Here is a 57671-nt window from a genome sequence, read left to right as displayed (position 1 = left end):
GCCGGCCGTCCCTCTGGACCGTGAAGAGGGACTGCACGGCGGGGAGGGAGAAGTCGGAGGGGAAGCCCCAGCCGGTGCGGGAGCTGAGCAGGTCCTCCACGGTGATCGGGCGGGAGGCCGGCACCACCTCGTCCACGGGGGCCTCGGGCGCGCGCACCACCACCGGCTTCGCCAGCTCCGGGAGCCACTCCTCCACCGGTGCGTCCAGGGTGAGCACCCCGTCCTCCACCAGCATCAGCACGGCCGCCGCCGTGATCGGCTTGGTGATGGACGCGATACGGAAGATCGAGTCCCGTGCCATCGGGGCGGCGCCGTCGGTGTCCACCGAGCCGACCGTCACCACCTCGACGTCCGCGCCGCGGGCCACCAGGGCCACGGCGCCCGGCACGGTTCCGTTGTCGACGTGCCGTTGCAGGGTGTCGTAGAGAGCGCTCATGGGTCGCCTTCCGGTACGGGACGGTCGTGTGGCGTGTGTCGTACGGGGTTACGACCCGTCCCGCGCCCGAAAATCATCGCCGTCTACTCGTCCGACGGGTCCACCGTCGCCTGATGGGCCTCGGCCAGGTGCTCCTCCGCCTTCAGCCAGGGCAGGAACTGGGCGCCCTTGCGCCAGCCGCACGTGTCGCATTCGATCGTGCGCTGCACTCCCGCGCGCCGCACCCGGACGACGTGTTCCCGCCCGTGCTGGTCCCAGCGGCTCACCTTGCTCGTGTTGATCTCCAGCATGATGTCTCGCCTCCGGCACAGGAGTGTGCAGCAAGACCAACATCAACGGGGAGTTCTCCACGGTGAGTTGACCGAGCTGTGGCCGAACCCGCACACCTCAGCCGATGGTTCGGGGCAGCCGGAGGCTCAGCAGGCAGGTCAGGGCGATGCAGCCCAGCTGCGTGAGGAGGGTGACGACCAGCGCGTCCCGCATGCCCGTTCCGGGGATCAGGGAGAGGAAGAGGGTGCCGAGCGCGGCGACTCCGAGGGCGAGGGCCGACTGCTGGGTCGTCATCATCACGCCGCTGCCCACACCCGCCCTCACCGGCTCCACCTCCGACAGAACGACCCGGTAGAGGATGGGGAGTTGGAGCGCCTGGCCACCGCCCGCGAACACCGCTCCCGGGAGCAGTTGGAGGAGGCCGAGGTCCGGCCAGGAGCGCCAGGCCGCCAGGGCCATCAGACCGATGCCGAGGCCCTGGAGCAGTCCGCCCGCGGTCACCACACGGGTGCCGTAGCGGGCGACCAGGCGCGGGCCGGCGAGCGAGACGAGGAAGAACACGACGGCCATGGGGGCCAGGGCCAGACCCGCCCGGACCGGACCGAGGCCCGCACCCCGCTGCAACGCCACCGCGATCACGAACATGAAGCCGCTGAAGCCGATGGAGAAGGGGAGGATCATGACGAGCCCGCGGCGCAGGGACGGCAGCCTGAACAGGCTCGGCGGGACGAGTGGGGTGCGGCCCTGGCGGTCGGCCCTTCGCTCGACCGCGTAGAACGCCGCCGCCAGGAGCGGGAAGGCCGCCAGGGACAGCCACGTCCACAGCGGCCAGCCCGCCGAGCGGCCCTCGGTGAGCGGGGCCAGCAGGGCGAGGAGGGTGGCGGCGAGCAGGACGGTGCCGGGGCCGTCGATCGGCTCGGGGTGCTGGGAGCGGGTCTCGGGGACCGTGCGGGCGGCCAGGACCAGGCCTACGACGACCACCGGGACGTTCACCAGGAAGACCGAGCGCCAGCCGGTGTCGGCGCCGAAAAGAAAGGACAGAGGTGCGGCGGCCACGAGGACTCCGCCGAGGATCTGGCCGGCGACCATCGAGAGGCCCGCCGTGGCGCCGTAGAGGCCCATCGCCTTCGCGCGGCGCCGGCCCGCGGTGGCCGACTGGATGGTGGCGAGGATCTGCGGCAGCATCGCGGCGGACGCGGCGCCCTGTGCGACCCGTGCCGCGACCAGTGTCCAGGCGTTCGGCGCGAGGCCGCAGGCCAGGGAGGTCAGGCCGAAGGCCGTCATGCCGCCCAGGAAGAAGCGGCGCCGGCCGAACAGGTCGCCCAGCCGTCCGCCGAGGACCAGGAGGACGGCGTACGCCAACCCGTAGCCGGCGACGACGAGTTCGAGGACCGACTCGCTCGCGTGCAGGTCCTTGCCGATGGTCGGCAGGGCGACGTTGACGATGAAGAAGTCGATGAGAGGGAGTGCCGCTGCCAGCAGCACCGTGAAGAGTCCGATCCCGCCGAGCGAGGGTGTGCCGGCCGGTGGTCGGACGGTGTGTGTAGCGATGGTTTCGGTCACGTCATCGAGACTGCGCCCGGTCGCAGACTGGTACCAGAGTGTCTTTATCCTGGTAGTAGGAGTACCTGGAAACAGGGTGGGGGCGGGGTTCTGAAGGCGGCACGCTGGAGGCATGACGACCATGGCCCAGGAGACGGCGACACCACGCGCACGTGACACGGGCGCGGAGGGGCGGCGGCACGAGCTGGCGGCCTTCCTGCGCAGCCGCCGCGAGCGGATCACACCGGAGGAGGTGGGGCTCCCGCGCGGCCGCCGGCGCCGTACACCCGGGCTGCGGCGGGAGGAGGTCGCGCAGCTCTCCGCGGTCGGCGTCACCTGGTACACCTGGCTGGAGCAGGGGCGTGGCATCCAGGTGTCCGTCCAGGTGCTGGATGCTCTGGCCCGCACGCTGATGCTCGATCCCACCGAGCGGGCACATCTCTTCCAGCTGGCCGGCGCGGTGGATCCGTCGCCCGCCCTGACCTGCCCGCGGGTGACGCCCGCGCTGCGGGCCATGCTGGAGCAGCTGGAGCCGTACGCCGCGAGCATCCAGAACAGCCGGTACGACGTCCTCGCCCACAACCGCACCTTCGGGCTGCTGCTGTGCGACCTGGAGGCGGTGCCGCCGGAGGACCGCAACTGCATCCTGCTCTCCTACACGAACGCCGAGTGGCGCGACTCGATCGTGCACCTGGAGGAGACGCGGCGGCTGATGGCCGCCCGGCTGCGGGCCGCCATGGCCGGTCATCTCGGGGAGCCCGCCTGGAAGTTGCTGCTGAAGCGGTTGCGCGAGTATCCGGAGTTCTGCGAGGCGTGGGAGCTGCACGAGGTGGTGGTCGCGCACAGCAAGCGGAAGGAGTTCCTCAATCGGCTGGTCGGGAGGGTGGTGGTGGACCAGACCGAGTTGTGGCTGGGGCCGGAGGTGGGGTCGCGGATGGTGACGTATGTGCCGGCGGACGGGGAGTCGCGGCAGAGGATGGAGAGGCTGCACGACATGGCGCTGGCGAGGGAAACCCTCTGAGGGGCGCGGGGCCGTATCGAAGTGCGGCTCCGCCGCGTGGGCGCGACCGGCCCCGACGACCCGCGGCCGCCGGACTACGCGTTCACCCCCGTGGGTTGGCGCACCTCCACCGACTCCAATTGCTCAGCCGTGCGTTCAGCGGTCCCACGGGCCCACCGCCCCGTCGTCACCACCCCGAGGGCGAACACAGCGACACCGCACCCCACGAGAATCCACCACCCGGGGACGGATGCCGACACGAACGCGTCCTTGTACGAAGACGCCCCGAGCCCCGACGCCAACGCCGCCCCGACCACCGCGACGCCCAGCGTCGAACCGAGCTGACGGCTCGTGGAGGCGACGGCCGCCGCGACCCCCGCCTGGGCGCGTGGCATTCCGGACACCGCCGTGTTCGTGATCGGCGCGTTCACGAAGCCGAAGCCGACGCCGAAGAGGACGTACCCGAGGAACAAGGTGACGTTGGACGTCTCGGCGTCGAACGCCGCGAACAACCCGGCGCTCACCGTCAGCGCGGCGCCGGCCACGACCAAGGAGAGCCGAGGCCCCCGGCTGCCGACCAGACGGCCGGACACGGGTGCGCAGAGGAACATCGGTACCGCCATCGGCAGCATCCACAGGCCGGCGTGCAGCGCGTCGTACCCCCGCACGTTCTGCAGATACAGCGTCGACAGGAACAGGAACCCGCCCAGCGACGCGAACGCCGCGATCGCGATCACCGTCGCCCCGCTGAACGGCACCGACCGGAAGAAACGCAGGTCGATGAGGGGTTCGTCGCGTCGCGGCTCGTACCAGAGCAGGCCGGCCAGCGCCGCCGCCGCGACCAGTGCGAAGGGCAGGATCGCGGTGACGCCGGCATTCGGCGCCTCGATGATCGAGTACGTCAGTGAGCCGAACAGCGCGATGACCAGGAGCTGCCCGACCGGGTCGGGGCGGCGGGCCTTGGGGGCGCGCGACTCGGGCACGAACCGCAGCGTCAGCAGCAGTGCCGCGAGCGCCACCGGCAGGTTGACCCAGAAGATCGACCGCCAGCCGACCGACTCCACGAGCAGGCCTCCGGCCAGGGGGCCGGCCGCCATGGAGATGCCGACGACGCCGCCCCAGACGCCTATCGCGCGGGCCCGCTCGCCGGGGTCCGTGAACGTGTTGGTGATGATCGACATGGCGACCGGGTTGAGCATCGAGCCGCCGACCGCCTGGATCATGCGGAACGCGATCAGCGAGTCGAGGTCCGGGGCGAGGGAGCAGAGCAGTGAGCCGACGCCGAAGAGGATCAGGCCGGCCATGAAGACGCGCTTGCGGCCGATCCGGTCGGCGGTGGAGCCCGCCAGCATCAGCAGCGAGGCCAGCACCAGGGTGTACGCGTCGATCGTCCACTGCAGGCCGGAGGTGGTCGCGTGCAGCTCGCGCTGCATGTCGGGCAGGGCGACGTTCAGGGCGGTGACGTCGAGGCTCACGATCAGCAGGCTCATGCAGCAGATCGCGAGAATGAGGAAGCGTCGGCGATGGCTGAGCTCGGGCATGCGTGTCACTGTACGCCGATTTCGATAGTGCGTCTAACTAATAGTGCGCCTAACTAACGGGCTGTTCCTGATCATTTGGCGATGCGGGACAATGGGGCAATGCCCATGCCCGTGTCCCCCCTGCAGATCGGCCCCCACCGCGTCGAGCCGCCCGTTGTGCTCGCTCCCATGGCCGGGATCACCAACGCGCCCTTTCGGACGCTGTGCCGTGAGTTCAGTGGAGGCAAGGGGCTGTTCGTCAGCGAGATGATCACCACTCGGGCGTTGGTCGAGCGCAACGAGAAGACGATGCAGCTGATTCGCTTCGACGAGAGCGAGAAGCCTCGGTCGATCCAGCTGTACGGCGTCGATCCGGCGACCGTCGGCAAGGCCGTCCGCATGATCGCGGAGGAGGGGCTGGCCGACCACATCGACCTGAACTTCGGGTGCCCTGTGCCGAAGGTGACGCGTAAGGGCGGGGGGTCCGCGCTGCCGTTCAAGCGGAATCTGCTGCGGGCGATTCTGCGGGAGGCGGTGTCGGGGGCCGGCGACCTGCCGGTGACGATGAAGATGCGCAAGGGCATCGACGACGATCACATCACCTACCTCGACGCGGGGCGGATCGCGGTCGAGGAGGGCGTCACGGCGATCGCGCTGCATGGCCGTACGGCTGCTCAGCACTACGGCGGAACGGCCGACTGGGAGGCCATCGCCCGGCTGAAGGAGCAGGTGCCGGAGATCCCGGTGTTGGGCAACGGGGACATCTGGTCGGCGGCGGACGCGCTGCGGATGGTGCGGGAGACCGGGTGCGACGGGGTGGTCGTGGGGCGGGGGTGCCTGGGGCGGCCGTGGTTGTTCGCGGATCTGGTGGCGGCCTTCGAAGGCCGCGACGAGGCCCGTGCCGAAGGCACTGACGGATACGGCGCGCGGCCGTCGCTGCGGGAGGTGGCCGACGTCATGGTCCGCCACGCCACGCTGCTGGGCGAGTGGATCGGGGACGAGTCGAAGGGCGTCGTCGACTTCCGTAAGCATGTGGCCTGGTACCTGAAGGGCTTCGCGGTGGGCAGCGAGATGCGTAAGCGTCTCGCCATCACCTCGTCCCTGGAGGAACTCCGTTCCGGCCTGGACGAGCTGGACCTCGACCAGCCCTGGCCCGACGGCGCCGACGGGCCCCGGGGCCGTACCTCCGGCAACAACAGGGTGGTGCTGCCGGACGGTTGGCTGAAGGACCCGTACGACTGCGCGGGCATCGGGGAAGAGGCCGAGCTGGACACGTCCGGGGGCTGAGGTTCGATGCGGGGCCGGGGCGGGCGGCTTGCGGTCCCTCCCGGTGCCGGGCACCTGCACGCTGTCAGGGGCGCGGGGAACTGCGCGACCAGCCCCCACCCGCCCGCACCCGCCCTACGACCTGTCGCCGCACCCTCTGCCGCGTCACCCCTTCTTCGGATGCGGTGTCGAGCCGTACGCCGTCAGGAACTTGTCCCGGAACGCGCTCATCTTCCAGACCGGGGCGTTGTGGGCGGGGCGCAGGCCGTCGGTCCAGCCCCAGCCGGAGATCTTGTCGAGCACCTTCGGGTCCTTGGCGACGATGGAGATCGGGACGTCTCGGCTGGCGTGGTTGCCGCTGACCCGGGCGATGGGCTGGTGGTCGCCGAGGAAGACCAGGACGGTGTTGTCGTTGCCGTAGCGCTCCAGCCACTGGGTGAGCGCCGTCACCGAGTACTGGACGGACTTGCCGTACTCGGCCTGGGACTTGGGGGAGCTGGTGATGATGTCCGAGGGCTTCTTGCCGGCGTCGTGGATGGACTTGAAGACCGAGCCGTCGCCCAGGTCGTTCCAGGGGACCATCTTCGGTATCGGGGCCCAGGGCTGGTGGCTGGAGGTCAGGATGACCAGGGACATCAGCGGCTTGCTGCGCTTCTTGCTGTGCTCCAGCTTCTGGAACTGTTCGAGGGCGTACTGGTCCGGCATCGTGGACCAGCTGAACTTCGGGCCCTTGTAGCCGAGCTGGAAGGCGTTGCGGTACTTGGAGAGGCCGTAGAACGTCGACTCGGGCCAGGCCTTCTGGACGCCCGGCATGATGCCGACCGTGTCCCAGTCGCCCGTCTTCGCGAAGGCCTTGGTGAGGCTGAGGTGGTCGCTCGCCATGACCGTGCGGTAGCGCTGCTGGTTGTCGATCCACAGGCCGGACATGGTGGTGGAGTGGCCCAGCCAGCTGCTGCCGCCGTAGGTCGCGGAGGTGAGCCAGCCGCTCTTCGCGTGGAAGCCGGCCTTGGCGAGGGCCTTGGTGCGGGCGTCGAGCGTCGCGTCGACACCGGGGGCCTCGACCGGGTCCTCGATCGCGCTGCGGCCGTAGCTCTCGATGAAGGTGAAGATCATGTCCTTGCCGCGCAGGTCAGGCACCAGCTGGCTGGGCGGTGTGTTGCCGAACTTGTCGACCTTGGCGATCTTCTGGAAGTCGGCCTCGTCCTTGAGCGTCTGCCGCACGCCCTTCGCCTGGAGCACCACCGCCCCGGCCGCACGGTCGGATGCCAGCGGCACCCCGGCGATCTGCAGGCCGAGGGCCGAGCAGAGGACCCAGACGACGGCTGCGGCCAGGGTGCCCCGGGTGGCGATCTGTTTGTTTTGGGCCAGCAGGTTGCTGAGCCGGACCATCGCCAGCGCCATCACGGCGAGCAGGAGGATCACCAGGACGAAGGCGCCGATCGTGGCCGCTGTGGCCACCGCCTTGCCCATCGAGTCCTGGACGTACGACTGCGCGTCCGGCAGCAGCTCCCAGTCCAGCACAGGGTTGAAGTGCCGGCCCAGGTACTCCCAGAACCCCATGTCCAGCAGGTTCAGGATGGTCAGCGCGCCGAGCGAGGCCCCGGACACCACCGCCACCACGATCCGCGGCCGGCGCGGCAGCGTGAGGGCCACGGCCGCCCCGAGGAGGGCCTCCACCGGTATCCGCACGAACTGCCGGGTGTGCAGCGCGCTCTCCTTGTTCGGCAGCAGCAGGGCGCCGAGGACGAGCAGGGCCGCGAGGACGGTGATCGTCCAGCGCACGCCGCGTACGACCGCCGGGTGCTGCTCACGCCAGCCGGCGAACCGCATGCGCAGGGTCGCTCGGGCTGCCGACTCGACCTCGGGTGACGTGCCCTCTGTGGCGGTGTCGTTGGTGTCCGGCTGGTGACGAAGGCGCGTGAAGACAGGCACCCGAAGGTCCTTCCGTAGCGTACGAGGCCCGTGGTGGGGAGGTGGCGGGCGGCCGTGCGCTTGGGGAGGCATGGGGCCCGCCGACATGACGTACGGCGGACCCCGGGGAGTGCGTTCAGGGCATGAGGCAAACACCGGGCAAATGCCCGGTCAACGTTCCGCTGATGCCGCTAGGGGGCGCGCTCTCAGGCACCCCCGACAGCCGTCAGCAAGGCGAGCGGCGCCGCCGCGGACCGCGACTCCCGCACACACGCATGCGGATACGGCACCGGCTCGGCATGCGTGTCACGCCCGTACCCGGCGATGACTTCCGGCAGCCGGTGGCCGGTGGCCGTCGCCGCGTCCACCAGCGCGTGCGCCACCGTACGAGCCTCGTCGTGCAGCCCGTAGCGGGCCAGGCCCAGGGTGATCAGCGCGTTGTCATGCGGCCACACGGAACCCCGGTGGTAGGAGAGGGGGTGATACGCCGCCTGTCCGGCCGCCAGTGTGCGCACGCCCCACCCCGAGAAGAAGTCGGGCTCCAGCAGCCGTCGGCCCACCACCTCGCCGTACTCCTTGTCCAGCAGGCCCGACCACAGCAGGTGCCCGGCGTCGGACGCCAGCGCGTTCACCTGGCGGCCCTCCCCGTCCAGGGCGAGCGCGGGGAAGGACGACTCCCGCATCCAGAAGTCCCGTTGGAAGCGGTCCCGGAGATCGCCGGCCGCCTGTTCGAGGAGCGCGGCGTACGTCTCGTCGTCCCATACCGTGCGCGCGACCCACGCCGTGCGGCGGAGGGCGTCGTAGGCATAGCCCTGGGCGCCCGCCGCCATCACCGGGCCCGTCGGCCGGGTTCCGTCGGCGGAGCAGATCGCGCCGGGGGAGTCCTTCCAGTTCTGGTTGGCGAGGCCGCCCTGGTCGGCGCGGTAGACCAGGTAGCCGCGCGAGGTGAGGCCGCCGTGGTCGAGCATCCAGCCGATCGCCGCGCGGGCGTTGGGTTCGAGGCGGCGGGCGAGCGCGGAGTCGCCGGTCTGCTCGACGTACGCGCCGAGGAGGACGAGGAAGAGCGGGGTCGCGTCCACCGAGCCGTAGTAGCGGCCGTACGGCACCTGGCCGAAGTGGGCCAGCTCGCCGTGCCGGACCTCGTGCACGATCTTGCCGGGCTGGGCCACCGCGTCCACGCCGGTCTCGGTGGCCTGGGTGGCGGCGAGGGCGGGGAGGGTGGCCGCGGCCAGTTGGGGGCGGTAGGGGAGCGCGAAGAGGGAGGTGAGCAGGGCGTCCCGGCCGAGGAGGGTCAGGAACCAGGGGGCTCCGGCCGCGGGGACGCGCAGTTCCTCGCCGTCCGGGCCCGTGGCGGGTACTTGGAGCGATGCCAGGTCCGCCAGGCCTCGGGCGCAGGACGCCGCCAGTTCGGGCCAGCCGGTCGGGAAGGGCACGCCCTGAGCGAACTCGCCTTCGAGGGCCAGGAGTTGCGCGTTCACCGCGGCCGGGGAGGCGGGTACCCGTAGTGCCCGTTTGTCTCCGTGCGGGCGGGCCATCACGCGCAGCATCAGTTCCGCCGTGCCGTGCGGGTCGAGGTCCAGGGTCCAGACGAGGCGGCGGGCGCCCGTGCCCGTCTCCTCGACGCCGTCGGGGGCCGGGTCCGCGGTCACCGTCGTACAGGAGCGCCACTCGCCGCGCTGGTAGGCGAACTCCACGCCGTCGTCCAGGACTTGGCGGGAGCGGGTCGCGCCGATCTTGGTGTACGTGCGGTAGTCGGAGCGGAGTTCGAACTGGTCCGTGAAGTCGGCGTCCGCGGTGACCGCGAGGCGGACGGTGGTCGGGACCGGGCGGTTGCTGGTGAGGCGCAGTGACTCTATGAACGCGCCGTCCCCCACCGCCTGTTCGCGGAAGATCGTGTAGGCGGGTGGCTCCTGGCGGCCACCGCGCGGGACCAGGACGCAGCGTGCGGTGTCTCCGTCCGCGACCGGGGTGAGGGGCTCCGGTACCGCGCCGTCCACCGTCAGTTGCCAGCGGCTCAGGTGCCGGGCGTCGCGTACGAATAACCCGTCCGGGGAGCCGGCTCCCCGGACTCCGCTGACACCGCTGATGTCCCCGCCGTCGCCCACGGCCGCGAACGTCCCGCCGTGCACGAGTAGATGATGCCGGTCGTTCATCCCCGGTTCCCTCCCCTGAATTCCTCGTTGCTCATCTCGTCGAACGTGTCGATGCCGGTGCAGGACACGTGGTGCGTGGGATGGAGGTCCCCCCGCTCGAGCGAAGTCGAGAGTGGGGGAGCATGGAGCAGATCCAGCGCGAGCGCGGCCGTCCAGCTGAAGCCGAGTGCTCCGCAGGGCTCGCCGGTGTACGGGTCCACGTACTCCGCGAAGCCGGATGTGTCGGCGACTTCGAGGATCGAGTCCCGCAGCGCGTCTGCCGCTCGCTGTTCGCCGTGTGTCCGTAGTCCGCTCTCCAGCAGCCAGTTCGTGTTGAACCAGGCCGGGCCGCGCCAGTAGCGGTGCGGGTCGAAGGCCTCGCCCAGGAGGTCGTAGCTGGGGAGGAGGCGAGTGGTGTCGCCGAGGCCGAAGTGGGGGCCGCGGGTGGTGCGGAGGAGCGTGGAGACGATGTCGCGGGGGAGAGTGGGGAGGAGGAGGGGGATGAGGCCCGAGACGCTGAGCTCGGGGATCAGGGCGCCCTTCCCGTCCCGGAGGTCCCGGCACAGGAACATCCCGCTCGTCGGGTCCCACAGTCGCTCCACCAGGGCTGCCGTCAGGCGTTCCGCGCGTGCGTGGCGGGCCGTTCCCGTCGCTCCCAGCTCGCGGGCGATGCGGGCCAGGGCGTGCTCGGAGGCGATGAGGAGGGCGTTGAACGCCGGGTCCTCGACCGCGAATTCGGACGAGCCGTCCTGGTAGCCGCCGTCCCGGTAGTCCGTCGCCAGCCGTACGTACCGCCCGTAGTCCAGGTCCGTGGGCCGGTCCTCGGCCGCTCCGTGGTCCAGGTCGGCCCGGCGGAAGGAGCGGGCCGGGGCGGGGGTGACGCGGCTCAACGGGGCGTCCCAGCAAGGGCTGTTGTCCATACCCTGTTCCCAGGGGTGGACGACCGAGGCGAGGCCGCCTCCGCCCAGGTCCCGGCGGTGCAGGAGGTAGCGGTGCCAGGCGGCCAGGCGGGGATGGACCCGGGAGAGGAAGCCGCGGGCGCGGGAGAGCCCGGGGTCGGCGCAGTGCACCAGCCAGGCCGCGAGCGCGTGCACCGGTGGCTGCACGATGCCCGAGGTCTGTACGGTGCGCGGGGCGCCCGCAGCGCGCCCCGCGGTCGAGGAGCGCCAGAAGTCGGGGCTCGGGAAGTAGGCGTCGAGCGGCACGGAGGGGTTGAAGACGATGTGCGGGATACGGCCGTCGCCCCACTGGGCGGTCAGTAGTGTCTCCAGCTCCATCTGCGCGCGGAGCGGCGAGAGGTGGCGCAGGCCGATCGCGATGAACGCCGAGTCCCAGGACCACTGGTGCGGGTACAGGCTGCGCGAGGGGACCGTCGAGAACCCCGTCCAGTTGTCCTCCAGCACGCGAACGGCCCTGACGTGCAGCGAATCCGGCGCGGGGGGCGGATCGTATGCAATGGGGTGCTCGTCGGCACGGCTGGTCAGCTGGGCGGTGCGATCCACTCGGTGCTCCCCGAAAGAGGTGCGGTCGACCGGTTCGGTCGTAGCCATCGTAGAGTTACGTCTATTTAACACGCAAAACTCAATATGTAATGCAGGCTTGAGAAGCACAAGGGGGTGCGCATGACGGGACGCGGCCAGGCGAGCGCCGGCGATCTGCTCGAATTGGTACGAAGCGGACGCGCGACCACGCGCGGAGCACTTCAGCAGGTCACCGGTCTGTCCCGTGCCACCGTCGGTCAGCGCCTCGACCGTCTCTTCCGCGCGGGCTGGCTGAGGGAGGGGGCGGGGGGTCCGGTGGACTCGCCGTTGGGCGGCCGTCCCTCGATCACCCTGGAGTTCGACGACGAGCACGCCGTCGTCCTCGCCGCCGACCTCGACACCCGGCATGCCCGCGCCGCCGTCCTCACCTTGACCGGCGAGCTCCTCGCCGAGCACTCCGGGACGCTCGTCATCGAGGACGGGCCGGATGTGGTCCTGGGTGAACTCGGCGGCTGGTTCGCCGAGTTGCTGGAGAAGGCCGGGCGGACGGCGGGGAGTGTGTGCGGGATCGGGCTCGCCGTGCCGGGGCCCGTCGACAGCGAGACCGGGCGGGTCGTGCAGCCGCCGATCATGCCGGGCTGGGACGGCTACGACATAAGGGGGCGGCTGAGGAGGGCCTTCGTCGAGCGGACGGGCGGGGCGGCCGTGCCGGTGCTCGTCGACAACGACGCGAATCTGATGGCCTACGGGGAGCAGCGGACCGGCTATGCCGACTGCTCGGCGTTCGTGCTGGTGAAGGTGTCGACCGGTATCGGGGCGGGTGTGGTCGTCGACGGCTCGATCTTCCGCGGTGTCGATGGCGGGGCGGGGGACATCGGGCACATCCGGGTGGGGGCCGAGGCCCTGTGCCGGTGTGGGTCCTACGGATGTCTCGCCGCCGTCGCCAGTGGTGGTGCCGTGGCGCGGCGGCTGGCGGAGACGGGCCTGCCGGCGGCCTCGGGGTCGGATGTGCGGGATCTGCTCGCCGCCGGGCATCCGGAGGCCGTCGGGTTCGCGCGGGAGGCCGGGCGGCTGGTGGGGGACGTGCTGGCGACCGTCGTCACGCTGCTCAACCCCGGGGTGCTGATGATCGCGGGGGATTTGGCCGGAACTCCCTTCCTCACGGGTGTGCGCGAGCTGCTGTATCAGCGGGCGCTGCCGCGCTCCACCGCTCATCTGGACGTCGTCACCTCGCGGCTCGGTGAGCGGGCGGGGCTGGTGGGGGCCGGGGCGCTGGTCGTGGAGTACCTGTACGCGCCGGAGCGGGTGGAGGAACGGCTGCTGGCCATGGGCGTGTGACGTCCGTGTTTCCGTCTTCGTCGCTGTCTCGGAGCACGTCCGCATGGTGAAATCCGGTCCTCTGTGGCAGCGTGATTCTCGCCACCCTTGATAAGGGTTGCGCTCAGATGAGCGGATCTTGAGCGACTGCACTTCTGAAAGGGGTGGCACTCGGTGCCACCCCTTGATCGTTCATCGATCGAAAACAGATGTCGTCATGGGGCGCTCATTTGAGCGTGAAACCGCACCTGTGGGCAGGAACGTCTTCAAGAAGTGAAAACATAAGCGGCCGGTTGCTTGCCGACCTTTGACTTTCGATCCTCTGGCGGACGACTGGTTACGAGCGCATGTCGCATGAGTAGACGTACCCAGACGCCTTCGATCTGGGTATGTTCCTCGCCGTCAGGGCAGCCACCGCGTCCTCGAGGGAGTCGAGACCCGTGTCGGAAAACAAAGAACCCCATGGTGCGAAGCTCGTTTACGACTTCACCGAGGGAAACAAGGACCTCAAGGACCTCCTCGGTGGCAAGGGCGCGAACCTCGCCGAGATGACCAACCTGGGACTCCCCGTTCCCCCCGGCTTCACGATCACGACGGAAGCCTGCAAGGTCTACCTCGACAGCGGCGAGGAGCCGGCGGCACTGCGTGACGAGGTGAGTGCGCACCTCGACGCGCTGGAGCAGCGGATGGGGAAGAAGCTCGGCCAGGCCGACAACCCCCTGCTGGTCTCCGTCCGTTCCGGGGCGAAGTTCTCGATGCCCGGCATGATGGACACGGTTCTGAACATCGGGCTCTCCGACAAGTCCGTGAAGGGCCTCACCGACCAGGCCGGCGACGAGCGGTTCGCGTGGGACTCGTACCGTCGCCTCATCCAGATGTTCGGCAAGACGGTCCTCGGCGTCGAGGGCGAGCTCTTCGAGGACGCCCTCGACAAGGCCAAGGAGACCAAGAAGGTCACGGTCGACACCGAGCTGGACGCCGCCGACCTGAAGAAGCTGGTCACCGCCTTCAAGAAGATCGTCAAGAAGGAGGCCGGCCGGGACTTCCCGCAGGACCCGCGGGAGCAGATGGACCTCGCCATCAAGGCGGTCTTCGACTCCTGGAACGGCGACCGGGCGAAGCTGTACCGCCGCCAGGAGCGCATCCCGCACGACCTCGGTACGGCCGTGAACGTGTGCTCGATGGTCTTCGGCAACCTCGGTCCGGACTCGGGCACCGGAGTCGCCTTCACCCGTGACCCGGCCAGCGGCCACCAGGGCGTCTACGGCGACTACCTGCAGAACGCGCAGGGCGAGGACGTCGTCGCCGGAATCCGCAACACCGTTCCGCTCGCGGAGCTGGAGACGATCGACAAGAAGTCGTACGACCAGCTGATGCACATCATGGAGACCCTGGAGAACCACTACAAGGATCTCTGCGACATCGAGTTCACCATCGAGCGCGGGCAGCTGTGGATGCTGCAGACGCGCGTCGGCAAGCGGACGGCCGGTGCGGCCTTCCGTATCGCCACGCAGCTCGTGGACCAGGGGCTCATCGACGAGGCCGAGGCGCTCCAGCGGGTGACGGGTGCGCAGCTCGCCCAGCTGATGTTCCCGCGCTTCGACGAGCACGCGAAGGTCGAGCAGGTCGGTCGCGGCATCGCCGCCTCGCCGGGTGCGGCCGTCGGCAAGGCCGTCTTCGACTCGTACACCGCCGTGAAGTGGTCGCGGTCGGGCGAGAAGGTCATTCTGGTCCGCCGCGAGACCAACCCCGACGACCTCGACGGCATGATCGCGGCCGAGGGCATTCTGACCTCGCGCGGTGGCAAGACCTCGCACGCGGCCGTCGTCGCACGTGGCATGGGCAAGACCTGTGTCTGCGGTGCCGAGGAGCTGGAGGTCGACACCAAGCGGCGGCGGATGACCGTGCCGGGCGGGCATGTGGTGGAGGAGGGCGACCTCATCTCCATCGACGGCTCCAGCGGCAAGGTCTACCTGGGCGAGGTCCCGGTGGTCCCCTCCCCGGTCGTGGAGTACTTCGAGGGCCGGATGCACGCCGGTGCCGACGACGCCGACGAGCTCGTCGAGGCCGTACACCGGATCATCGGGTACGCCGACCGGATGCGCCGTCTGCGGGTGCGCGCCAACGCCGACAACGCCGAGGACGCGCTGCGCGCCCGTCGGTTCGGCGCCCAGGGCATCGGCCTGTGCCGGACCGAGCACATGTTCCTCGGCGACCGGCGTGAGCTGGTCGAGCGGCTGATCCTGGCCGACACGGACACCGAGCGCGAGGAGTCCCTGAAGGAGCTGCTCCCGCTCCAGAAGGCGGACTTCGTGGAGCTGTTCAAGGCGATGGACGGTCTGCCCGTCACCGTCCGCCTCCTCGACCCGCCGCTGCACGAGTTCCTGCCCGACATCACCGAGCTGTCGGTGCGCGTGGCGCTGGCGGAGTCCCGCAAGGACCCGCACGAGAACGAACTGCGGCTGCTCCAGGCGGTCCACCGTCTGCACGAGCAGAACCCGATGCTGGGTCTGCGCGGCGTACGCCTCGGTCTGGTCATCCCCGGTCTGTTCACCATGCAGGTACGGGCGATCGCCGAGGCCGCCGCCGAGCGCAAGAACGCCAAGGGCGACCCGCGCGCCGAGATCATGATCCCGCTCGTCGGCACCGTCCAGGAGCTGGAGATCGTACGCGAGGAGGCCGACCAGGTCATCGCGGAGGTCGAGGCGGCGACCGGCACGAAGCTGAAGCTCGCGATCGGCACGATGATCGAGCTCCCGCGCGCCGCCCTCACCGCCGGCCAGATCGCCGAGGCCGCGGAGTTCTTCTCCTTCGGCACGAACGACCTCACCCAGACGGTGTGGGGCTTCAGCCGGGACGACGTGGAGGCCTCGTTCTTCACGGCCTACCTGGAGAAGGGCATCTTCGGCGTCAGCCCCTTCGAGACGATCGACCGGGACGGCGTCGGCTCCCTGGTCAGGTCGGCCGCGATCGCGGGCCGCGAGACCCGGCCCGACCTCAAGCTCGGCGTCTGCGGTGAGCACGGCGGTGACCCGGAGTCGGTCCACTTCTTCCACGAGGTGGGTCTGGACTACGTCTCCTGCTCGCCGTTCCGGATCCCGGTGGCGCGGCTGGAGGCGGGGCGCGCGGCCACGCAGTCGGCGGGCAGCGACCACCGCTGACCACTCCCCGACCCCGGAGCCGCCGCCCGTCCCCGACCCTCAATACCGATGGGCGGCGGCTCCGGATCACGAAAACGAAGGGGCGGCACCTTGTGCGGAGGTGCCGCCCCTTCGGGCATGATCTGCGGGGGCTGTCAAGCTAAGTCGCTGACCAGGCGAAATGGCGTTTGCAGGCGTTGGTTGCCGTTGGCCTCGTGCGAGGCCGTTGTGCCCTCGTTGTGCCCTGCGGTTGGTTGAGCCTGCTGGCCTGTGCGGACAAGGGGACATGACAAACGCACAGTCATTGGCACTTGAAACGGCTCGTCGGCGGGGTGCAGGGTCACCCTGCACCCCGCCGACGAACTGCACGCTTCCGGTCGCCTTTGGTCGTCGTTGGCCACCCTTGGACGGCCCAGCGCGCGGCCGGCGTTCCCCTCGGGGCCGCCATGTTTCGACGGGCGCTCGACGACTACCAAGCCATGTCTCCCAACACGGGAATCACTCCATTGGAGTCGACAGCAGTGCATCTGTCGGACCCCCGTCCTAACCTGATCCAATAGGCGGCACCACGGAAGGAAGTACGTGTACAGCGCCCGGGAGAAGCGAGACGCCCGCTTCAGCGCTGTCATCCCAACGTGGAATGAGGAGGAGTGGCTTCCGGGACTGCTGGCGAATCTCCGACGCTTCCCCGAGGTTGCGGAAATCATAGTTGCCGACAATGATTCCGGTGATCAAACCCGGAGGATAGCTCATCGGAATGGCGTTCACCTAGTCACCGGAGGCCGTCCGGCCGTAGCCCGAAATAATGGAACTAAGCATGCAAGTAGCGAATTTATTCTATTTGTAGACGCTGATGCCGCCATACCCGGCGTAGCACTTAGGAGGGCAGCAGAGGTGCTCGCCGATGAGCAGAACGTTGCTATTCATTTTCGTTTGGCGCCGATTAACGGATCCGCCTTTTCAAGGGCGTGCTACCTACTCATGGACGCTTACCTAAGAACGCTTTCAAATTTTGGCGTGGCGCAGGGTGTAGGAACGTTCCTGGCGGTAAGGAAAAGTTCCTTCTACTCGGTGGGTGGCTTCGACGAAGCGATGGAACCAGGTGAAGACGCAGATGTGCTAAGGAGGTTGAGTAAACATGGAAACGTCTTGTATGACAGGTCCGTGAAAGTTGGCACTTCAACCCGCCGATTCTATATTGAAAACCCGCTGACTTTCTCACTAAAGACATGCGGTTGGGCTGTATTGCGATTGCTCAAGGTGCGCTTCTCGGTAGGGCGATATAGCTGGAAATCCTACCCAAAGGGGCTAGGGAAGGCGGAGTCCCATTTCTACGTTGACTTCATCTCCCGTGAAGAGGTGGGCATAGATGGCAAACGGATACAACTTTGAGGCGCAAAGGTCCGAAGTCGCCTTCTTTATGGAAAAGGCGTTTCAAATATCATTTGTATACTTCGCCGGAGTTGCTGCCTTTTTTGCGCTATCCAAGAGCGACGTTATGACTTCAATCGTGAAAGCAACGGGTCTGCCGTTGGCTGGCTTGGCGGCAGTAGTCATCCTGCTTCTCAATCTACTCTATGTGACACTAGCGTGCGCTTGCCTATTCGCAGTACTCAAACGCGGGCTGTTCATCCTGCGTCACACTTCGATGCCACCGGGGGAGGAAATTGGACAGGGGTCGGTTTATCGCAAATGGGAAGAGTTCGTGAGAGACGAAGAGTTGATGGGCGATGTGAAACTGCGACATGTCGCGTGGAATATCGATAATTACTACATGATACCTCTCTTTTCTGTCATTGTGGCCGCTTCGACAATTGCCGCTGTAATAGCTCTAACGTCCAGCTCTGCGATAATCCAAGCCGCTGCTTCCGCCTTGGTAGTTATGCACGTGATACCGGGATTCATCTTAAAGCAGTTGACCGTCCTGGATCGGGAATGCCGCAATGAATTGCGAGCCCCGGCACGGGCAGCCCCTCAAGCCCGGGTCAGGGCCGGCCGTCCTGAGAATGAGTAGATCCTCCATAGTCACAACTGATCATCGGCGGCCGTGACCTGCGGCCGCCTGCACGATCGGCGTCCTGACCTGCTGCTGAGCTGTCGGCAGTTGTCGACGTTGGTCATCATTGAGCGCCCTTCCACGGCCCCAGGACGGCCCGGGAGGGCGCTCGTGCGTGAGCACCGCATTAGGAGTTCGATCCGAGCCTGCTTCGGCTGCGGCCGTCGACTGATGCGACGGCCGGACAAGGGTGCTGGTGTACGCCCCCATCCGGCGTCGTTGATGTCAGCCGTGGATGTCAGAAGCTGGCGGTTGCGTGGCGTCGCTACGGCGAGGGGGTCGGATTCCGGCGCCTGGCGAGGCGGCGCCAGGCCACCCAGAGATTGATCACAAGTAGGACCGCTCCCGCGATGGGCCAGCCCATGGATCCACCGTTGCGGTAGGTCTCGATGCCTACGGTCAGCAGCATGACGCCGATCACTGGGCCCATCAGGTCCATGAAGGCGTCCAGGCGGCTTGCGATCTTCGAAAGGTTGGCGACGGCTTGATCGTGACAGTCAACGCGGTGCCTGCAAAGGAGCAAGGTCAGGACCGCACGGAGCTGCCGCTGTCTGTCTGTGTCAAGGCCGACCCCGGTGTACCGCCATCAGCTTGGGAAGCTAAGGTGATCCAGGGGCGGTTGCTGGGCTGACCTGTGGCGGAGTCCCGACAGTGCTTGGGCTAGCACTGAAGCATTGCCTATACCCCGTGGTTCCCCGCACGACCTGGCACGCTAATGGCACGCCCTCCTTGCCTTGGAGCACCCTGGGTGGAGGCTGGGCCTCGGAACGTCTGAGCTTCAGCCGAAGACAGTCAGCCACGACGGCGGGTGCGTCGACCGGACCACGCACGCGTATGCCTCGCTGCACCCCCGCCGGCCTCAGCCACGCTGCTGGCTTTTGGCGTCGACCAGAGTCAGACAACAACGGCCGGTTCGTGGCCCAAGCGCCTGCTGCTGTGCGCTTCAAGACGCAGGGCGTCTACGCGATGGTCAAGGACTTCAAGTCCCGCGGTGTGCCCGTCGACTGCGTCGGCTTCCAGAGCCACTTCGGCGCCGGCGGCCTGTCGGCCGGCTTCCAGACCACGCTGTCCAAGTTCGCCGCGCTCGGCGTGGACGTACAGATCACCGAACTCGACATCGCCCAGGCGTCCGCCACCGCGTACGTCAACACCGTGCAGGACTGCCTCAACGTCGCTCGCTGCACCGGCATCACGGTGTGGGGCATCCGCGACAGCGACTCCTGGCGCACCGGTGAGAACCCGCTGCTGTTCGACAACAGTGGTAACAAGAAGCCCGCCTACGACGCGGTACTCACCACCCTGGGCGGCAGCAGCGGCGGGGGCACGGCGGGCGGCGGTACGACGGCCGGGGACATCACCTCCGGCACCGTCTACACGCTCTCCAACGCGGCCGCCGGACGCGTTCTCGACGAGCCCGCGGGATACAACGGCAACGGCACCCCGCTCCAGGTGTGGGACGCCAGCGGTGTCGCCAACCAGCAGTGGCGGGCCACCAAGAACGGCGACGGCTCCTACACGCTGACCAACATCGCCAGCGGCCGAGTCCTGGACGAGCCGGGCAATCAGACCGGCAACGGTACGAAGACGCAGGTCTGGGACTCGGGCGGCGGCGCCAACCAGCACTGGAAGGCCGCCCGGAACGGCGACGGCTCCTACACCCTGACCAACGTCGCCGGCGGCCGAGCACTGGAGACCCCCGGCGGCAAGACCGCCAACGGCACCCCCGTCCAGATCTGGGACTCCAACGGCGGCGGCGCCAACCAGCGCTGGAACTTCAGGACGTCGACGTCGGCCCCGACAACGCCCACGCGGACGGGCGCCACGTGTGCTCTTCCGTCGACGTACCGGTGGAGCTCGACCGGTCCGCTGGCGCAGCCGGCGAACGGGTGGGACGCGGTGAAGGACTTCACCACCGTGACGTACAACGGCAAGCACCTGGTCTACGCGTCGAGCGTGTCGGGATCGTCGTACGGCTCGATGATGTTCAAGCCCTTCACGAACTGGGCGGACATGGTGTCGGCCGGCCAGACCGGCATGAGCCAGAAAGCGGTGGCGCCCACACTGTTCTACTTCGCGCCCAAGAACATCTGGGTGCTGGCGTCCCAGTGGGGCGCGTCGCCCTTCGTCTACCGCACGTCGAGCGACCCCACCAACCCCAACGGCTGGTCCGCGCCGCAGCCGCTGTTCACCGGCAGCATCCCCCGCACCGAATCCGCCACCGGCCCGATCGACCAGACCCTGATCGCTGACGGCCAGAACATGTACCTGTTCTTCGCCGGCGACAACGGCAAGATCTACCGGGCGAGCATGCCGATCGGGAACTTCCCGGGCAACTTCGGCTCGTCGTACACGACGGTCATGAGCGATTCGACGAAGAACCTGTTCGAGGCGCCGCAGGTCTACAAGGTTCAGGGCCAGAACCAGTACCTCATGATCGTCGAGGCTCGGGGTGCGAACGAGCAGCGCTACTTCCGCTCGTTCACCGCCTCCAGCCTGAGTGGTTCCTGGACCCCGCAGGCCGCCGGCGAGAGCAACCCCTTCGCGGGCAAGGCCAACAGCGGTGCCACCTGGACCAACGACATCAGCCACGGCGACCTGGTCCGCAACAACCCCGACCAGACCATGACCATCGACCCCTGCCACCTGCAGTTCCTCTACCAGGGCAAGTCCCCCACCGCGACCGGCCCCTACGACCGACTGCCGTGGCGGCCGGGTGTCCTCACCCTGCAGCGCTGACCCGCCTGATCCACGGTGATGGCGATCGGGTGCGGTGCACCGGCGCGTAGACGAGCGGCCTACGGCGCGGGCACCTCCACCCGCTGACCGCTGCTCACCGCCTCGAGGAACCCCAGCCGTGCGCCGGCTGGGGTTCCCATCGTTTGGGGACCAGGCGGAGGCTCGGCGAGGCTTGTCGGGCTGATGGGTGGGCTCCTGGTCCTGCGTCAGCACGATCATCCCCTTCGCCAAGGCTGCCTCGATCGGCGCCCGCACCGACGGCGGCATGGCCGGCGCCGACCGGAGAAGGCCTCAGCCCGACGAAGATGACGAAATGCGCCCCCACCGAAGAGATGGGGGCGCATTCGTCAGCTTCGTCTACTTGAGTGCTGTACCGCCCGAGTTGTGGTACGCGATCGTCTTGTTGATCAGGTTTCCGCCGTCGGTCTCGACCGAGGTCTGTTCCTGCTGCCCTGGACCGAAGAACAGGCCGGCGACATGGGCGTTCGCCACCTGGTCCATGTGCCCGAACAACCAGTCCACCTTGTCGTCCTTGTAATGGTTGAGAGTGTTGTTCTGCGCCATGTTGCCCACGGGGATCTGCCACAGGACCACCGGCTTGCCCACGGACTCGGACATCGTCTTGTAGAACTGCAGCGCGGCGGCGGCCTTCTGGTCGTTCCAGAAGTGGTCACTGCCGCCGTGGGCCGGCTGTGCGTACCAGCCCGCGTCGCGGTCCGAGACATCGGTGGCCAGGAAGTCGGCGTTCTTCGCCCCGAAGCTCTCGTAGGACTTGACGCAGGCCTGCGTGTTGGTCTGCCAGTCGAAGCAGGAGAGGTGCATCCCCGCCTCGGCGTTCGGCGCGTACTTGTGCGCCATCGAGATCAGGCACTGGGCGAGCCCGGTGGCGCTGTTCTCCTGCGATCCGCAGTCCGTCGGATTGGCGCTCTTCACCTGTGCGGGAACCTGGTGCGGATCGCCGAGCGAGCGGACGTAGCCCCAGAAGTCGGGCTCGAGGTCGATCGCGGCCTGCGTCTTGCCGATCTTCTGGAGGAAGAAGCGGTAGTCGTTCAGGTAGCGGGTGAGCAGGTCGGTCCGGTTGATGGCCTTGACCTCACCCGGACCGTCGCCCTCGCCCGCCGCATCGCCGAGGTCGCGCAACGAGTACCAGGTCCACAGCATCTTCTGCGGACGCGAGCTGCCCTTGTACGTCGCCTGGGACACCACGTCGTCCCGCCAGGTCACGTACGTGCCGGGCGCCGTGGTGCTGCCGTTCCAGCAGCCCCACCAACCCGACCAGTCGTCGTGGCACTTCGCTGCCGTGTAGTAGTCCGACGAGGGCGCGGGCTGGCTGTGCACATAGGCGTACCGCACGTCGAACGGCGCGGCGGCCGCCGAGGCGTCGGACATCGAGCCGCCGACGAGCACCGTGCTGCTGCCCAGGAAACGCTTCGACGAGCTGCCGCCACCGGCCACGGGAGACGGCGTCGACGACGGGTGCGAGCTGCTCGGAGCCGGGCTGCTGGGAACGCTGCTGCTCGGCGCGGTGGGCGTACCGGAGCTGCCGACACTCCCGGCCGGGACGAGTTTCCACTGCTGATCGGCGCCGCCCCGGTCGCGGTTCTGGACGACACCGCTCCCGTTGGCTTTGGCGGCGTTGTGGACATCGACGGCCATGCCACTGAAGCGATTAACCAGACGCACATAGCCGTCCGGCGACTTGGACAGTTTGAACTGCTGGTTGGTGCCGTTCAGGTCTTTCCACTGCACGATGGCGGAGCCGGCGGTCTTCGACCAGCCGAGGTCGTCCAGCACCTTGCCGGAGTTCCGGTTCTGCAGCCGGTAGTACCCGTCACCCGCGTCGATGAACCGCCACTGCTGGTTGGCCCCGCCGTGACGGCTCCACTGCACCACCTCGGCGCCGTCCTTCGTGGCGAAGGCGCGGTCGTCCAGCACCTTGCCGCTGTTGCGGTTGACCAGCACGTACCACTTCTTCAGATCCAGGGTTTTTTGCTGCGCCGAAGCCTGGCTGACCACGACAGCCGAGCCGGCCACGACCACCATGGCGAGACCCGCCCAGAGACCCCGACGCGCGAGCAACCGACGGCCACGATGCTTCGGGCGATCACCGCGGGCGTCGCCGTCGGCACGGTGGCCGCCGACGCGGGACGCCACCGATGACGTGGGTGGGCCGGGGACATGTCTGTGCTCTCGTTCCGGGGACATGCCTGTGCTCTCTTTCAGCCGTTGCATCTGACCGGACCACTTGGCCGGACAACGCTTAGTGGTCCGAGAGGCCGAAAAGGTTGCCGCGAAGATCCACAGATTTTTTTTCGCCTTGACCGCTTCCCGTTCGCCGCGGAGCACGGCACGCCTGACGCCGGTGGTGGCGAACGCCTGATGGCTGGTCGGGGAAGGACGACGAGATCGACCTGGACGTCGAGGATCTGCGGGCGCATGTCTCGCTGCAGGCCGAGGTGCTGGATCTGCTCAAACTGAATGTGGGCGCCGACGTCTCGCTCGGCCGGGTACATCTGGGCATCTCGGGCGTCGAGGCACAGGCCCAGCTCAAGGTGCGCCTCCACCACGTCGCACAGATCATCGACCGAGTGCTCACCACGCTCGACCGCAACCCGGAGATCCTTCACGAGCTGGCGCGTGGAGTCGGGTCCGCCGTGCAGGATGTCGGCGTCGGAGCACGTCACGCCGTGGGGGAGCTGGGTACGGGTGCCGGAAGGGCCGTCCAGGAGGTCGGATGGGGCGCCGGAGCCGCCGTACAGGATGTCGGTCAGGGAGCCGGGAGGGCCGTTCAGGAGGTGGGCGGTGGTGCCGGACGCGCGGTGGAGGATGTCGGCCATGAGACGAGCCGGACCGTCGGAAGCGCCAGCGAGGTGGTGGGCGGCACCGCCGGGAGCGTGGCCGGACAGGCTGCGGGTGTGACGGAAGCGGCGGGTGACGCGGTACGGGCCGGCGGCGGCTCCGTCGCGCACACAGCGGAGACCGCCGACGCCACTGCGGATCGGACCGAGCTGGCCGAGCCGCGTGCGGCGCGCAAGGGCGCGGAGGGAGAACGGGGCCGGGCCGGCCGGAGTCAAGGCGGCACCCGTACGCGCCGGGCACGCGGAGACGATGGGAAGCTGCCGCCGAGGTCCGGTCGCCTACGTACCGCCAAGGAGCCGGAGGAGCCGCCCTGAACGCGAGGGGCGGGCGCCGGGAGCCCGGTGGGGGACATCATGTTCCGGTCGACGGTCCACGCCGAACGGCTCCGCTTCACGCAGGAACCCCAGACAGTCGTCCGCTTCCCCGGCACCGGGAAGCGAGAGTCGACGAGCCACAGCGACCGGACCCACCTACCGGACCCGGTCATCCCCGTTCGGGAATACCAGGACGTCACCGTCGCCCACCACCTTGCGACCCGGCTCACCAGGGAACCGGAGGCCGGGCGGAGCGGAGACGACGACACGGACGAGTGATTCGCAGTGCCAACGGTCGCGGAGTCGGCGACATGGTGCCTTTCCGCTTCGGGCGAGACCGGCTGCCCGGAGGAGTGCGCCCGCGCCCACCTCTCCTAGGCTGGGCACAGCAGGCTCCGCACACGCGCTCCGAAGGGAGTTCGGCCATGCCCGGCTGGACCACCAACGACATCCCCGGTCTGACCGGCCGCATCGCCGTCGTCACCGGCGCCAACAGCGGGCTCGGGTACGTCACCGCGCGGGAGCTCGCCCGCAAGGGGGCGCGGGTGGTGCTCGCGTGCCGCAGCGAGGTGCGGGGGAACGCGGCGGCGGACCGGATCCTCGCCGAAGTCCCGGACGCGGTGGTCGAGTTCGGCCGACTGGACCTCGGCGACCTGGGATCCGTACGCGACTTCGCGGACGGTTTCCGGTACGACCACCTCGACCTGCTCGTCAACAACGCCGGGGTGATGGCGCTGCCGTACGGCACGACGGCGGACGGCAACGAGACCCAGTTCGGCGTCAACCACCTGGGCCACTTCGCCCTGACCGGCCTCCTCCTACCGGTGCTGCTGGCCACCCCGGGCGCCCGCGTCGTGACCGTCTCCAGCGGGATGCACGCGCTCGCCAACATCGACATCGCCGACCTCAACAGCGAACGCCGCTACCGCCGTTGGATCGCCTACGCCCGCTCCAAGACCGCCAACCTGCTCTTCACCCACGAGCTGTCCCGCAGGTTGGCGGCGCAGGGAGCGGACATGGTCGCGGCCGCGGCCCACCCCGGCTACGCGGCGACCAACCTGCAGGGCGCCGGGCCACGGATGGAGGGGCGTCGGCTGACGGGGCGGGTGATGGAACTCGGCAACATGGTCTTCGCGCAGTCGGCGGAGGCGGGGGCGCTGCCCGTCCTGTACGCGGCGACGGCGGCCGACGTACAGCAGGACTCGTTCACCGGGCCGCCGTTCATGATGTGGCGCGGGGCGCCGAGGCCGTCGTGGCGGGCGCCCTGGACCCTCAACGACGAGGCGGGAGCGCGCCTTTGGGCTGCTTCCGAGCGGCTGACGGGGGTGTCGTACGACGCCCTGAAGGGCTGAAGCAGGCCAGTGCCGACAGGACTTGCGTGCCGAGGGCCGGTGCCTCAGGCCGTAGCCCCGCTGTCCACCACCAGGTCCGTCCCCACCACCGAGGACGCGTCGTCCGACGCCAAGTACAGGACGGCGGCGGCGACTTCGGATGTCGTCGAGACGCGGCCGAGAGGGAGGGTGGCCGCGGCGCGGGTGGTGCGGTCGGACTCCGTCTCGCCGGGGCGTAGGGACATGGGGGTCTCCACGGCGCCCGGGCTGACCTCGTTGATGCGGACGCCCTCGCGGATGTGGTCGAGGGCGGCACCCCGGGTGAGGGCGGAGACGGCGGCCTTGGTGGCGGCGTAGGCGGCGGCGCCGGGGACGCGGGTGTGGGCGCCGAAGGTGGAGGCGATGTTGACGATCGTGCCGCCCGAGGGCTGCCGGCGCATCTGGCGGATCTCGGCCTGGAGTGTCAGGAAGACGCCGGTGATGTTGGTGTTCAGCTGGTCCCGCCAGGCCTGCTCCGGGAGGTCGGCCAAGGGTTGCCCGCCTCGGAAGACGCCCGCGTTGTTGACGGCCACGTCGAGTGAGCCGAAGTCGTCCACGGCGGCGGAGACCAGGGCCTCTACGTCCGTGCCGTCCGTGACGTCGGCGGTGACCGCCAGCGCCTTGCCCCCGGTCCGCTCGATCAGGGCGACCGTCTCGTCGAGCGGTTCCCGTCGCCGTCCTGCCACGACGACCCGCGCGCCCTCGGAGGCCAGGGCCAGGGCGACGGCCCGGCCTATCCCCGATCCCGCGCCGGTGACGAGGGCGGTCCTGTCCGTGAAGCGGGTCCTGGTCATGATCTCCCCTTTTCTTGACCGAACGGTTCAATATAAAGGCGCGGAAACAGAAACCACCCCTCCCGGTGAGGAGGGGTGTATCAGGTCAGCAGCGCCAGCGCCTGTTCCGCCGCGTCCCGCACCCGGGCCGGGTCGTCGGACGCCTTGCCCACCACCCGCAGGCCCTGCAGCAGCACCAGCAGCATGCGGGCGAGGGCGAGTGGATCGCGGTCGGCCGCCAACTCGCCCTGTGCCTGGGCCCGTAGCAGCGTCGAGTGCAGGACCGTCTCCAACTGGTCCCAGTTGCGCTCGACCTGTCGGGCCGCCGCCGGGTCGTGCGGGGCGAGTTCGGCCGCGGTGTTGGTCACCAGGCAGCCGTTCAGGCGGAGTAGGGCGTCGGACGCCTCGGCGGCGTAGCGGCGTACGACCGCTCGGACCGCCGGCAGTGCCGGGCCCGGCCGGGACAGCTCCCGCACGATCGGCGGGAGGCCTGCCCGGTCGTAGCGTTCCAGCGCCTTCAGATACAGGTCGTGCTTGTTGCCGAAGGTCGCGTAGATGCTGGCGCGGCCGATGCCCAGGTGTTCCACCAGGTCGGACATCGACGTCGCCTCGTAGCCGCGCCGCCAGAACAGCTCCAGGGCTGCCTGCAGCGCGGCCTCGGGATCGAACTCCTTGGTCCTGGCCACGGACCGCAGCCTAGGTTCAATGAGAACGATCGGTCAAGAAAGCCGCATTCGGCAGGCTCACGCCGCCCGTACCTCGTACGTCGCCACCCGCACCGTCTCGTCGTCCAGGCACTGCCCGCTCCCCAGGTCGAACCGCTGCTTCAGCAGGGGCGAGGCGACGAACGGGCGGCCCTGGTGGGTGCCGGTGAGGCCGCGGGAGAGGACCGCCGCGCCGCCGAAGGGGTCGCGGTTGTCGATGGCGTAGAGGGTGCCGTTGCGGTCGCGGAACAGGGCCGCCTGGCGGCCGTCGGGCAGAAGTGCCGCCACGCCTCGGCCGGGGACCAGCTGGGTGAGGTCGCAGACCGTCAACCAGCCGTCCGCCAGCTGTACTTGGACCTTCAGATCGGTCGTCTCGGGTGCCAGGGTCATCGCTGGGCGCTTCCTTCCAGGACGTCTTCAGCAGGGCGCATGCCGATGGACAGCAGCGGCAGGTCGGGCTTCATCTGGTCGCGTTCCGGCACGAAGCCGACGACCGGGTCGGGGGTGTCGGGGGCGTTCACGAAGGACACGAACCGGGCGAGCTTGTCGGGGTTGTTGATGGTGGTCGCCCACTCGTCGGCGTAGTTCGCCACGTGCGCCGCCATCAGGGACTCCAGCTCCTCGCAGATGCCGAGGGAGTCCTCGACGACCACGTCCCGGATGTGGTCCAGGCCGCCGGGGATGCGCTCCAGCCAGGTCGACGTGCGCTCCAGGCGGTCGGCGGTGCGGATGTAGAACATCAGGAACCGGTCGATCAGCTTGATCAGTTCGGCGTCCGTGAGGTCCTGGGCCAGGAGGTCCGCGTGGCGCGGGGTGGCGCCGCCGTTGCCGCCGACGTAGAGGTTCCAGCCGTTCGACGTGGCGATGACGCCGAAGTCCTTCGACTGGGCCTCCGCGCACTCGCGGGCGCAGCCGGAGACCGCCGACTTGAGCTTGTGGGGAGACCTGAGCCCCCGGTAGCGCAGCTCCAGGTCGATCGCCATCCGGACCGAGTCCTGGACGCCGTAGCGGCACCAGGTGGAGCCCACGCAGGACTTCACCGTGCGCAGCGCCTTGCCGTACGCGTGGCCCGACTCGAAGCCGGCGTCCACCAACCGCATCCAGATCAGCGGGAGTTGCTCGACGCGCGCGCCGAACATGTCGATCCGCTGGCCACCCGTGATCTTCGTGTAGAGGCCGAAGTCGCGGGCGATCTCGCCGATGGTGATCAGACCCTCGGGGGTGATCTCACCCCCGGGGATGCGCGGGACGACGGAGTACGAGCCGTTCTTCTGGAGGTTGGCCAGGAAGTGGTCGTTGCTGTCCTGCAGGGCCGCCTGCTCGCCGTCCAGGACGTAGCCGCTCGCGCCGATCGTCGGGGCCAGGGAGGCGATGATCGAGCCCACCGCCGGCTTGCAGACCTCGCAGCCGTCGCCGCCCTTGGCCTCGTCGCGGCCGTAGCGGTCGAGCAGGTCCTGGTAGGTGTTGATGCGCAGGGCGAGGACGATCTCGTAGAGCTCCTCGCGGGTCTGCGAGAAGCAGCCGCACAGGCCCTTGTCGACCTCGACGCCGGACGCCTCCAGCTCGGCGGTGACCAGCTGGCCGAGCACCTTGACGCAACTGCCGCACGTCGTACCGGCCTTGGTGCACTTCTTCACCTCGGGCACGGTGGTGCAGTTGTGCTCGGTGACCGCCCCGCGGATCGTGCCCTTGCGGACGTTGTTGCAGGAGCAGATGATCGCGTCGTCCGGCAGCGCGGTCGGGCCGAGCTGGACCGACTCCCCGGCGCCGGCGGGCAGCACCAGCGACTCGGGCGAGACCGGGGGGACCGAACCGGTGAAGGCCTTGAGCGTGCCGTACGCCTCCGCGTCGCCGACCAGGATGCCGCCGAGCAGCGTGCCGTCGCGGCCGATGACCAGCTTCTTGTACAGGCCGGCGCGGGAGTCGGAGTAGACGACGTCCAGGCAGTCCTCGGTCGCGCCGTGCGCGTCACCGAAGGAGGCGACGTCGACTCCGAGGAGCTTCAGCTTGGTCGAGAGGTCGGCGCCGGTGAACGTCAACTCCTCGCCCTCGTCGGCGGCGATCGTCGCGGCGGCCGTCTCGGCCTGCTCGTAACCGGGGGCGACCAGGCCGTACACCCGGCCGTCGGAGGCCAGCGCGCACTCGCCGATCGCGAACACGTGCGGGTCGGAGACCGTACGGCACTGCTCGTCGACCGCGATGCCACCGCGCTCACCGACCAAAAGGCCGCAGTCCCGGGCGAGTTGGTCCCTCGGCCGTACACCGGCGCTGAACACCACGAGGTCCGTCGCGAGTTCGGAACCGTCCGACAGCTTCATGCCGGTCACGGCACCGGACCCGTCGACCACGATCTCCTGCGTACCGACGCCCGTGTGGACGGTCAGGCCCATCTCCTCGATGGTGCGCAGCAGGGCCGCGCCGCCGCCCTCGTCGACCTGGACGGGCATCAGCCGGGGCGCGAACTCCACGATGTGGGAGGTGAGTCCGAGGCCCTTCAGCGCGCCGGCCGCCTCGAGGCCCAGCAGACCGCCGCCGACCACCGCGCCCGTCGTACGGGTCTTCGCGTACTCCTCGATCGCGAGCAGGTCCTCGATCGTGCGGTAGACGAAGCAGCCCTCGGCGTCCTTGTTGGGGACGGGGGGTACGAAGGGGAAGGAGCCGGTGGCGAGGACGAGGACGTCGTAGTCGACCACCAGTCCGGACCTGGCCGTCACCTTCCGCGTCTCGCGGTCGACGGAGACCGCCGGGTCGCCGATGTGGAGCTCGATGCCGTGGTCGTTGATGAACTCCATGTCCGTCATGGAGAGTTCCTCGGGCGTCCGGCCCGAGAAGTACGAGGTGAGCGCTACGCGGTCGTACGCGGGACGCGGCTCCTCGCACAGCACGACCACGCGGTGCGTGGCGGTCAGGCCGCGCTCGGCGAGCGCTTCGAGGAAGCGCTGGCCGACCATGCCGTGGCCGACGAGCACGATCGTGGGGGTGCCGGTGGACATCAGGAGCCTCCATCGTTGGTGAGCAGGTGGAGCAACGGGGCGCCGTCGGACGGGAGCGGCTCTGCTCCCTCCCAGGCGCGGGCGAGCGCGCCGACGGTGCCGAGTTCGCCGACGAGGACCCCGCCGACCAGGCGGTCGTCGCGGACGACGACCTTGCGGTAGGTGCCGCGGGTGGCGTCCGCCAGCTGGACGACGTCGTCCCCGGGACGCGGCTCCGTCTCGCCGAACGCCGCGAGGTCGAAGGGGGAGTCGTGCCCGACGAGGGTGAGCCGGGTCAGCGAACGGGTGCCGGTGTAGCGGGCGCCCGCCTTGCCGGCCGCACCCGCCAGCAACTCGGCGAGCACCTCGGCCTGTTCGAGCGCCGGGGTGGCGAGCCCGTACACGGTGCCGGCGTGCTGCACGCAGTCGCCGATCGCCCGTATGTGCGGGTCGGAGGTGCGGAGTTCGTCGTCGACGACGATGCCCTTGCGGACCTCGAGACCGGCGATCTGGGCGAGGCCCACCCGGGGGTGGACCCCGCAGGCCAGCACCACCAGGTCCGCGTCGAGCGCGTACCCGTCGTGCATCTCGACCGAGCGGACCGCGCCGCCGACGCAGCGCACGTCACGGACGCGGGTCTCGGTGTGGACCTCGACGCCGAGGTCCTTGAGGTGCCGCTTCACGAGCTTCGAGGCGCTCGGGTCGAGCTGGCGCTCCATGAGCCGCTCGCCCTGCTGGGCCAGCACGACCTGCGCGCCGCGCTGGGCGAGCGCGCGGGCCGCGGAGACCCCGAGGAGCCCGCCGCCGATGACAACCGTCCGCACGCCCGGCCGTACGGCCTTCGAGAGCCCCAGGCAGTCGTCCATCGTGCGGAACGCGTGCACGCCCTCGGGCAGCTCGTGGTCCGGGGTGAACAGGCCGCGCAGGGGCGGGAGTACGGGGTTCGAGCCGGTGGCCAGGACCAGCGTGTCGTATGCGATCTTCGAGCCGTCCGCGAGGTGTACGGCTCGCACCTCGCGGTCGATGCCCGTGACCCGGCCGCGGGTCAGCTCCGCAGGGGCGGGCAGCGCGATCACCTCGGGGTGGTACCGCCCGGCCAGCACCTCGGCGAGGAGCACCCGGTTGTACGGGCGGTGCTCCTCCTCGCCGATCAGCGTCACGGGCGTGCCGAGCTCACCGAGCCGCCGGGCGAGACGGACGCCCGCGAGGCCGGCGCCGATCACCACCACACGCGTATTCGAGGTCATGCCTAGGAGCGTGCGGTGCGGGTGTTACCCGGCAGCATCACATCTGTTTCTCGCGAGGAACGCTGCCCTCTTCAGGAGCGCGGGCGGGGTGTGAGGGTTCGGAGAACGCGCCGGGGGTGTGGTGTGAGATCGGCCGGGGTGGGGTGAACCGAACCCCCGGTTTCCGTGCAGGCCCCATCGTGTACGACCGGGTCCGCGGCGAGGCTGATGACATCGGGTTTCACCAGCTCACGCCCAGGGGGAAGCGCCGTGGAGACTGTCCGGTACGTCATGATTCGCGACACCGTCGCCGTACGGCTCCGTCGCGTCGTCCACGAGCCGTTCACCGCCGGCACGGCGCGCCGTTTCGCATACGCCGTGATCGCCTGTCCGTGACTGTGGCGTGCGTCCCACTGGCCTTGAGTTCGTAGTACATCGCCGACATCTTCGCCGAGCTCGACGCACAGGGGTCGCGAAAATCGCCTACGAGCAGGAGGCCGTCCGACGCTACGGTGCACTGATGACGACCCAGGTGATCGTGCTCAACGGCGGCTCCAGCTCCGGCAAGTCGGGACTCGTGCGGTGTCTGCAGGCGGTGCTGCCGGAGCCGTGGCTGGCCTTCTCGATCGACGGGTTCATCGGGCTGCTGCCCGCGTCGCTGCAGGCCTCGCTGGTCTCGGACGACGGCGAGGTGCAGGTGGGTCCGGAGTTCCGGAGGCTGGAGCAGGCCTGGCGGGAGGGGGTCGCGGCGACCGTGCGCGCGGGCGCCCGAGCCGTCGTCGACGACGTCTTCCTCGGCGGGCCGGAGTCCCAGGACCGGTGGCGCAGGACACTCGCCGGGCTGGACGTGCTGTGGGTCGGCGTGCGGTGCGAGGCCGCGGTGGCGGCCGGCCGGGAGATCGCCCGGGGTGACCGGCCGCCGGGGATGGCGGAGAAGCAGGCGGAGCTGGTCCATCAGGGGGTGGAGTACGACCTGGTGGTCGACACCACGCACACGGAGTCGCTGGAATGCGCGCGGACCATTGCGAGAGCGGTCAGCGACGGCTCCCCGTGAGATGCGCGAACACGACCAGGTTGCCCTGGTAGCCGGTCGACCGGGAGTACCCGCCGCCGCAGGTGATGACCCGTAGCTCGGGCCGGTCCGCGGCGCCGTACACCTTCTGGTTGGGGAAGCGCCGGGCGTCGTACACCTCCACCGCGTCCACGCCGAACAGCGCGACGCTTCCGTCCCGTCGGTCCACCTCGATGCGGCTGCCCTTCTTCAGGGCGCCGAGGTCGTAGAAGACGGCGGGACCGTCGGCGTTGTCGACGTGGCCGGCCACGACCGCGGTGCCGTTCGCACCGGGGGTGGTGCCGGCCTCGTACCAGCCGGCGAGGTTCTTCTTCGCCGCGGGCGGGACGTCGAGGCTGCCGGTGGGGGTGAGGGCGAGGCCCATGAGAGGGGCGTTCACGTGGATCGAGGGGATACGGATGCGGTCGGGCGGAGAGGGGGGCATCGCGGGCGCGGAGCGGGGGTCGGCGTGAGCCGCGGAGTGGGCCTGGGCGGCGGAGGGTTGCGGCGGGGCGTGTGTCTCCGCACCACTGCGCAGGAGCCACGCGCCGCTGCACAGGGCGGCCACGGTGACCGCACCTATGGCGGCATTGCTGAATCGGCGCACGCGAGCCTCCTAGGGATCCAGGGATCGACCCGTTCCCCCTCCGGGCCGCGAGGGGCGTCGGACCCGGAGGGGGAGGGACATGCGGTACCGGCGGACGGACAGCGGAGGGTGTCCGTCAGATCCCGTCGCCTCTCGCCCGGCGATGCAGGAGCCAGGTACCGCCCGCGGCGGCGACGGCGAGAGCCGCCACACCGGCCGCGGTCTGTACGGGGTCGGGGCCCATCACACCGCCGACCCCCGTCTTCACACTTCCCCGGGGCTGCACCTGCCCGCGCGCCGCGCTCAGCGTCACCACCAGGTCGCCGGAGACCTCCCGGCCGCCCTCCGCGCAGGTCGCGTCGACTTCGTACGTCCCCTGCTGCGCGCTCGGCGGCACCCGGAACTGCCCGATCGCGTCGCCCGCGTGCGTGGTCGGCGCCAGCGTGAAGGCACCGGCGCCCACCGCGCTCGCGTCACCGGCCGCCGTACCGCCGTCGCCGCACGCCGAGGTGTTCACGGTGACCTGCCCGCCCGGCACGACCGAGGACGGGTACACCTCCAGACTGCCGCCGTCCGACTCGCCGTACGCGGGCGCGGCCACGAACCCCGCGGCTGCGACGGTGAGCGCGGTACCGGCAAGCAGACGGGCGGTACGTCGCATCGGTGCTCCCTCGAGCTCTCGCTGATGTCCTCTGCTCTTCCGAGGTAAGTCGCAGCCGGCGGAGCGCGCTTCCTGAGGGTGTGTCAGAAATGGGGTGAATGGGTGTCAGGAAGGTGGGAGGAGGGGCGGGAAGGGGAGAATCTCAGCAGGTCATCGGCGTGAGGTGGGGGCCGGCGGAAGAGAACCCGAAGGGCGCAGGGTGCGCGGGTGAACGGGTGACCCGTGGGCGGCGGCAAGGGCTTGACCTCCACCAAACTTGAGGTACCAGGCTGTCCCGCATGCAGATCACACATGACGCCCCGCTCCGTGACGCCCCGTTCCTCGAGGCCCCGCTCCACGTCACTCTGATCCTCGGCAGCAACCGCCACGGCCGCTTCGGCCCGGTCGTCGCCGAGTGGCTCCTCGGCCGTATGCGCGACCGGGACGACCTGGTCACCGAGGTGGTGGACGTGGCCGACCTCGCCCTCCCCACGACCCTCGAACCGACGCCGGAGGCGAAGGCGGTCCTGTCCGCCGTCACCCCGAAGCTGGCCGGCGCCGACGCCTTCGTGGTCCTCACCCCCGAGTACAACCACTCGTACCCGGCGGGCCTCAAGAACCTGATCGACTGGCACTTCACGGAATGGCAGGCCAAGCCGGTGGCCCTGGCCTCCTACGGCGGCCTCTCGGGCGGCCTGCGCGCGGTGGAGCACCTCCGCCAGGTCTTCGCCGAGCTGCACGCCGTGACGGTGCGGGACACGGTGTCCTTCCACAACGCGGGCGCGGCGTTCGACGGCGGGAGGCTGAAGGATCCGGTGGGGGCGGAGGTGGCGGCGAAGCGGATGCTGGACCAGCTGATGTGGTGGGGGCGGGGGCTGAGGGAGGCGCGGGAGGCGCGGCCGTACGAGGGCTAGGAGGCCGTACGGGGCATCGGCAGGTAATGAAATCCTCTTCGCGGGTTGAAATTCAGGCCGTGCGTTCAAAGGCCTGTTCTGGGGACGACAAGAATTCCCTTGAAAAGGCGCGCTTCTGGATGTCGGGCTCGCGCCGTGCCGAACACTGCTGGGCATGGCCTTGAAAGTCCGTGAACCCGCACCCCCGTACGCCCGCCCAGCGCTGCTGGTCATCGCCGTGCTCGCCGCCGTGCTCTACACCTGGGGCATCGACCACAGCCAGTACCACACGTTCTACGCCAATGCCGCGCGCAGCATGACGGAGAGCTGGAAGGCGTTCTTCTTCGGCTCTTTCGACCCCGGGAATTCCATCACGCTCGATAAACTGCCCGGATTCCTCTGGCCGCAGGCGTTGTCCGCCCGGATCTTCGGTTTTCACGCATGGGCGCTGGTCCTTCCCCAGGTCGTGGAGGGAGTGACGAGCTTGTTCGTGCTGCACCGGCTGGTGTGGCGCTGGGCGGGGATCAACGCCGCGCTCGTCGCCGACACCGCGTTCCTGCTGACGCCGGTCGCCGTGGGGCTGTTCCGTACGGCGGTGGAGGACCCGGCCTTCACGCTGTGCGTGCTGCTCGCCGCCGAAGCGACCCAACGGGCCGCCAGGGACGGGAGGCTACGGACACTGGTGCTCGCCGGTGTGTGGGTGGGTGTCGGCTTCCAGAGCAAGATGCTGGAGGCGTGGGCGGTACTGCCCGCCCTCGCCCTGGTGTATCTGCTGTCGGCGCCGATCGCGTTGCGCAGGAGGCTGGTGCATCTGGGCGTGTCCGCCCTGGTGATGACCGCCGTCTCGCTGTCCTGGATGCTCGCCGTCACCTTCACGCCGGCCAAGGACCGGCCCTATGTGGACGGCACCACCAACAACTCCGCGTTCAGCATGGTGATCGGCTACAACTTCCTGAACCGCTTCTCCTCGCTCGGCATCAGCGCCGCCTCCACGGGCAGCGTGAGCGCGACGCAGGGCGGGAGGGGAGGCGGTGCGGAAGGCGCTACGGGAGAGCGTGCCGGAGCCGCTGCGGGAGTGCGTGCCGCAGGCGCACGGCACGCGGCCGGCCAGAACGGCTTCACCGGCGGCGGTGACCAGAACGGCTGGTCGAAGATGTTCGGCACATCGCTCGCCTCACAGACCGGCTGGCTGTACCCGTTCGCCGCCGTCTCCGTCGTCTGCGGCCTGCTGTGGCGCCGGGGGCGACCGCGCACCGACGGGATCCGGGCCGGATTCCTGCTCTGGGGCACCTGGCTGGCCACGTTCTTCCTGGTCTTCAGCGCGGGCAGCGTCGGCGGCCACACGTACTACATGGGCGTGATCGCCGTACCGCTGGCCGCGCTCACGGGCGGTGGCACCGTACTGATGTGGCGTGCCTACCGGGCCGGTGGCCGACGGGCGTGGGTGCTGCCGGGTGCGGTGGCGGCGACGGCGGGGTGGAGCGCGTATCTCGCCGGGGAGTTCCCGTCGTTCCTGCCGTGGCTGGCGCCCGTGGTGGGGGTGCTCGGTCTGGCCGCCGTCGTCCTGCTGGCGCCGGCCCGCCCCGGCGGTCGGACTCCGTCCGGCCGACGGATCGCCCTCACCGGCCTGGCCGCGGCCCTGGCCGCGGTGCTGATCGCGCCGGGCGCGTGGGCGGTGCAGGTGTTCAACCCCTCGTACCGCAGTACCGGCATGGGAGCGGTCGGCCCGTCCGCCACGAACCGCGGCCGTGCGTCCTTCGCGGCCTCCGGGTCACCGAGGTCGTCGTCGCCGTTCACGTCGGCGAGCGGCCGGACCGGGCGACTGCGGCGGGACGGGGCCACGCGGGACGCCTCCCGCGTCGGAGCAGTCGTCGGCGGCGGCGTCGGCGGCACCGGTGGCTTCGGTGGCATCGGTTCGGACGGTGGACTCACCACATCCCAGCGGAAGTTGCTCGCCTACACGAGCGCGCACCAGGGCTCGGCCTCGTACGCCTTCGCCACCACCGGCTGGAACAGCGCGTCCCCGTACATTCTCGCCGCCGGCGCCCATGTCCTGCCGCTCGGCGGGTTCAGCGGCAGGGTGCCGTTCCCCACACAGACGCAGTTCCGGCAGCTCGTCGACTCGGGCAGACTCCGGTATGTGCTGGTGGGCGGCGGTCGCGGCATGGGCGGCTTCATGTCCGGCGCTGCCGGCGGCGGGACGGGGTCCGGTACGACGACCACCGCGCGGATCACCCAGTGGGTCCGGTCCACCTGCACCCGCGTCCCGGCGTCGGCCTACGGCAGCACGGACACGGCAGCCTCGGCCGCGACCGGAACGGCCACCGCCCAGGTGCTGTACCGCTGCGGTCCGGGCAACTGAAAGCTGGGCCGGCCGACTCGACTGCTCGGCCGGTGTGCCACTGTGGCCGCCGTCTGGGCTGCTTACAGTGGCGCCATGAGCCATCACTCCGAAGCGCCTGTCACACCGGTCGAGGCCTACGACCCCCCCTACTACGTGGCTGTCTTCACCGCGGTGCGCACCCAGGACCAGAGTGGTTACAGCGAGACCGCCGCACGCATGGAAGACCTGGTGAAGGACGTCCCCGGGTTCCTCGGGATGGACCAGGCGCACACACCTGGTGGGCTGTCCATCACCGTCGGGTACTTCCGCGACGCCGACGCCCTCACCCAGTGGCGGAGCAACACCGAGCACCGCGCGGCGCAGAAGCGCGGGAAAGCCGAGTGGTACCAGAGCTACACGCTGCATGTGGCGAAAGTGGAGCGGAGCCACGGCTTCGTACGAGCGTAGGTCCCGCAGCCGCCCGTCAGGGGGAGCGCGGTCGACGGGGGCACGGTGTCGGGCTCGTCTCTCGCTCTCAGCGGCACAGGACAGCCGTGGCGGCTGTGCAACGTCCCGCGCCGCACAGCCGCCACCTCGCCCCGGCCCTCTCCGCTCAGTTCAGTTCACGTTCACCGCGCTCCAGGCCGCGGCCACGGCGTTGTACTCCGTACTCCCCGCCCCGTACAGATCCTTGGCCGCGTTGAGCGTCGCGACGCGCGCCCCCGCGTAGTTCGTCGACGACGTCATGTACACCGTGAGCGCCCGGTACCAGATCTGCCCCAGCTTCGCCCGCCCGATCCCGGTGACCGTGGAGCCGTTGTACGTGGGCGAGTTGTAGCTGACCCCGTTGATGGTCTTCGCTCCACTGCCCTCGGCCAGCAGATAGGCGAAGTGGTTCGCGACGCCGGACGAGTAGTGGACGTCGAGATTCCCGACCGAGGAGCTCCAGTAGTCCGCGGAGTTGCCGTCCTTCGACGGCTTGTCCATGTAGCGGAGCGCCTCCCGGCCGAAGCCGGAGCGGACGATCTTCTCGCCGATCAGGTAATCCCCGGGGTCCGAGGGGTTGTTGGCGTAGAACTCCACGAGCGTGCCGAGGATGTCGGAGGTCGCCTCGTTCAGACCGCCGGACTCGCCGGAGTAGGTGAGGGCGGCCGTCTTGGACGTCACCCCGTGCGTCATCTCGTGGCCCGCCACGTCCAGCGACACCAGCGGGCCGAGGCTCGTCCCGTCACCGTCGCCGTACGTCATGCAGAAGCAACTGTCGTCCCAGAAGGCGTTGTTGTAGCTGTTGCCGTAGTGGACGCGGTTGTAGGAGCCCTTGCCGTCGTTGCCGATGCCGTTGCGGCCGAAGGTGTTCTTGTAGAAGTCCCAGGTGACGTCCGTGCCGTACTGGGCGTCCACGGCCACGGTCGAACGGTCCGAAGTCGCCCCGGAACCCCAGTGGTTGTCGGTGTCCGTGAACACCGTCGAGGGGGCCCGGCTGACGCAGATGCTCGTCAGGAAGCACAGGTCCGTCTTGTTGGCTGCGTCGCCCGTGTACGTGTTTCCCCGCGTCGGGTCCTTGAGCTGGTACGTCGACCCGGACAGCGTCGTCTCCAGCGGAACCGTCCCGCTGTACAGCGACTTGCCGTCACCCGTCGCCGTCTCGATGTCGTCCCACGCGTCGATCTGCCGGCCGGTCGTCGCGTCGGTGAGCACGGTCCGCGCGACCGGGTTGCCCAGCGTGTCCTGGGCCGTGGCCTGGGTGCGCCAGGCCAGCTTCGGGGTGCCGTGCAGGGCGTCGACGACCAGCTGGGGCTTGGCCGTGAGCTTCTTCAGGGTCTCGCCGAGGTTCACCGCCCGCAGGGCGTTCGCCGCGAGGTCGGCGGCCTTGGGGGCCGATATGGAGGGGACGATCGAGGCGAGGGATATCCTGCCCGTCGTCGCGCGGTTCGCGGAGCGGTACGTGCCGTCCTTCGCCAAGTGGACCACGAAGTCACCGCCCAGCACCGGGAGCTGGCGGTATGTACGGTCGTAGCGGACGTGCTGCGTGCCGTCGCTGTCGACGATCACGTCCCGGACCGACGTGCCCTCGGCCGAGGTGAGGCCGAGGCTCGCGGCGTGCGCGAGGAGGGCGGAGGCCGCGTTCTCGAGCGCGGAGGACCTGGACGGTCGGTCGGCCGCCACGGCGGCGGGGGAGAGAGCGGACGCCAGCAGGGCGGCGGTGGTGGCGGCGACGCCGGTGGCGGCGGCGAGACGACGGGACCTTCGGGCGGTGCTCGGGTGCAGCCGTATCCGACTCATCGGTCTCCTCGGTTGGGCGCGGGCGCGCGTGGGGACGGGCCTGATGTTGACCAAGATTTAAGAGGGCATGACAGCCGGAGGTAAAGAGCGCGGATGGGGAGGTGTGTGTGGAGAGAGAATCGTTTTTGTGACTCCCCGACTGCCCTTCTTCGTCTACGGCACCCTCCGCCCCGGCGAGATCAACCACGACCTCTTCCTCCGCGGCCGCACCCGCACCGAGGAACCGGGGCGTCTGACCGGTTCCGTGCTCTACGACGGCCCCGGTTACCCATGGGCCGTGGAGGAGGCGGGCGGACTGGTGTACGGCGACCTCGTCACCGCACTGCCCGAGCGGTACGAGGAGTTGCTCGTCGCCCTCGACCGGCTGGAGGACTACGCGCCCGGTGATCCGCGCAATCTCTACGAGCGGGTCCCGCGTGACGTGCGGCGCGACTGCGACGGCGCCCTCGTCCGCGCCTGGGTGTACCTCGCCGCCCCCTCCGTCGCCACCCGACTGCGCACCCACGGCAAGCTGATCGAGAGCGGCGACTGGTTCCTCCGGCGTTGAGGACGTCCCCGGCCTGTACGGCGCGCGACCGGACCGGCTCCTGCGAGCCCGTGAAGGGCGCCGCCGTGGAGATCTGGCACCGCGACGCCTGGGGCCACCACTCCGGCTGCACCACCGCCAACCCCGGCGGCAGCGCGCCGCTCAGCGGGAAGCCGAGCGGCAGCACCAGCGCCGGGGCCTCGCCCGGCCTCACCCGCTGCCCGGCCCCGGACCACTCGGTCGTCCCGTCCGCCGGGTGCCGCACCTCGGCCCGTACGTCCTCCCCGCACGCCACATGCCGTACGGGAAATGTCAGTTCGGCCTCCCCGCCGCACCGATACACAGGTCGCCGACGACCGGCTACGGCTGGACCGCCTCCACCCGCACCGCACACGCCTTGAACTCCGGCATCCGTGAGGTCGGGTCCAGCGCCGGGTTGGTCAGGGTGTTGGCGCGGCCCTCGCCCGGCCAGTGGAAGGGCATGAAGACCGTGTCGGGGCGGATCGAGGTGGTGATGCGGGCCGGTGCCACCGCCCGGCCCCGCCGGGACACCACCGCCAGCGGGTCGCCCTCCGCCGCCCCGAGCCGGGCCGCGAGCCGAGGGTGCAGCTCGACGAAGGGGCCGGGTGCGGCGGCGTTCAGCTCGTCGACGCGGCGGGTCTGGGCACCGGACTGGTACTGGGCGACGACCCGGCCGGTCGTCAGCAACACCGGGTATTCGTCGTCGGGCTCCTCGGCGATGGCCCGGTGGGTGACGGGGACGAAGCGGGCCCGGCCGTCGGGGGTGGCGAAACGGTCGAGGAAGAGGCGGGGGGTGCCGGGGTGGGCGCCCGTGCCCGAGGCGGGTTCGTCGCCGGGAGCGGCCGGCGAGACAACCTCGCCGGCACCGGATGCCTCGGCACGGGCGTCATCCGCGGCAGCGGCTCCCTGGCCGGCGCCGGCTTCCTCCGCTTCCGCCGGGCACGGCCAGAACACCCCGTTCTCCTCCGCCAGTCGGCGATAGGTGATCCCGGAGTAGTCGGCCGGCCCGCCCGCGCTCGCCCGGCGCAGCTCCTCGAAGACCTCCTCGGCGTCGGTCGGGAAGCCCTTCTCGACACCGAGCCGGTCGGCCAGTTCGTGCATGACCTCGAGGTCGCTGCGGACGCCGTCGGGAGGCGTGATCGCGCGCAGGCGCAGCAGCACACGGCCCTCCAGATTCGTCGTCGTGCCCGTCTCCTCCGCCCACTGCGTCACGGGAAGCACCACATCCGCCAGAGCCGCCGTCTCCGACAGCACGACGTCACAAACGGCAAGGAAATCAAGGGACTTGAACCGCTCCTCGATATGCGCGGCACGCGGTGCCGACACCACGGGATTGGACCCCATCAGCAACAGCGACCTGATGTCCCCACCGAGGGCGTCGAGAAGCTCGTACGCACTGCGCCCCGGCCCTGGAAGGCTGTTGGGGTCCACACCCCACACCTCGGCCACATGCCGCCGCGCCGCCGGATCGTCCAGCTTGCGGTAGCCGGGCAACTGGTCGGCCTTCTGGCCGTGTTCACGCCCGCCCTGTCCGTTGCCCTGCCCGGTCAGACAGCCGTAACCGCTGAGTGGCCGCCCCGCACGACCCGTCGCCAGGCACAGGTTGATCCACGCGCCCACGGTGTCGGTGCCCTTGGACTGCTGCTCGGGCCCGCGCGCGGTGAGCACCATCGCGTTCTCCGGCTCGCAGAACATCCTGACGGCTTCCCGGAGTTGAGGCACGGACACCCCGGTGATCCGCTCCACGTACTCCGGCCAGTGCGCCATCGCGGCCGCCCGCGCGTCCTCCCAGCCGACGGTCCGCCCGGCCACGTACTCCTCGTCGACCCGGCCCTCCGCGACGACCAGGTGCAGCAGGCCCAGTGCGAGGGCCAAGTCGGTTCCCGGCCTCGGCGCCAGGTGCAGGTCGGCCTGCTCGGCCGTCCGCGTCCGCCGCGGGTCGATGACGATCAGCGTGCCGCCGTTCTCCTTCAGTTCGGTGAAGAACCGCAGCGACGGCGGCATGGTCTCCGCGAGGTTGGAGCCCACGAGGATCACGCAGCCCGTCCTCGGGATGTCCTCCAGCGGGAACGGCAGCCCCCGGTCCAGCCCGAACGCCTTGATCCCGGCCGCCGCCGCGGACGACATGCAGAAGCGCCCGTTGTAGTCGATCTGCGAGGTGCCGAGCACCACCCGCGCGAACTTGCCGAGTGTGTACGCCTTCTCGTTCGTGAGACCGCCGCCGCCGAAGACGCCGACCGCGTCCGGGCCATGTTCCGTACGCGTTCGACGCAGTCCCTCGGCGATCCGGTCCAGTGCCTCGTCCCAGGTGGCGGGCACCAGAGTGTCCTCGGAGCGCACCAACGGGGAGGTCAGGCGCACCCGGGACGAGAGCACGGCCGGCGCCGTACGGCCCTTGCCGCACAGCGCGCCCCGGTTCACCGGGAAGTCCGCGCGCTCGCTGACCTCGACCGTGCCGTCCGGTGCGGGCGTCAGGTTCATCCCGCACTGCAGGGCGCAGTAGGGGCAGTGGGTGGGCGTCACGGAGTTCTGCATGCCCTTCAGCGTGCTTCGGGCGTGTTACGTGCGGGGCGGCCCCTTGTTACGCGGACAAGACGGCGACCTCCCGACCGGACCCGGTCGGCGGTGAGGGGCGCACCGAACCGCCCAGGAGTCGCAGCCAACCGACGCGGAAGTTGCCTCTGTGACGAAAGTCGCCACATGCGGCTCACTCGGTCCCGTGAATGGCCGATCACGCATCGTTGAGGGTTAAGACGTCGTTTCTTATGGCGTGATCGTTCGTTGAAACGTGCATGACAGATCTGGTTGAGCGGCTGGTGCCGGACGAGTTGTGGGTGTTGTTCCGGCGGGTGGTACCGCCGACGGAGGTCATACGTCCGCAGGGTGGCGGCCGGCGTCGAGCGGGTGACCGCGAAGCATTGGCCGCGATCATTTTCGTGGCGACCTCGGGCTGCACCTGGCGGCAGTTGCCGCCGGTGTTCGGCCCGAGCTGGCAGACGGTCTACCGACGCTTCGCCCAGTGGAGCCGGGCCCGGGTCTGGGCCCGCCTCCACCGCGTCATCCTCGATGAACTCGGCGCCCGCGGGGAACTCGACTGGTCGCGCTGCGCGATCGACTCCGTCAGCATGCGGGCCGCAAAAGGGGGCCTCTGACAGGACCGAATCCGACCGACCGTGGCAAGCCCGGATCGAAAATCCACTTGATCACCGACCGGAACGGACTGCCGATCTCGCTGGGCATTTCCGGCGCGAACATGCACGACAGTCTCGGCCTTGAACCGCTCGTGCGCGGCATCCCGCCGATCCGGTCCCGGCGTGGACCTCGTCGACGGCGCCCCGGCAAGCTCCACGCAGACAAGGGCTACGACTACGACCACCTGCGCCGCTGGCTCCTCAAGCGTGGCATCCGGCACCGCATCGCCCGCAGAGGAATCGAGTCCTCACAGCGCCTGGGGCGTCACCGCTGGGTGGTCGAGAGAACCGTGTCCTGGCTGGCCGGCTGCCGACGCCTCCACCGCCGCTACGAACGCAAGGCTGAACACTTCCTCGCCTTCGTCGGCATCGCAGCACTCCTGATCGGATACCGCCGCCTCGATAGACCGATCAAACCAAGAAACCAGTGAGCCGAGGCCGGGCCTCCTCGCGTCCGAAGGCCAGCACCTTCGCAAGTACCTCGCGCATCTCGTCAATGCCTTCGGCCGGCACGTCGAGCACCGCCTCGATCTCCGCATCCTCCAACTCCAAGTCATCCAGACAACCGGGGTCCAGCGACACCGTGAGCAGGTCGTCTGTCAGAGCCACCTCGCGGACACAGCCATAGGCCGTGCACTGGTCCGGGGTCATCACGCAGTACGTGTCGAGCCCGAGCGAGATGTCCTGTGCGGACGGCTCACCGATAGCGCTCGTGAACAGCAGGAAGAAGCCCTCATCCTCCTCCGCCATGCCAGCCTGCATCTCGCCATCAACGTCGACCTCGGCAGCCACCGCACGGGCTGTGAACCTGTATGTCATGCGCCGGTTCTACCAGGAGCCCAGCACAGCTCACGCCAACCCTCCGCCAACAAGTGCTGTAGACACCTCCATAAGAAACGACGTCTAAAGGGCTCCATAGCACCCTGGCTCCCTGCGCGCACGGCCCCGCACGGCGCACGACTCCGCACGGCGTTCGACAGACCGGGCATGCCCGCCGCACGTCAAGAACGCCGCGTGTTCCACGCCCTGTTCGCGACCGAGGACCAGAAGGAAGGAATGACGGCCTTCCTGGAGAAACGCGCCCCGCACTTCACCGGGCGCTAGCGAGCGCCCTGCTCACCCCCGGTTCCTTGGGCCCGAGGAACTGGGGGTCGGGCCGGAACAGGGCGTCCAGCGCCGCCTTGCCCGCCGCGAAGATCTCGCGGGTACCGCCGTAGTACCAGGTCACGTTGTGCTGGTCCCTCACCGCGACCCCGTACGACGAGACACCGGCCGCCTGGCACAGCGCCACGGCCCGCCGGATGTGGAACCCCTGGCTGATCAGCACGGCGCTGTCGACGCCGAAGATCTTCTTGGCCCGGACACACGAGTCCCAGGTGTCGAACCCGGCGTAGTCACTGACGATCCGCCCGCCCGGCACGCCGTGCTTCGTCAGATAGGCGCGCATGGCATCGGGCTCGTCATAGTCCTTGCGACTGTTGTCACCGGTCACGAGGACGACCTTGACGCGCCCCTCGCGGTACAGCAGGGCGGCGGCATCGAGTCGGTGGGCCAGATACGGCGACGGCTCCCCGTCCCACAGGCCGGCCCCGAAGACGACGGCGACCTCGGTGCGGGGCGCGTCCGCGGTCGTCCGCAGACGGTCGGCCGTCACGACATACATCCAGGTCGCCGGAAGCAGTGCCAGTACGCACACGGCCATCACGGCCTGCACCAGCCGCCGCTGCCCGGTACGCGTGCGTGGCAGACGCGGTCTGCGCATCGGACGTTCCTCTCTGTGGCCTGCGTGTTCGACAGTCAGAGACGTCCTGTCGGCCCCCACGGTTCGGCACACCCTACGTGACCAGACTCACTCCGAGCGACGAAACCGCAGGTCACGCCACCTCACAGACCCCACCCACCCCGCCGTGAACCGTCGGAAAACGCCCGTCATTCTCATGCAACGGGGCGGCAACCTCCCGCCGTCAGGATCGGTCCATGACGGACAGTACGGCGCACCTCATGAGCCAGATCGGCAGCCAGCTCGCCAGCCAGCTCAGCCTGATCTCCCTGAACGGCAGGCGGCGCCCCGGCCCGCCCGCCCTGGTGGTCGTGGCCCACGGCAGCCGAGACCCACGCGCCCTCAGCACGGTCCGCGCGCTCCTGGACAAGGTCCGCGAGCAGCGCCCCGGCCTCCCGGTCCACCTGGGCCACATCGAACTGAACGAGCCCCTGCTCCCCGACACCCTGGCCGCCCTCGGCACGGACGAGGCGGTCCTCGTCCCGCTCCTCCTCAGCCGCGGCTACCACATCAAGCGGGACATCCCGGAGATGGCGGCGGAGTCACGGGTACGCGCGCGCGTGGCCGGCGCACTGGGTCCGCACCCGCTGATCGTGGACGCCCTCTTCGCCCGCCTGGTCGAGGCCGGCTGGCGCACCCGTATGGACGAGCCCACCCGCCGCAGAAGCGCGGTGGTCCTGGCCGCCGCGGGCTCCCGCGACCCGGAGTCCAAGCTCGACACGAACCGCACGGCCCAACTGCTCTCCGAGCGCCTGGGCGTCCCGGTGGTCCCCGCCTACGCAACGACGGCCGCCCCGACGGTCCCGAACGCCATCCAAGCCCTCACCACAAGAGGCCGCGACCGAGTGGCTGTTGCCTCCTACTTCACGGCCCCCGGCCGCTTCGCAACGGAGTGCGCGGAGGCGGCCCCGTGGATCGCCTCGGCTCCGCTGGGCATCCACCCGTCGATGGCCGAGCTCCTCCTCCACCGCTACGACCAGACCTTGGCAGCTCCGGCTCCGCCGTGGGGCGCGACCAGCCACACACAGCCCGCACTCGCCATCTGAACAGATCCCGGCAGACGCACAGGCGCACAGCCGCACCCCAATTGTCAGTACCTGCCCTTACTGTCGAGGCATGTCCTACGACGCGCAGTCAACCGAACGCTGGGCTCCAGAGCCCGACAAACGCCCTGGCCGCACCGCCTTCCAGCGTGACCGCGCCCGCGTACTCCACTCATCGGCCCTGCGCCGTCTCGCCGGCAAGACCCAGGTCGTCACCCCAGGCACCCGTAACCAGGCCTGGGACGCCAGCCCCCGCACCCGCCTCACCCACTCCTTGGAGTGCGCCCAAGTGGGCCGAGAGCTGGGCGCGGCCCTCGGCTGCGACCCCGACCTCGTGGAAGCCGCCTGCCTCTCCCACGACCTCGGCCACCCCCCGTTCGGCCACAACGGCGAACAGGCCCTCAACGAATTCGCCCAGGACTGCGGCGGCTTCGAGGGCAACGCCCAGTCCCTGAGACTGCTCACCCGCATCGAGCCCAAGCGGTTCACCCCGGAGGGCTCCGTGGGCCTCAACCTCACCCGGGCCTCCCTCGACGCCGCCACCAAGTACCCCTGGCCCAGAGGCGCCCACCCCACCGACCCGGCCTCCCCCAAGTTCGGCGTCTACGAGGACGACCGCCCTGTCTTCGACTGGCTCCGCAAGGACGCCCCCACCACCCGCACCACCTTCGAGGCCCAGGTCATGGACTGGTCGGACGACGTGGCGTACTCGGTCCACGACGTCGAAGACGGGTTGCACGCCGGTCACATCGACCCCGATCACCTGCACGCCGAGCCGGAGCGCCGAGCCGTCTTCGCGGTCGCCATCGGCAGATACGTCCCCACGGACACCGACCCGGCAGAGCTCGCCGCCGCCCTCGACCGCCTCCAGGACCAGGAGTGGTGGCCCCACGGCTACGACGGCACGGCCGTCGCCCAGGCCCGCCTCAAGGACGCCACGAGCCAGCTCATCGGCCGCTTCGCCCTCGCCGCCGAGTCCGCCACCCGCGCGACGTACGGCACGGGCCGCCTCACCAGGTACGACGCCGAACTCGTCGTACCGCGAGAGACCCGCCTGGAGTGCGCGGTCCTCAAGGCCGTCGCCGACCGTTACGTCATGCAGCGCGCGGAACAGGAACGGCTCCGCGCCGACCAGCGCATCGTCGTCGCCGAACTCGCCGCGGCCCTCACCGCCCGTGCCCCCGACGGCCTGGACCCCCAGTTCCGTGCCCTCTTCGACCGGGCCGGCGACGACCGCGCGCGCAAGCGGGTGATCGTCGACCAGATCGCGTCCCTCACCGACGCCTCGGCCCGTTCGCTACACGCCGGTCTGATGGGGCAGACGAGAGATTGAGGGGGCGTTTGTGACGTGGAATGCGCCCGAATGTGACCCTCCGTGGCCTGATCGGGCCACTCCCTCTTCCCCCATCACGCTCCGTGCGGGACGCTCGCATGTGGCGGCATCTGCTGTGTTTTCCGAGGGGACACCCCTCAGACACCCCGTAGGAGGCATCAAGTGGTCGACGCGGATCAGACATTCGTCATCGTCGGAGGCGGCCTCGCCGGCGCGAAGGCGGCCGAGACGCTCCGAGCGGAGGGCTTCAGCGGCCGCGTGATACTGATCTGCGACGAACGCGACCACCCGTACGAGCGCCCGCCTCTCTCCAAGGGCTATCTGCTGGGCAAGGAGGACCGCGACAGCGTCTTCGTCCACGAACCGGCCTGGTACGCGCGCAACGACATCGAGCTGCACCTCGGCGAGACCGTCGACGCCATCGACCGCGAGGCGAAGACGGTCCGCTTCGGCGAGGACGGCACGCTCGTCCGTTATGACAAGCTCCTGCTGGCGACCGGTGCGGAGCCGCGCCGCCTCGACATCCCGGGGACCGACCTGGCCGGCGTCCACCACCTGCGCCGGCTGGCCCACGCCGAGCGGCTGAAAGGTGTCCTCGCCGCGCTCGGCCGGGACAACGGCCACATCGTCATCGCGGGCGCCGGCTGGATCGGCCTGGAGGTCGCCGCGGCGGCGCGGGAGTACGGGGCCGAGGTGACCGTCGTGGAACCGCACGCCACACCCCTGCACGCGGTCCTCGGCCCGGAGCTCGGCAACCTCTTCGCCGAGCTGCACCGTGAGCACGGCGTCCGCTTCCACTTCGGCGCGAGGCTGACGGAGATCGTCGGCCAGGACGGCATGGTCCTTGCGGCCCGCACGGACGACGGCGAGGAGCACCCGGCCCACGACGTCCTCGCCGCGATCGGCGCGGCCCCGCGCACCGGCCTCGCGGAGGCGGCGGGCCTGGAGATCGCCGAGAGGCAGTACGGCGGCGGCATCGTCGTGGACGAACGCCTGCGCACCTCCGACCCCGACGTGTACGCGGCCGGCGATGTCGTCTCCTTCCCGCACGCCCTCTTCGGCACCCGGCTGCGCGTGGAGCACTGGGCCAACGCGCTCAACGGCGGCCCCGCGGCGGCCCGCTCGATGCTCGGCCGGGACGTCACCTACGACCGTGTGCCCTATTTCTTCTCCGACCAGTACGACCTCGGCATGGAGTACTCCGGCTGGGCACCCCCGGGCACCTACGACCAGGTGGTGATCCGGGGGGACGCCGGAAAGCGTGAGTTCATCGCCTTCTGGATCAAGGAGGGCCGGGTGCTGGCCGGGATGAACGTCAACGTGTGGGACGTCACAGAGCCCATCCAGAAGCTGATCCGCACCAAGACCCGGGTGAACACGGACGCGTTGGCGGACCCACACGTTCCGCTCGCAAGCCACGTCTCTTAGGTGTCAGTGCACCCCCGTAGAATTCACGCGTGGCAGGACGGATCAACGACGAGGACGTGAAGGCGGTACGGGACGCGGTCCCGATCGACGCCGTGGTGTCCGAGTACCTCCAGCTGCGCAGCGCGGGCGGCGGCAACCTCAAGGGGCTCTGCCCGTTCCACGACGAGAAGTCGCCGTCCTTCCAGGTCAGCCCGAGCAAGGGACTCTTCCACTGCTTCGGCTGCCAGGAGGGCGGCGACACCATCACGTTCGTGATGAAGGTCGACCACCTCACCTTCTCCGAGTCGGTCGAGCGGCTCGCGGCCCGCGCCGGCATCACCCTGCGCTACGAGGAGGGCGGCTACAACCCCTCCCACCAGCGCGGCGAGCGCATCCGCCTGGTCGAGGCCCACAAGGTCGCCGCCGACTGGTACATCGAGCAGTTGGCGACCAGCCCGGAGGCCGACACCGGCCGCACGTTCCTGGCGGAGCGCGGCTTCGACCAGGCCGCCGCCCAGCACTTCTCCGTCGGCTACAGCCCCCAGGGCTGGGACCACCTCACCCGCTTCCTGCGCGGCAAGGGCTTCACCGACAAGGAGCTGGTCCTCTCCGGCCTCGCCCAGGAGGGCCGCCGCGGCCCCATCGACCGCTTCCGCGGCCGCCTGATGTGGCCCATCCGCGACATCGCCGGGGACGTCGTCGGCTTCGGCGCCCGCAAGCTGTACGAAGCGGACAACGGCCCGAAGTACCTCAACACCCCCGACACGCCGATCTACAGGAAGTCCCAGGTCCTCTACGGCATCGACCTCGCGAAACCGCACATCGCCAAGGCGTCCCGCGCGGTCGTCGTCGAGGGCTACACCGACGTCATGGCCTGCCACCTCGCCGGCGTCACCACCGCCATCGCGACCTGCGGCACGGCCTTCGGCGGCGACCACATCAAGATCCTCCGCCGACTGCTGATGGACAACGGCAGCGCACGCGTGATCTTCACCTTCGACGGCGACGCGGCCGGCCAGAAGGCGGCCCTGCGCGCCTTCGAGGACGACCAGAAGTTCGCCGCCGAGACGTACATCGCCATCGCGCCGGACGGCATGGACCCCTGTGAACTCCGCCTCGCGAAGGGCGACGAGGCGGTCTCCGACCTGGTGGAACCCCGCACACCCCTCTTCGAGTTCGCCCTCCGCCAGATCGTCGTCCGCTACGACCTCGACACCCCCGCGGGTCGCGCCGCCGCCCTGGACGAGGCGGCCCCCATCGTCGCCCGCATCAAGAACAGCGGCGCCCAGCACGAGGTCGCCGTCCAGCTGGCCGGCATGCTCGGCATCCTGGACACCCAGTTCGTGGTCAAGCGCGTCGCCCAGCTGGCCCGTTGGGCCCGCGACCGAGGCGGCAAGGGCGCCCCGGCGCCGAGCGGACGGGGCCCCCAGCAGTACGACGCGGCCCCCCGCGCCGCCACCACCGGCCCGGCCCTCACCCTCCGCAACCCCGTCTACGCCACCGAGCGCGAGCTCCTCAAACTCGCCCTCCAGCGCCCCGAGTTGGTCTCCCCGGCCTTCGACGCGTACGGCGTCGACGAGTTCACCGCCGTGCCCTACGCCGCCGTACGCCAGGCCGTCATGGACGCGGGCGGCGCCGAGTACGGCACCCAGGACGCGCAGGACTACCTGGTCCGCGTCCGCGAGGCCGCCCCCGACGACGCGGTGCGCGCGATGGTCACGGAACTGGCCGTCGAGGCGATCATGCGCAAGACGGTCGACGAGGTGTACGCGGGCGCCCAGCTGGTGACGGTCCGCCGCCGCGCCGTCGAACGCCGCATCCGCGACGTCCAGTCCACCATGACCCGCCTGGCCGCCGGCGGCGACCCCGCCCAACTGGCCGCCGTACAGAACGAGTTGTGGGTGTTGCAGCAGTACGACCAGGCGCTGCGGGAGCATGGGGCCGCCGCGCTCTAGGAGCGCCGCTGCGTGTACTCCCGCTCCTGGTCGTGGAACCGCGGATACTCCGCGGCGAAATGGTTCCCCTCGACGAACCTGAGGTGGGTTTCGTACAAGGAGGCGGACACTCGGGGATCGTGGCAGATCAGGGCACACACCGGCACCCGAGTTTTCCGCGAGGGTAACCACGCGGTCACGGACCGGACTCAAAAAGTCACCGCACGCCCCTCGTGGCGGCGATGTGTCGTACTCCACACTGGGTTCCGGTGCCTGAGTCCTCGGAGCGCGGCCGATCCGTCCCCAGCGGATCCCACACCCCCGCGGTTCCGCTCATCGCGTACGGGACGGACAGCGGCGTGGCCGCCGACTCCGCTCCCAAAGCAGCGCTGCCGCACTCCTCAGCAGCGATCATCCTGGAGGTCGCCCCCGTGCAGACCCAGACCCTCACCCAGACACAGAACAGCGAGACCGGTACGGACGGCACGGAACCGGACGCGGAGACCGACGTACTCGTCGCGGTCCCCCCGCAGTCCCGTGTCGTGCACCACCCCGAGGCCGACCCGGCGGAGGCCGAGACCCCGCCCGAGCCCGCCGAACCGCCCGCCGAGGCACTGGAGACCGAGGTCGCCGAACCGGTGGAGACGCCCGCCGCGGCGCGCGCCCGCGCCGACACCGGCGGCCCCTCCTCCGACCTGTTCCGGCAGTACCTGCGCGAGATCGGCCGTATCCCCCTGCTCACCGCGGCCGAGGAGGTCGACCTCGCGCGCCGCGTCGAGGCCGGCCTGTTCGCCGAGGAGAGGCTCAGCAGCGCGCCCGACCTGGACAGCCAGCTCGCCCTCGACCTCGACCGCCTGGTCGTCATGGGCCGCATGGCCAAGCGTCGCCTGATCGAGGCGAACCTGCGGCTCGTGGTGTCCGTGGCGAAGCGGTACGTCGGGCGCGGGCTGACCATGCTGGACCTTGTCCAGGAGGGAAACCTGGGCCTGATCAGGGCGGTTGAGAAGTTCGACTACGCCCGCGGCTACAAGTTCTCCACGTACGCCACCTGGTGGATCCGCCAGGCCATGTCGCGGGCCCTCGCCGACCAGGCCCGCACCATCCGAGTCCCGGTCCACGTCGTCGAGTTGATCAACCGGGTCGTCCGCGTCCAGCGCCGCATGCTGCAGGAGCGCGGCTACGAGCCGACGCCGGAGGAGGTGGCCGCCCACCTCGACCTCGCGCCCGAGCGGGTCAGCGAGGTCCTGCGGCTCGCCCAGGAGCCGGTCTCCCTGCACGCCCCGGTGGGCGAGGAGGACGACGTGGCGCTGGGTGACCTCATCGAGGACGGCGACGCGGCGAGTCCGGTGGAGTCCGCGGCGTTCCTGCTGCTGCGAGAGCACCTGGAGGCCGTGCTCTCCACGCTGGGGGAGCGGGAGCGGAAGGTCGTCCAGCTGCGGTACGGGCTGGTCGACGGACGTCCGCGCACGCTGGAGGAGATCGGGCGCATCTTCGGGGTGACGCGGGAACGGATACGGCAGATCGAGTCCAAGACCCTGAACAAGCTGAGGGACCATGCGTTCGCGGATCAGCTGCGGGGATACCTGGACTAGAAAGGGGCCGCCTGCCGGCGGCCCCCTCTGTCTCATCCACCTCTGTCTAGTCCACCTCCGCCACCGCCTGCGCGAACTGCGCCTTGTACAGCCGCGCATACGCCCCGTCCGCCGCCAACAGGTCCGCGTGGGCGCCCTGTTCGACGATCGAGCCGTTCTCCATGACGAGGATCGTGTCCGCGTCCCGGATGGTCGACAGCCGGTGCGCGATCACGAACGACGTACGCCCGTGGGCGAGTTTGGCCATCGCCTTCTGGATCAGCACCTCGGTGCGGGTGTCGACCGAGGACGTCGCCTCGTCGAGGACCAGGATCACCGGGTCGGACAGGAAGGCCCGCGCGATGGTGATCAGCTGCTTCTCGCCGGCGCTGACCCCCGTGCCCTCGTCGTCGATGACGGTGTCGTAGCCGTCGGGGAGAGTACGGACGAACCGGTCGGCGTGCGCGGCCCGGGCCGCCTCCTCGATCTCGCCGCGCGTGACGTCGCGAGACGCCCCGTACGCGATGTTCTCCGCGATCGTGCCGCCGAACAGCCAGGTGTCCTGCAGCACCATGCCGATCCCGGCGCGCAGTTCGTCCCGGGACATCGTGGCGATGTCGACGCCGTCGAGGGTGATACGCCCGCCGGAGACGTCGTAGAACCGCATGAGCAGGTTGACGAGGGTGGTCTTTCCCGCCCCCGTTGGTCCGACGATCGCGACCGTGTGTCCGGGTTCGGCCTTCAGGGAGAGGTTCTCGATCAGCGGCTTCTCGGGGTCGTAGCGGAAGGAGATGTGCTCCAGCTCCACCAGCCCGCGCAGCTCCTCCGGCTTCGCGCTCTGCTTCGGGTCCGCCTCCTGCTCCTCCGCGTCCAGGAGTTCGAAGATCCGCTCGGACGACGCGACGCCCGACTGCACCAGGTTCGCCATCGAGGCGACCTGCGTCAGCGGCATCGAGAACTGCCGCGAGTACTGGATGAAGGCCTGGACGTCACCGATGGACAGCGCGCCGGACGCGACCCGCAGGCCGCCGACGACCGCCACCAGCACGTAGTTGAGGTTCGAGACGAACATCATCAGCGGCTGCATGACCCCGCTGTTGAACTGCGCCTTGAACCCGGCCTCGTACAGCGCGTCGTTCTGCTCGGCGAACTGCTGCGCCGACTCGTCCTGCCGCCCGAACACCTTCACCAGCGTGTGCCCGGTGTACATCTCCTCGACGTGGGCGTTGAGCTTGCCCGTGGAGCGCCACTGCTGCACGAAGTGCGGCTGCGACCGCTTGCCGACGCGCGTGGCGACGACGAACGACAGCGGCACGGTGACCAGCGCGACGAGCGCCAGCAGCCAGGAGACCCAGAACATCATCGCGAGGACGCCGATGATGGTCAGGAGCGAGTTGATGAGCTGGCCCATCGACTGCTGGAGCGTCTGACCGATGTTGTCGATGTCGTTGGTCGCGCGGGAGAGGACCTCGCCGCGTTGGCGCTTGTCGAAGTACGACAGCGGGAGCCGCGACAGCTTCGCCTGGACGTCCTCGCGCAGCCGGAACATCGTGCGGTTGACGGCCCGGTTCACCATCCGGGTCGCCACCGCCATCAGCAGGCCGGCCACGACGAACGTACAGAGCGCGAGGAGCAGTACGTTCCCCACGGCGCTGAAGTCGATGCCCTTGCCCGGCGTGAAGTCGGTGGAGCGGAGCATGTCGGCGACCTGCCCCTGGCCCCGGTCCCGCATGGACTGGAGGACCTGCTCCTTCGTCGCCCCGGACGGCATCTGCCGCCCGACGATCCCGGCGAAGACCAGGTCGGTGGCGTTGCCGAGGATCTTCGGCCCGACCACGTTGAGTCCGACGCTCACCACCACGCAGAACAGCAGCACACAGATGGTGAGCCGCTCCGGCCTGAACTGGGAGATCAGGCGCTTGCCCGAGACCTTGAAGTCCATCGAACGGCTGTCGGGACCGCCGCCCTGACCCATCATCCGCGCCATCGGCCCGGCCATCAGGCAGCCTCCGCTTCCGTCAGCTGGGAGAGCACGATCTCCCGGTATGTCTCGTTGTCGGCCATCAGTTCGTGGTGCCTGCCCGTGCCGACGACCCGTCCCTCGTCGAGGACGACGATCCGGTCGGCGTCCCGGATGGTCGACACCCGCTGGGCGACGATCACGACGGTCGCCTCGGCGGTCTCCTGGGCGAGCGCCGCCCGCAGCGCCGCGTCGGTGGCGTAGTCGAGGGCGGAGAAGGAGTCGTCGAAGAGGTAGATCTCGGGGCGCTGGACGAGGGTCCGGGCGATCGCGAGCCGCTGTCGCTGACCACCGGAGACGTTCGTACCGCCCTGCGCGATCGGGGCGTTCAGCCCGCCTTCGAGCTTGGTCACGAAGTCCTTGGCCTGCGCCACCTCCAGCGCGTGCCACAGCTCCTCGTCCGTGGCGTCCGGGTTGCCGTAGCGGAGATTGGTCGCCACCGTCCCCGCGAACAGGTACGGCTTCTGCGGGACCATCCCGACCGTCTTGGCGAGCAGCTTCGGGTCGAGGCTCGCCACGTCCGTCCCGTCGACCAGCACCTCGCCGTCGGTCGCGTCGAACAGCCGCGGGACCATCCCGAGCAGCGTGGACTTGCCGCTGCCGGTGGAGCCGATCACGGCGGTCACCTCACCGGGCCGGGCGACCAGGTCGATGGCCTTGAGCACGGGTTCCTCGGCACCGGGATAGCGGAACCCGGCGTTTCGGATCTCCAGATGACCGTGCCGCCGCAGCTCCGTGACCGGCGCCACCGGCGGTACCACGCTCGACGAGGTCCCGAGGACCTCCTCGATCCGCTCGGCGCACACCTCCGCGCGCGGCACCATCATGAACATGAAGGTGGCCATCATCACGGACATCACGATCTGCATGAGATAGGCGAGGAACGCGGTCAGATCGCCGATCATCATCCCGCCGCTGTCGATCCGGTGGGCGCCGAACCACACCACCGCGATCGACGACAGGTTCACCACCGTCATGACGATCGGGAACATCAGCGCGAGCATGTTGCCGGTGGCCAGCTGCATCTCGGTGAGGTCGGTGTTGGCCTTGCGGAACCGGTCCTTCTCGTAGTCGTCCCGTACGAAGGCCCTGATCACGCGGTTGCCGGTGATCTGCTCGCGCAGCACCCGGTTCACCGTGTCCAGACGGACCTGCATCTTCCGGAACAGCGGCCGCAGCCGCCGTACGATCAAGGTCACACAGATGCCCAGCGTGGGCACGACGGCCACCAGCACCGCGGACAGCGGTACGTCGAGGCCGAGGGCGAGGACGATGCCGCCGACGCACATGATCGGCGCCGACACCATCAGGGTGAACGTCATCAGGGCCAGCATCTGGACCTGCTGCACGTCATTGGTGGTACGGGTGATCAGCGTGGGCGCCCCGAAGTGGCCGACCTCGCGTGACGAGAAGGACTGCACCCGGTCGAACACGGCGGCCCGGAGGTCCCGGCCGAGCGCCGACGCGGTCCTGGCGCCGTAGTACACGGCACCGATGTTGCACACGACCTGCGCCAGCGAGATGCCGATCATCAGGGCGCCGAAGGAGAGGATGTAGCCGGTGTCGCCCTTGACGACACCGTTGTCGATGATGTGCGCGTTCAGCGTGGGCAGGTAGAGGGTGGCGCAGGTCTGCAGGAACTGCAGCAGCACCAGGAGAGCGATGGGTTGCTTGTAGGGCCTGAGATAGGTCCGCAGAAGTCGTATGAGCACGCTACGTCTCTCGGAGTCGGCGGTGGGCGGGTACGTTGCCCGTGGCACCCATCGTCGAACATTCCCCCCGCGTTACCTCAACCGATTAAGCCGAGAGCAGTGCTCGGTCCGGCCTTCCGGGTGCGGCTCCTACCGGATCCTTACCTTCCGCCACACCCGAACACACCCGAATCACCCGGAACATCCGGATGGCATTTAGGGCCCTATGACCGGAATGCTCCGGGATGTGTCTGCTCCCGCACCGACACGTACTGCTGCCGCACGGCCTGCCCGACCGCCAGTTCCTCACCCGGCTCCAGCACCTGCGCCGCCGCGCCCTGCCAGGCCGGCGGATTGCGCGGGTCGAGGGTGCCCTGCGAGGCCCCGAGCGCCCAGGCGGCCTGCCGGGCCGCGCCGATCGCCGCGTAGTCGGCCGGCTGCGGTACGACGACCTGCGCGCCGAACAGCGCGGGCGCCGCGGCCTGCACGGCGGGCAGCTCGGCGGCCGCCCCCAGCAGGAAGATCCGCCGCACGTCGACACCCCGGCCGCGCAGCACGTCCAGCGCGTCGGCGAGTCCGCACAGCATGCCCTCGAAGGCGGCGCGCGCGAGATGCTCGGGCTTCATGGACTCCCGGCGAAGTCCCGCCAGCGTCCCGGCCGTGTGCGGCAGATTCGGTGTCCGCTCCCCCTCCAGATAGGGGAGAAGCACCAGCCCGTGCGACCCCGGCGTCGACTTCATCGCCAGGTCGGACAGGCCCTCCAGGTCCGGCAGCCCCAGCAGCTCGGCGGCCCCGCGCAGGGTCCGCACGGCGTTGAGCGTGGTGACGACCGGGAGGTGCATGCCGGTCGCGTCGGCCAGGGACGTGATCATCCCGGAGCTGTCGACGAGGGCCTCGGGATGTACGGCCATCACGGACCCGGAGGCGCCGAGCGAGACGACCGCGTCACCCAGCCCGATCCCCAGCCCGAAGGCGGCGGCCATGGTCTCGCCGGTCCCGGCGGAGATCAGCAGCCCCTCCGGGGTGGTACCGGCCGCGTCCGCCGGCCCGATCACCTCGGGCAGCATGGCCTGGTGACCGAGCGCCAGCTCGACGAGGTCGGACCGGTAACCGCCGGTGGCGGCCGACCAGTAGCCGGTCCCGGAGGCCCCGCCGCGATCAGTGGTCCTTCTCACGGGCCGGCCGAGCAGCTGCCAGACCAGCCAGTCGTGGGCCTGCATCAGGATCGCGGCGCGCAGGGCGGCGTCCGGCTCGTTCTTCGCGAGCCAGCGCAGCTTGGTCACGGGCTGGGCGGCCTGCGGTACGCACCCCACGGCCTGCGCCCACGCCTCCCGGCCGCCGAGCGCGTCGATCAGATCCGCCGCCGCGATCTGCGTGCGCCTGTCGCCGCCGACCATCGCGGGGCGCACGGTGTTGCCCTGCGAGTCCAGCGGGATCACCGCGTTCTGCTGCGACGACACGCCGATGGCCTGCACACCCTCGAGGAGTCCGCCGCCGGCTGCCTCACCGAGGGAGAGCAGCCAGGCCTGCGGGTCCACGTCGGAGGGTCGGTCGCCGTCCACCGGGTGGGGGGCATACCCCTGCCTGAGCACGGCACCTGTGTCCGCGTCGCAGACGACGATGCGAGTGAAATCGGGCGAACTGTCCAGCCCGGCGACTATCCCCATGACTGAAATTCTATGGGCCGTGCGCCGCGGGGGTGCGTGGCGTCAATAGCTCGCCGTCGCTCGGCCTGCCGTCGGCCTAGGTGGTGCTGGTGCCCCAGTCGTCCTCACCCGTCCCGTTGGTGTTGCGATCCCTCAGTGAGCGCACCCGCTCGGCCACCGAGTCCGGGACCCGGTCACCGACCTTGTCGCTCACCGCGTGGTACGCCTTGCCCGCGAACTGGCGGCCCTGCTGGGCGGCCGACTCCGCGGTGTTGCGGACCGCGGGGTTCTGGGCGACCTGACGTGCGGACTTCTTCAGCTGCTCATAGCGTTCGCGTCCGGCACGCGTGCCCAGCACGTAACCCAGTGCCAGCCCGACGACGAACGTGAGCTTGTAGCGCATGGAGGCCACCCTTCCCTCGTGTAGGTCGGTGCCGGGGGAACCGATTGGCGGAGCACCCCCCTGCTTGCGCTAATGTATGTGTCGCAGCGAGCGCCCGCCCCCTGGCGAATACCCAGGTAGGTACGTTCGATGCAACGAGGCATTCCTCCGTAGCTCAATTGGCAGAGCAGCCGGCTGTTAACCGGCAGGTTACTGGTTCGAGTCCAGTCGGGGGAGCTCGGTCCTCCGTAGCTCAATTGGCAGAGCAGCCGGCTGTTAACCGGCAGGTTACTGGTTCGAGTCCAGTCGGGGGAGCATGCTGAAC

46 protein-coding genes, 2 tRNA genes and 1 pseudogene (1 of these 49 running past the window's edge) are annotated in these 57671 nt (G+C 69.6%); 25 read left to right on the top strand and 24 right to left on the bottom strand.

Going from position 1 to position 57671, the window contains the following annotated elements; translation table 11 throughout:
• From ACWC09_RS01930 to ACWC09_RS01920, 3 genes are all read right to left on the bottom strand, one after another.
• Nucleotides 1-436: the beginning of a serine hydrolase domain-containing protein gene (locus tag ACWC09_RS01930; protein ID WP_450847531.1), read on the bottom strand. Its footprint begins 713 nt before the window's first position; the window shows 436 of its 1149 coding nt (coding positions 1-436); the start codon lies at nucleotides 434-436; the stop codon falls past the left edge of the window.
• Nucleotides 437-519: 83 nt separating this feature from the next.
• Nucleotides 520-726, bottom strand: a complete 207-nt coding sequence (locus ACWC09_RS01925) for a hypothetical protein (protein ID WP_450847530.1) — start codon at nucleotides 724-726, stop codon at nucleotides 520-522.
• A 97-nt stretch (nucleotides 727-823) separates the two neighbouring features.
• A complete protein-coding gene (locus ACWC09_RS01920; protein WP_450847528.1) occupies nucleotides 824-2269 on the bottom strand; it encodes an MFS transporter in 1446 nt (481 codons plus the stop codon).
• A 112-nt stretch (nucleotides 2270-2381) separates the two neighbouring features.
• Here ACWC09_RS01920 and ACWC09_RS01915 point away from each other — a divergent pair, with 112 nt between their 5' ends.
• Entirely contained in the window at nucleotides 2382-3269 is an 888-nt protein-coding gene (locus ACWC09_RS01915; protein WP_450847526.1) for a helix-turn-helix transcriptional regulator, read from the top strand.
• A 74-nt stretch (nucleotides 3270-3343) separates the two neighbouring features.
• Here the strand turns inward: ACWC09_RS01915 and ACWC09_RS01910 are convergent, their stop codons facing one another.
• The gene (locus tag ACWC09_RS01910) at nucleotides 3344-4789 is read right to left on the bottom strand and encodes an MFS transporter (protein WP_450847524.1); all 1446 of its coding nucleotides are present in this window, start codon (nucleotides 4787-4789) and stop codon (nucleotides 3344-3346) included.
• 99 nt (nucleotides 4790-4888) lie between these two features.
• Between ACWC09_RS01910 and dusB the strand changes: the two genes are divergently transcribed.
• Nucleotides 4889-6055, top strand: a complete 1167-nt coding sequence (gene dusB / locus ACWC09_RS01905; RefSeq protein ID WP_450847523.1) for a tRNA dihydrouridine synthase DusB — start codon at nucleotides 4889-4891, stop codon at nucleotides 6053-6055.
• A gap of 144 nt (nucleotides 6056-6199) precedes the next feature.
• Here dusB and ACWC09_RS01900 read toward each other — a convergent pair whose 3' ends face one another.
• The 3 genes from ACWC09_RS01900 to ACWC09_RS01890 form a co-directional block, all read right to left on the bottom strand.
• A complete protein-coding gene (locus tag ACWC09_RS01900) occupies nucleotides 6200-7864 on the bottom strand; it encodes a CDP-alcohol phosphatidyltransferase (protein WP_450847859.1) in 1665 nt (554 codons plus the stop codon).
• 287 nt (nucleotides 7865-8151) lie between these two features.
• Nucleotides 8152-10098, bottom strand: a complete 1947-nt coding sequence (locus ACWC09_RS01895) for an amylo-alpha-1,6-glucosidase (protein ID WP_450847521.1) — start codon at nucleotides 10096-10098, stop codon at nucleotides 8152-8154.
• The gene (locus tag ACWC09_RS01890; RefSeq protein WP_450847520.1) at nucleotides 10095-11579 is read right to left on the bottom strand and encodes an MGH1-like glycoside hydrolase domain-containing protein; all 1485 of its coding nucleotides are present in this window, start codon (nucleotides 11577-11579) and stop codon (nucleotides 10095-10097) included. Before ACWC09_RS01890 ends, ACWC09_RS01895 begins: the two co-directional genes overlap by 4 nt.
• 120 nt (nucleotides 11580-11699) lie before the next feature.
• On the opposite strand from ACWC09_RS01890, the gene ACWC09_RS01885 reads away from it, so the two are divergent.
• From ACWC09_RS01885 to ACWC09_RS01870, 4 genes are all read left to right on the top strand, one after another.
• On the top strand, nucleotides 11700-12896 hold the full coding sequence (locus ACWC09_RS01885) for an ROK family protein (protein ID WP_450847518.1): 1197 nt from the start codon (nucleotides 11700-11702) through the stop codon (nucleotides 12894-12896).
• Nucleotides 12897-13315: 419 nt separating this feature from the next.
• Nucleotides 13316-16036 (top strand): pyruvate, phosphate dikinase, encoded by a 2721-nt coding sequence (gene ppdK / locus ACWC09_RS01880; RefSeq protein ID WP_450847516.1) that lies wholly within the window; start codon nucleotides 13316-13318, stop codon nucleotides 16034-16036.
• A 561-nt stretch (nucleotides 16037-16597) separates the two neighbouring features.
• Nucleotides 16598-17407, top strand: a complete 810-nt coding sequence (locus ACWC09_RS01875) for a glycosyltransferase (RefSeq protein WP_450847514.1) — start codon at nucleotides 16598-16600, stop codon at nucleotides 17405-17407.
• A complete protein-coding gene (locus ACWC09_RS01870) occupies nucleotides 17385-18029 on the top strand; it encodes a hypothetical protein (protein ID WP_450847512.1) in 645 nt (214 codons plus the stop codon). The genes ACWC09_RS01875 and ACWC09_RS01870 overlap by 23 nt, the downstream gene beginning before the upstream one ends.
• Nucleotides 18030-18336: 307 nt before the next feature.
• On the opposite strand, the gene ACWC09_RS01865 is transcribed toward ACWC09_RS01870, so the two are convergent.
• On the bottom strand, nucleotides 18337-18501 hold the full coding sequence (locus tag ACWC09_RS01865; protein ID WP_450847510.1) for a hypothetical protein: 165 nt from the start codon (nucleotides 18499-18501) through the stop codon (nucleotides 18337-18339).
• Between the two features lie 506 nt (nucleotides 18502-19007).
• On the opposite strand from ACWC09_RS01865, the gene ACWC09_RS01860 reads away from it, so the two are divergent.
• Nucleotides 19008-20807: a non-reducing end alpha-L-arabinofuranosidase family hydrolase gene (locus ACWC09_RS01860; RefSeq protein ID WP_450847509.1), complete on the top strand. Its 1800-nt coding sequence runs from the start codon at nucleotides 19008-19010 to the stop codon at nucleotides 20805-20807.
• 357 nt (nucleotides 20808-21164) lie between these two features.
• Here the strand turns inward: ACWC09_RS01860 and ACWC09_RS01855 are convergent, their stop codons facing one another.
• Nucleotides 21165-22850: an RICIN domain-containing protein gene (locus ACWC09_RS01855; RefSeq protein ID WP_450847507.1), complete on the bottom strand. Its 1686-nt coding sequence runs from the start codon at nucleotides 22848-22850 to the stop codon at nucleotides 21165-21167.
• 413 nt (nucleotides 22851-23263) lie between these two features.
• On the opposite strand from ACWC09_RS01855, the gene ACWC09_RS01850 reads away from it, so the two are divergent.
• The 3 genes from ACWC09_RS01850 to ACWC09_RS01840 all read left to right on the top strand — a co-directional run bounded on the left by ACWC09_RS01850 (nucleotide 23264) and on the right by ACWC09_RS01840 (nucleotide 25332).
• Complete coding sequence (locus tag ACWC09_RS01850) at nucleotides 23264-23980, top strand: hypothetical protein (RefSeq protein ID WP_450847505.1); 717 nt, start codon at nucleotides 23264-23266, stop codon at nucleotides 23978-23980.
• Nucleotides 23981-24007: 27 nt separating this feature from the next.
• Nucleotides 24008-24259, top strand: coding sequence for a hypothetical protein (locus tag ACWC09_RS01845; protein WP_450847504.1), 252 nt, complete (start codon nucleotides 24008-24010; stop codon nucleotides 24257-24259).
• Between the two features lie 146 nt (nucleotides 24260-24405).
• Entirely contained in the window at nucleotides 24406-25332 is a 927-nt protein-coding gene (locus ACWC09_RS01840; RefSeq protein WP_450847502.1) for an oxidoreductase, read from the top strand.
• A 44-nt stretch (nucleotides 25333-25376) separates the two neighbouring features.
• On the opposite strand, the gene ACWC09_RS01835 is transcribed toward ACWC09_RS01840, so the two are convergent.
• The 5 genes from ACWC09_RS01835 to ACWC09_RS01815 all read right to left on the bottom strand — a co-directional run bounded on the left by ACWC09_RS01835 (nucleotide 25377) and on the right by ACWC09_RS01815 (nucleotide 31046).
• The gene (locus tag ACWC09_RS01835; RefSeq protein WP_450847500.1) at nucleotides 25377-26144 is read right to left on the bottom strand and encodes an SDR family NAD(P)-dependent oxidoreductase; all 768 of its coding nucleotides are present in this window, start codon (nucleotides 26142-26144) and stop codon (nucleotides 25377-25379) included.
• A gap of 80 nt (nucleotides 26145-26224) precedes the next feature.
• On the bottom strand, nucleotides 26225-26809 hold the full coding sequence (locus ACWC09_RS01830; RefSeq protein WP_450847498.1) for a TetR/AcrR family transcriptional regulator: 585 nt from the start codon (nucleotides 26807-26809) through the stop codon (nucleotides 26225-26227).
• 57 nt (nucleotides 26810-26866) lie between these two features.
• On the bottom strand, nucleotides 26867-27217 hold the full coding sequence (nirD, locus tag ACWC09_RS01825; RefSeq protein ID WP_450847496.1) for a nitrite reductase small subunit NirD: 351 nt from the start codon (nucleotides 27215-27217) through the stop codon (nucleotides 26867-26869).
• Nucleotides 27214-29820 carry a nitrite reductase large subunit NirB gene (nirB, locus tag ACWC09_RS01820; protein WP_450847494.1) on the bottom strand — a complete coding sequence of 869 codons (2607 nt, stop codon included), beginning with the start codon at nucleotides 29818-29820 and terminating at the stop codon, nucleotides 27214-27216. The genes nirD and nirB overlap by 4 nt, the downstream gene beginning before the upstream one ends.
• Nucleotides 29820-31046: an NAD(P)/FAD-dependent oxidoreductase gene (locus ACWC09_RS01815; RefSeq protein ID WP_450847493.1), complete on the bottom strand. Its 1227-nt coding sequence runs from the start codon at nucleotides 31044-31046 to the stop codon at nucleotides 29820-29822. Before ACWC09_RS01815 ends, nirB begins: the two co-directional genes overlap by 1 nt.
• 249 nt (nucleotides 31047-31295) lie before the next feature.
• Between ACWC09_RS01815 and ACWC09_RS01810 the strand changes: the two genes are divergently transcribed.
• Both ACWC09_RS01810 and cpt read left to right on the top strand, forming a co-directional pair.
• Nucleotides 31296-31421, top strand: coding sequence for a hypothetical protein (locus tag ACWC09_RS01810; RefSeq protein WP_450847491.1), 126 nt, complete (start codon nucleotides 31296-31298; stop codon nucleotides 31419-31421).
• Between the two features lie 124 nt (nucleotides 31422-31545).
• A complete protein-coding gene (gene cpt, locus ACWC09_RS01805) occupies nucleotides 31546-32079 on the top strand; it encodes a chloramphenicol phosphotransferase CPT (protein WP_450847489.1) in 534 nt (177 codons plus the stop codon).
• Here the strand turns inward: cpt and ACWC09_RS01800 are convergent.
• Together ACWC09_RS01800 and ACWC09_RS01795 are read right to left on the bottom strand one after the other, a co-directional pair.
• Nucleotides 32060-32683: a class F sortase gene (locus ACWC09_RS01800; RefSeq protein ID WP_450847488.1), complete on the bottom strand. Its 624-nt coding sequence runs from the start codon at nucleotides 32681-32683 to the stop codon at nucleotides 32060-32062. The two genes, cpt and ACWC09_RS01800, sit on opposite strands and share 20 nt — an antisense overlap.
• A gap of 115 nt (nucleotides 32684-32798) precedes the next feature.
• Nucleotides 32799-33323: a hypothetical protein gene (locus ACWC09_RS01795; protein ID WP_450847486.1), complete on the bottom strand. Its 525-nt coding sequence runs from the start codon at nucleotides 33321-33323 to the stop codon at nucleotides 32799-32801.
• A 278-nt stretch (nucleotides 33324-33601) separates the two neighbouring features.
• On the opposite strand from ACWC09_RS01795, the gene ACWC09_RS01790 reads away from it, so the two are divergent.
• The 3 genes from ACWC09_RS01790 (at nucleotide 33602) to ACWC09_RS01780 (ending at nucleotide 36986) form a co-directional block, all read left to right on the top strand.
• Nucleotides 33602-34216: an NADPH-dependent FMN reductase gene (locus tag ACWC09_RS01790; RefSeq protein ID WP_450847484.1), complete on the top strand. Its 615-nt coding sequence runs from the start codon at nucleotides 33602-33604 to the stop codon at nucleotides 34214-34216.
• Between the two features lie 154 nt (nucleotides 34217-34370).
• Entirely contained in the window at nucleotides 34371-36557 is a 2187-nt protein-coding gene (locus tag ACWC09_RS01785; protein ID WP_450847482.1) for a glycosyltransferase family 39 protein, read from the top strand.
• Nucleotides 36558-36632: 75 nt separating this feature from the next.
• Complete coding sequence (locus tag ACWC09_RS01780) at nucleotides 36633-36986, top strand: antibiotic biosynthesis monooxygenase family protein (RefSeq protein ID WP_450847480.1); 354 nt, start codon at nucleotides 36633-36635, stop codon at nucleotides 36984-36986.
• A 150-nt stretch (nucleotides 36987-37136) separates the two neighbouring features.
• Here ACWC09_RS01780 and ACWC09_RS01775 read toward each other — a convergent pair whose 3' ends face one another.
• Nucleotides 37137-38801, bottom strand: a complete 1665-nt coding sequence (locus ACWC09_RS01775) for a M4 family metallopeptidase (protein WP_450847478.1) — start codon at nucleotides 38799-38801, stop codon at nucleotides 37137-37139.
• Nucleotides 38802-38928: 127 nt separating this feature from the next.
• On the opposite strand from ACWC09_RS01775, the gene ACWC09_RS01770 reads away from it, so the two are divergent.
• Nucleotides 38929-39348 carry a gamma-glutamylcyclotransferase family protein gene (locus ACWC09_RS01770; RefSeq protein ID WP_450847476.1) on the top strand — a complete coding sequence of 140 codons (420 nt, stop codon included), beginning with the start codon at nucleotides 38929-38931 and terminating at the stop codon, nucleotides 39346-39348.
• 339 nt (nucleotides 39349-39687) lie between these two features.
• Here ACWC09_RS01770 and ACWC09_RS01765 read toward each other — a convergent pair whose 3' ends face one another.
• A complete protein-coding gene (locus ACWC09_RS01765; RefSeq protein WP_450847474.1) occupies nucleotides 39688-41883 on the bottom strand; it encodes a molybdopterin oxidoreductase family protein in 2196 nt (731 codons plus the stop codon).
• 257 nt (nucleotides 41884-42140) lie between these two features.
• Between ACWC09_RS01765 and ACWC09_RS01760 the strand changes: the two genes are divergently transcribed.
• Nucleotides 42141-42970 (top strand): IS5 family transposase gene (locus ACWC09_RS01760; protein WP_450847472.1). Its coding sequence is split into 2 segments (ribosomal slippage): nucleotides 42141-42495 and nucleotides 42495-42970, totalling 831 coding nucleotides; the frame shifts between segments, so codons are not numbered across the junction.
• Here ACWC09_RS01760 and ACWC09_RS01755 read toward each other — a convergent pair.
• Nucleotides 42951-43358, bottom strand: coding sequence for an Imm10 family immunity protein (locus tag ACWC09_RS01755; protein ID WP_450847470.1), 408 nt, complete (start codon nucleotides 43356-43358; stop codon nucleotides 42951-42953). The genes ACWC09_RS01760 and ACWC09_RS01755 overlap by 20 nt on opposite strands.
• Nucleotides 43359-43544: 186 nt before the next feature.
• Here ACWC09_RS01755 and ACWC09_RS01750 point away from each other — a divergent pair.
• A pseudogene (locus tag ACWC09_RS01750) lies at nucleotides 43545-43643 on the top strand (enoyl-CoA hydratase-related protein); the annotation flags it as partial.
• Here ACWC09_RS01750 and ACWC09_RS01745 read toward each other — a convergent pair.
• A complete protein-coding gene (locus ACWC09_RS01745; protein WP_450847468.1) occupies nucleotides 43630-44301 on the bottom strand; it encodes a SanA/YdcF family protein in 672 nt (223 codons plus the stop codon). The pseudogene ACWC09_RS01750 and the gene ACWC09_RS01745 sit on opposite strands and share 14 nt — an antisense overlap.
• 215 nt (nucleotides 44302-44516) lie before the next feature.
• Between ACWC09_RS01745 and ACWC09_RS01740 the strand changes: the two genes are divergently transcribed.
• The 5 genes from ACWC09_RS01740 to ACWC09_RS01720 all read left to right on the top strand — a co-directional run bounded on the left by ACWC09_RS01740 (nucleotide 44517) and on the right by ACWC09_RS01720 (nucleotide 51628).
• Nucleotides 44517-45365: a sirohydrochlorin chelatase gene (locus ACWC09_RS01740; protein WP_450847466.1), complete on the top strand. Its 849-nt coding sequence runs from the start codon at nucleotides 44517-44519 to the stop codon at nucleotides 45363-45365.
• 70 nt (nucleotides 45366-45435) lie between these two features.
• Entirely contained in the window at nucleotides 45436-46695 is a 1260-nt protein-coding gene (locus tag ACWC09_RS01735; RefSeq protein ID WP_450847464.1) for a deoxyguanosinetriphosphate triphosphohydrolase, read from the top strand.
• Nucleotides 46696-46857: 162 nt separating this feature from the next.
• Nucleotides 46858-48123: an NAD(P)/FAD-dependent oxidoreductase gene (locus ACWC09_RS01730; protein ID WP_450847462.1), complete on the top strand. Its 1266-nt coding sequence runs from the start codon at nucleotides 46858-46860 to the stop codon at nucleotides 48121-48123.
• A gap of 29 nt (nucleotides 48124-48152) precedes the next feature.
• The gene (dnaG, locus tag ACWC09_RS01725) at nucleotides 48153-50057 is read left to right on the top strand and encodes a DNA primase (protein WP_450847460.1); all 1905 of its coding nucleotides are present in this window, start codon (nucleotides 48153-48155) and stop codon (nucleotides 50055-50057) included.
• Nucleotides 50058-50305: 248 nt separating this feature from the next.
• Nucleotides 50306-51628 carry an RNA polymerase sigma factor gene (locus tag ACWC09_RS01720; RefSeq protein ID WP_450847458.1) on the top strand — a complete coding sequence of 441 codons (1323 nt, stop codon included), beginning with the start codon at nucleotides 50306-50308 and terminating at the stop codon, nucleotides 51626-51628.
• Nucleotides 51629-51674: 46 nt separating this feature from the next.
• On the opposite strand, the gene ACWC09_RS01715 is transcribed toward ACWC09_RS01720, so the two are convergent.
• The 4 genes from ACWC09_RS01715 to ACWC09_RS01700 form a co-directional block, all read right to left on the bottom strand.
• Nucleotides 51675-53606: an ABC transporter ATP-binding protein gene (locus ACWC09_RS01715; protein ID WP_450847456.1), complete on the bottom strand. Its 1932-nt coding sequence runs from the start codon at nucleotides 53604-53606 to the stop codon at nucleotides 51675-51677.
• A complete protein-coding gene (locus ACWC09_RS01710) occupies nucleotides 53606-55339 on the bottom strand; it encodes an ABC transporter ATP-binding protein (RefSeq protein WP_450847454.1) in 1734 nt (577 codons plus the stop codon). The genes ACWC09_RS01715 and ACWC09_RS01710 overlap by 1 nt, the downstream gene beginning before the upstream one ends.
• A 203-nt stretch (nucleotides 55340-55542) precedes the next feature.
• A complete protein-coding gene (locus ACWC09_RS01705) occupies nucleotides 55543-56985 on the bottom strand; it encodes a xylulokinase (RefSeq protein ID WP_450847453.1) in 1443 nt (480 codons plus the stop codon).
• Nucleotides 56986-57061: 76 nt separating this feature from the next.
• Entirely contained in the window at nucleotides 57062-57367 is a 306-nt protein-coding gene (locus tag ACWC09_RS01700; protein ID WP_450847451.1) for a YtxH domain-containing protein, read from the bottom strand.
• A 143-nt stretch (nucleotides 57368-57510) separates the two neighbouring features.
• Here ACWC09_RS01700 and ACWC09_RS01695 point away from each other — a divergent pair.
• Nucleotides 57511-57583: transfer RNA gene (locus tag ACWC09_RS01695), tRNA-Asn, on the top strand.
• Between the two features lie 5 nt (nucleotides 57584-57588).
• Nucleotides 57589-57661, top strand: a tRNA-Asn gene (locus ACWC09_RS01690).
• The last annotated feature ends 10 nt before the right edge of the window (nucleotides 57662-57671 follow it).

The sequence above is a fragment of the Streptomyces sp. NPDC001617 genome, from assembly GCF_053596855.1.
Note: the sequence above shows the minus strand (reverse complement) of the source record. Positions and strands in the feature narration are given on the sequence as shown.

What these genes read in the sequence shown, in the direction of transcription:
- ACWC09_RS01885 (WP_450847518.1), top strand. Translation starts at nt 11,700, where the DNA reads ATGACGGGACGCGGCCAGGCGAGCGCCGGCGATCTGCTCGAATTGGTA.
- ACWC09_RS01895 (WP_450847521.1), bottom strand. Translation starts at nt 10,098, where the DNA reads ATGAACGACCGGCATCATCTACTCGTGCACGGCGGGACGTTCGCGGCC.
- ACWC09_RS01785 (WP_450847482.1), top strand. Translation starts at nt 34,371, where the DNA reads ATGGCCTTGAAAGTCCGTGAACCCGCACCCCCGTACGCCCGCCCAGCG.
- ACWC09_RS01705 (WP_450847453.1), bottom strand. Translation starts at nt 56,985, where the DNA reads ATGGGGATAGTCGCCGGGCTGGACAGTTCGCCCGATTTCACTCGCATC.
- ACWC09_RS01765 (WP_450847474.1), bottom strand. Translation starts at nt 41,883, where the DNA reads ATGCAGAACTCCGTGACGCCCACCCACTGCCCCTACTGCGCCCTGCAG.
- ACWC09_RS01755 (WP_450847470.1), bottom strand. Translation starts at nt 43,358, where the DNA reads ATGACATACAGGTTCACAGCCCGTGCGGTGGCTGCCGAGGTCGACGTT.
- ACWC09_RS01735 (WP_450847464.1), top strand. Translation starts at nt 45,436, where the DNA reads ATGTCCTACGACGCGCAGTCAACCGAACGCTGGGCTCCAGAGCCCGAC.
- cpt (WP_450847489.1), top strand. Translation starts at nt 31,546, where the DNA reads ATGACGACCCAGGTGATCGTGCTCAACGGCGGCTCCAGCTCCGGCAAG.
- ACWC09_RS01790 (WP_450847484.1), top strand. Translation starts at nt 33,602, where the DNA reads ATGCAGATCACACATGACGCCCCGCTCCGTGACGCCCCGTTCCTCGAG.
- ACWC09_RS01865 (WP_450847510.1), bottom strand. Translation starts at nt 18,501, where the DNA reads ATGGGCCCAGTGATCGGCGTCATGCTGCTGACCGTAGGCATCGAGACC.
- ACWC09_RS01700 (WP_450847451.1), bottom strand. Translation starts at nt 57,367, where the DNA reads ATGCGCTACAAGCTCACGTTCGTCGTCGGGCTGGCACTGGGTTACGTG.
- ACWC09_RS01715 (WP_450847456.1), bottom strand. Translation starts at nt 53,606, where the DNA reads ATGGCCGGGCCGATGGCGCGGATGATGGGTCAGGGCGGCGGTCCCGAC.
- ACWC09_RS01870 (WP_450847512.1), top strand. Translation starts at nt 17,385, where the DNA reads ATGGCAAACGGATACAACTTTGAGGCGCAAAGGTCCGAAGTCGCCTTC.
- nirB (WP_450847494.1), bottom strand. Translation starts at nt 29,820, where the DNA reads ATGTCCACCGGCACCCCCACGATCGTGCTCGTCGGCCACGGCATGGTC.
- ACWC09_RS01795 (WP_450847486.1), bottom strand. Translation starts at nt 33,323, where the DNA reads ATGCGACGTACCGCCCGTCTGCTTGCCGGTACCGCGCTCACCGTCGCA.
- ACWC09_RS01740 (WP_450847466.1), top strand. Translation starts at nt 44,517, where the DNA reads ATGACGGACAGTACGGCGCACCTCATGAGCCAGATCGGCAGCCAGCTC.
- ACWC09_RS01910 (WP_450847524.1), bottom strand. Translation starts at nt 4,789, where the DNA reads ATGCCCGAGCTCAGCCATCGCCGACGCTTCCTCATTCTCGCGATCTGC.
- ACWC09_RS01855 (WP_450847507.1), bottom strand. Translation starts at nt 22,850, where the DNA reads ATGGTGGTCGTGGCCGGCTCGGCTGTCGTGGTCAGCCAGGCTTCGGCG.
- nirD (WP_450847496.1), bottom strand. Translation starts at nt 27,217, where the DNA reads ATGACCCTGGCACCCGAGACGACCGATCTGAAGGTCCAAGTACAGCTG.
- ACWC09_RS01925 (WP_450847530.1), bottom strand. Translation starts at nt 726, where the DNA reads ATGCTGGAGATCAACACGAGCAAGGTGAGCCGCTGGGACCAGCACGGG.
- ACWC09_RS01915 (WP_450847526.1), top strand. Translation starts at nt 2,382, where the DNA reads ATGACGACCATGGCCCAGGAGACGGCGACACCACGCGCACGTGACACG.
- dusB (WP_450847523.1), top strand. Translation starts at nt 4,889, where the DNA reads ATGCCCATGCCCGTGTCCCCCCTGCAGATCGGCCCCCACCGCGTCGAG.
- ACWC09_RS01900 (WP_450847859.1), bottom strand. Translation starts at nt 7,864, where the DNA reads ATGCGGTTCGCCGGCTGGCGTGAGCAGCACCCGGCGGTCGTACGCGGC.
- ACWC09_RS01835 (WP_450847500.1), bottom strand. Translation starts at nt 26,144, where the DNA reads ATGACCAGGACCCGCTTCACGGACAGGACCGCCCTCGTCACCGGCGCG.
- ACWC09_RS01780 (WP_450847480.1), top strand. Translation starts at nt 36,633, where the DNA reads ATGAGCCATCACTCCGAAGCGCCTGTCACACCGGTCGAGGCCTACGAC.
- ACWC09_RS01745 (WP_450847468.1), bottom strand. Translation starts at nt 44,301, where the DNA reads ATGCGCAGACCGCGTCTGCCACGCACGCGTACCGGGCAGCGGCGGCTG.
- ACWC09_RS01775 (WP_450847478.1), bottom strand. Translation starts at nt 38,801, where the DNA reads ATGAGTCGGATACGGCTGCACCCGAGCACCGCCCGAAGGTCCCGTCGT.
- ACWC09_RS01815 (WP_450847493.1), bottom strand. Translation starts at nt 31,046, where the DNA reads ATGACCTCGAATACGCGTGTGGTGGTGATCGGCGCCGGCCTCGCGGGC.
- ACWC09_RS01840 (WP_450847502.1), top strand. Translation starts at nt 24,406, where the DNA reads ATGCCCGGCTGGACCACCAACGACATCCCCGGTCTGACCGGCCGCATC.